We start from the raw sequence: 56956 nt of genomic DNA, 5'->3' as shown, positions 1-56956 counted from the left end.
GGCCGCGACATCGCGATGGTCTTCCAGGAACCGATGACCGCGCTGAACCCGACCATGCGGATCGGCGACCAGATCGCCGAGTCGATGCTCATCCACAAGACCCTCGCGAAACCCGCGGCCCGAACCGCGGCGGCTGACCTGCTCGAACGCGTGCAGCTCCCGGCCGAGACCCTTCGCGCCTATCCGCACCAGCTGTCAGGTGGTCAACGGCAACGAGTCGTCCTGGCGCTTGCCCTCGCCAACGATCCGGCACTACTGATCTGCGACGAGCCAACCACCGCGCTCGATGTCACGGTCCAGGCGCTCGTACTCGACCTGATCGTTCGTGGCGTCGTGGACCGCTCCTCCGCGCTGCTCTTCATCACGCACGACCTCGCCGTCGTCGCCACCGTCTGCGAACGAGTCCTCGTCATGTACGGCGGACGCGTGGTCGAGGCAGGCCCGGTCAACGAGGTGTTCACGCGACCCCGTCACCGCTACACCGAAGGACTGCTCGCGGCGTCAGATCTCGAGACCACATCGCGTCGGTTGACCACGATCCCGGGCAATGTGCCGCCAGCCGGACGGTTCCCGTCTGGCTGCGTCTTCCGGACCCGATGCGCGCACGCAACCGCTCTCTGCGAAGAGACACCGGAGTGGACCGGCTCTGAGACTGAGGGCTTTGCGTGCCACCACCCGGCGGGGGTCACTAATGCCTGAGCACATCCCGACGGTGCACGATCTCGAGACGCCGACCGCCATCCGGGTGGTCGACCTCGTGCGCGACTACCCGCGACCGCGGACCTCGCTGCTTCAGCCGGCCCCGGTCGTCCACGCACTTCGCGGAGTGAGCCTGGAAGTCAAGCAGGGCGAGCGTTTCGGCATCGTCGGCGAATCAGGCTGCGGCAAGTCGACACTGCTGCGCCTTATCGCCGCGCTGGACCGGGCCACCTCCGGGCACGTGATCGTCGAGGACACCGACATCACCCGTCTCCCGGAACGCCGGCTGCGGTCGCTGCGCGAAAACCTCCAGCTCGTGTTCCAGGATCCGATGAGCTCGCTCGACCCCCGGATGCGGGTCCGCGACATCATCGCCGAACCGCTCGTCGTTCAAGGACATCCGGCGTCGGGAGAGCGCGTTCGCGAGTTGCTCGAAGCCGTCGGTCTCTCCGCCGATGCCGGCGACCGGTACCCGCACCAGTTCTCCGGCGGCCAGCGGCAGCGCATCTCCATCGCCCGCGCCCTCGCCCCGCGCCCGCGGATCCTGATCGCGGACGAGCCGGTGAGCGCTCTCGACGTTTCCGTCCGTGCTCAGGTGCTCAACCTGATCTCGGAGCTGGTCGACGAACTCAACCTCACGCTCGTGTTCGTCTCGCACGACCTGTCCGTGGTCAAGCACGTCTGCGACCGCGTGGCGGTGATGAACGCCGGCCAGATCGTCGAGACGGGCTACACCGGTGACGTGTACGCCGCCCCGCAGCATCCGTACACGCAGCGACTCGTCTCGGCCATCCCGACGCTTCAGAGGGCGCTCTCCGGTGCGACTACTGCCGACCTACTCGCGAAGGGGGAATCAGCGTGAAGATCCAGCTCGATGGCGGCGAGACGATCACGATGCCGGCCGGCCTGCCGATCGGTGAGACCTGGGTCGAGACACCGACCACGGCACCGGTGATCTTCCCGTACGACGGTTCGACCGTGGCGGACGCGCCGGTCGGGGACGTCGAGCTCGCCCGGGCAGCGCTCGAGAACGCGCTCTCCGTGCGAGAAACGGTCGGCCGGCTGCCGTCGTACGTGCGCCGGAACGTCTTGCAGAGCGTGCATTCCGCGGTACTCGCCGAGCGGGACGCGTTCGTGAATCTGCTCGTGCTCGAGACCGGCAAACCGCTGGTCGACTGCCGAGTCGAGATCGATCGGACACTGCTCACCCTGGAGACCTCGGCCGAGGAAGTTGCCCGGCTGCACGGTGAGACCGTGCCGCTCGACCTGCTGCCGAGCGGTGAAGGGCTGCAGGGTTTCTGGGTGCGCAAACCGATCGGCGTGGTCATCGGGATCACCGGGTTCAACTACCCGTTGCTGCTCGCCGCGCACAAGATCGCGCCGGCGTTCGCGGCCGGTTGCCCGATCATCGTGAAGCCCGCGCCGCAGACGCCGCTCGCCACGCTCTGGCTCGCGCACCTGATGCGGTCCGCGATCGCCGAGGCGGGAGCACCCGAGAGCGCTCTCCAGCTGATCACGGGCGGAGCGGACGTGGGCGCCACGCTCACCACCGACGATCGGATCGGCGCCGTCTCCTTCACCGGATCCGCGGCCGTCGGGCATCGCATCGCGCGCGACGCGGCGCCGACGAAGGTGCTGCTCGAACTGGGGTCCAACTCCGCGCTGGTCGTTGCCGCGGACGCCGACCTGGACGCGGCCGCCGACGCGATCGTGCGCGGCGGGTACTACGCGTCCGGGCAGGCCTGCATCTCCGTCCAGCGCGTGATCGCCGTCGAGTCGGTGCGGGAAGCGTTGCTGGAGAAGCTCGGCGCGCGGATGCCTGGCGTGGTCGTCGGCGATCCGCGTGATCCGGTGACTCGGGTGTCCGCGCTGATCAACCCGGCGTCGACCGATCGCGTTCGGCAATGGGTCGGCGATGCGGTCCACGCCGGCGCATCGATCGCGTACGAGGCCCCTGGCGACGTACTCGGGCCGATCGTGCTGACCGACGTACCGGACGGGCTGTCGGCGTGGGACGAGGAGATCTTCGGACCGGTGATCGCGGTGCGATCCGTTCCGGATATCGAGAGCGCTCTCCGTGCGGTCAACGAGACGCGGTACGGGCTGCATGCGAGCGTCTTCACGTCCTCACTCGAGACAGCGTTCGCGGCGATCGATCGGCTCGACGTCGGGGGAGTGGTGATCAACGAGGTCCCCGGGTTCCGGTCCGACGTGATGCCGTACGGCGGCGTGAAGGACTCCGGTACCGGTCGCGAGGGCCCGCGCTTCGCGATCGAGGAGCTCACGACAACCCGGATGGCAATCATCCGCCCACGCCCATGACCAACGGAGGCCACCTTGTGCTCCCACCAACCACTTCGGGCCGCCGAAAACGGTTGGTGGGGGCACAAGGTCGAGACAGGAGCACGAGGTGACACGGTGACGGACTACTCGACGTTGTTCCGGCTCGACGGCAAGCACGCGTTGGTGATCGGCGCCGGCAGCGGGATCGGCCGGGAGAGCGCTCTCGCCCTGGCCGCGCACGGCGCCCGCGTCACCTGCGCAGACCGAGACCTCACCGCCGCCCGCGAGACAGCCGCCACCGGGATGACGGCGTACGGGCTTGATGTGCTTGATGATGTGGCGATTGAGCGGGCTGTGGTTGAGCTGGATCCTGTGGACGTGCTCGTGTTCACCGCGGCTACGAACGTGCGGAAGCGGATCCTCGACTACACCGGCGAGGAGTTCGACCGGGTCGTGGCGCTCAATCTGCGGGCGTCGTTCCAGCTGCTGCGCGCGTTCGGGCGGGGCATGGCGGAGCGGGGGAGCGGCAGCATCATCGGGTTCAGCTCGATCCGCGGCACCACGGTAGAGCCGGGGCAATCGGTGTACGCGGCAACGAAAGCCGGTCTCGTCCAGCTGCTGCGCACCGCGGCCGCCGAACTCGGCCCGTCCGGCGTCCGCGCGAACGCGATCGCCCCGGGAGTCGTCGAGACACCGCTCACCGCGCAGATCAAGGCCGACCAGAGCTGGTACGACGCCTACGCGCAGAAGGGCGCGCTCGGTCGCTGGGCCCAACCGAGCGAGCTCGCCGGCGCGGTCGTCTACCTCGCCTCCGATGCCTCGAGCTTCGTCACGGGGAGCGTTCTCGCGGTCGACGGCGGCTGGACCGCGGTCGACGGCCGCTTCAACCCACCGAACTGATCCGCAACCGAGGGAGTCTGCATGAATCTCGCCGACTTGACGGCAACCGAACTGCTGGCGAAGTACCGCGACGGCTCGGTGTCCCCGGTCGAGGTCATCGAGGACGTGCTGACCCGCGTCGACCAGCTCGAACCACAGCTCTGCGCGCTCTACGCACCGGACCCAGCGGGTGCGCGGGCCGCGGCACATGAGTCGGAGCGTCGTTGGCGAGACGGTACGGCGGGCGCGCTGGACGGCGTACCGGTGACGGTGAAGGAGAACATCGCCACGCGCGGAACGCCCGTACCGCAAGGAACGGCGGCAACCGCTCTCACGCCGGCCACAGAGGATGCGCCGGCCTCGGCGCGCTTGCGGGCGGCCGGGGCGGTGATCTTCAGCAAGACGACCATGCCCGAATACGGGATGTTGTCGTCCGGCGTCTCGACCTTTCACCGGCTGACCCGCAATCCGTGGGACCTGTCGAAGACGGCCGGCGGTTCGAGCGCGGGCGCGGCGGCTGCGGCGGCCGCCGGGTACGGGCCGATCCACGTCGGCACCGACATCGGCGGGTCGATCCGGCTGCCGGCCGGGTGGTGCGGACTGGTCGGACTGAAGCCGACGCACGGCCGGATCGCGGTCGGCAACCCGTACGCCGGGCGCGCGATCGGACCCCTGACCCGTACGGCGCCGGACGCGGCGCTCGCGCTGCAGGTCATGTCCGGGTACGACCCGCGCGACCACACCTCGACCCCGGTGGCATCCGACGTCTTCGAGGCCGACATCGACGGTTTGCGCGTTGCGTTGCTGCTCGATGCGGGCGTCGGGCTGCCGGTCGATCCCGAGGTCACGGCGGCGGTTTCGTCCGCGGCCGCCATACTCGAGAAGGCCGGCGCGATCGTCGAACCGATCACGCCGATCATCACCCGCGACATGCTCGACGGCCTCGACCACTTCTGGCGGATCCGCTCCGCCACGGACATCGCCGCGCTGCCCGAGGAACGCCGCGCGAAGGTGCTTCCGCAGATCCGGGAGTGGGTCTCGACAGCCTCCGATCTCACCGCTTCTGACGTCTTCGACGGGTACAGCCAGATGGGCGCGATGGCGGCCGCGGTCGGCCGGGTGTTCACGACGTACGACGTGATTCTGTCGCCGGTCGCGCCGATCACGGCGTTCCCGGCGGAGCTCGCGTACCCAACGGACGATCCAGGGAAGCCGTTCGAGCACATCGCGTTCACGGTCCCGTACAACATGTCCCAGCACCCCGCGACCACGGTCAACGCCGGCTGGTCGACGTCCGGGTTGCCGATCGGGGCGCAACTCGCCGTACCGCATCACCAGGACCTGCGCGCGCTGGCCTTGGCCGACTACCTCGACAGCCGGCGTACGGAGCAGCGAGACTGGCCGATGAGGTGACGACTTGGTCCGATGAACGGCTCCCGAGGTACGGCGTACCGCGCTGACGAGCGGCAGCGCGGTCTTGTCTCGCACTGCTACCGGATGCTCGGATCCATCACCGACGCCGTCGAGATCGCTGCGGTCAGCACGGGATACGAGGACGCCACTCGTGCCTGCCTGCAGCAGGTCGGCAGCCGTCCCCTTCCGTCGGATCTCGCCGCACCGAGCGCTGATCCTAAGGGAGCGCTCTCCGAGCGTTCCGAGATTCTCTGGCTGGAACCCATCCCAGCGAACCTGATGGACGACCACCCGATCGATCTCGGCCTGATCGCCGCGCTGCAACGCCTCTCACCCCTCGAGCGCGCTGTGACCGTCCTCCACCTCGAGGGCCGGCCGAGCATCGCCGACCTGCTGAGCGACATTTCTCCCGCACCGATCAGCGCTGGCCCGCTCGTCGCTCCCGACGACCTCCTCCTGGCCCGGTACCGCGCGGCGTTCGAGCAGTACGACGTACCCGCGATCGTCACGCTCTTCACCGACGACGCGATCTGGGAGATGCCGCCGTTCACGTCCTGGTTCCGCGGCGCCCGCGACATCGGCCGCCTGATCAGCACCCACTGCCCGGCCGAACGCCCCGGCGACCAATACCTCGTCCCGCTGACAGCCAACGGCCACCCCGCCTTCGCCGTCTACATGCGAGACCCGAAGGACAACATCCACCGAGCCTTCCAGATCCAGGTCCTCACCCTCACCGCCACCGCAGTAGTCCACGCGGTCGCCTTCTTCGACCTGTCCCTCTTCCAAACCTTCCACCTGCCAGACCTACTGACAGGCCTCCCACCCAACCCCTACGACGGCACCCCAAAACCTCACGTAGAACGCCTACCGAAGCACTAACCCACCACGGCCGTGGCAGGTTTGCCCAGGTGATCCGTCGGGTGCCGGAAGGTCAGGCACTCGGACGGGTCGTACTGACCTCGAGCACCCGGCGTCGGTGTGAGGTCGACCGCCGCCTTCCCGCCCCACCCCTTTGGCAGATCACTCACCACGAGGGCCGCCTTGGTTGCCTGGGCGACCGTCAGCGGGACGACTGTTGGAGTCGGGCTGGGGGTAGGACCCGGGGGGTTGGGCTGGGTGGTGCAGGCGGTCAGGGCGACTACGGCGGCGACTGCGAGGCGGCGTACCACCTAGTACTCGCCGTGGGGCTGGGTTTCAGTGCGCACGGTGGGTCGCTCGCGATCGCCGTACGACGGGACCAGAAGGACGGCGCAGGCGGCCATCGTGAGGGCCAGGCTGTTCGACTGAGGTGAACGCGAGCTCAGCCTTGAGTGCTTCCGTCTGCCGGCGCCGGTTCGAAGAGTTCGAGTGCATTGCCGGCTGGGTCGTCGAGGACGATCTGGTTGCCGCCGCGGCCGATCACGATGTCGGTGCGGAAGGTGAGCCCCGCGGCCCGAAGCGCGTCCACGGTGCCGGCCAGATCGTCGACCTCGATCTGGATGCGGTTCCATCCGCCTGGTCCGGGCCTGCGGCCGTCGAGGGCGGGCGCCGCGCCTCCGCCGGGCCCGGTGGGCACGGAGAGCAGGAGCCGCAGATCCCCGCGGGACACAGCGGCGAAGGTCGGCGCCGGATGCATGTCCACACCGAAGCCGAAGTGCCTGGTGTAGAAGTCGATCGCGGCGTCGACGTCATCGACGATGTAACGCACTGAGACAGTGCCCATGGACAGCTCCTCACCTGAATGGCTGCGCCGGTCGAGTGTCGAGGATGGCACTACAGTGCCACTGTACTCCGGCCGCGCACGACGTACCGATGTCAACTGAGCTGCCAGTCTGCGACGTCGGAGCTCGAGTCGGTTGTTGCTGACGGCAACCTGCGTCGAAGGCTTCAGGTGCTGGTGGCGCGTGGGGGTTTCGCGAGGAATTCTTCGACTGTGGTGACGTGGTCGAGGAGCCTCGCCGTGGCGGCTGGGTCCGCGGGTACTGGATTGTCCCCGAGCCAGCGCCACATGGTCGTCAGGTCTTTGCCGACGAAGCGTTCGAAGAGCCGGACAGGCATGGGGAAGCCTCGGGTGGACCGGCCTGTCAGCGCGGCCGCTGTGCGGCACTCGGCGATCGAACGGAACTCGGCTGCCAGCGGCAGTTCCGCTCCGACGAACCGACTTGGTTCGGCGAAGGCCCGGGTCGCGATCGCCCCGAGGTCGTCGACCGCAAGCCAGGGGATCGGTGTCTGATCGCCGGCGAGCTTGGGCATGACATGCCAGACCGAGACGGGTGGATAGAAGTCCTTGTCAGTCATGAGTTCCATGAACGCCATTGGTCGGAGCACGGTCAGTGGTACGCCGGACGCGCGCAGGTGCTCGGTGATGATCAGCTTCGAGTCCCAGGAATCGACACCGGTCCCGCGCAGGCCCGGTCCGGCCGAGCCGTAGACGACGTGCTCCACGCCGGCCGCCTTGGCCGCGTCCGCGACGTTCTTGCCTTGCCGGATCTCGCCGTCGTGCCCGGCGATCATCGGGTTCTGCACGCTGTAGACGCCGTACGCTCCGGTGAACACCCGGAGCAGCGAGTTCACGTCATCCATGTCGCACCGAGCGACCTCCGCGCCTGCGGATCGCAAGGCGCCGCTCGCCTTTGACTCCGGGTTTCGCGTGAGTGCGAGCACCCGTCGACCCTCAGCGAGCAGATGCCGCGCGACCGCACCACCCTGACGTCCCGTGGCACCCAGTACCGCGATGACCTGCCCCTGCTCCATGCCACCACCCCCTCTCGTCAGGCTAGGCCCGCGAGAGCTGCGCGCCTAGCATCAGGCGCCGGCGAAGGGCGGTAGCGGCTCTAGTACTCGCCGTAGATCTGGACCTTGGTGCCGATGGGGGTGTCGGTGAAGATTTGGTGGATTTCGGGGCGTACTACGCGGACGCAGCGGTGGCTGTCGGGGTACGGCTTGACGAGGGAGTTGACCCGGGAGCCGTGCAGGGCGATGCCGGGGCGGTCCCTGAGGAAGTAGAGGGAGTCGTACATGTACGCGTCGTCGTACAGGCTGCTCTCGTGCGCGCCGGCCCACTTGCGCCAGACCGCGCCGGTGCGGTTCGGGGTCTCGTACCCCGGGCCACCGGTGGAGATCCAGACGATCCGCTTGTACGTCTTGCCGACGATTTGGTACAGGATCTGGCAGGTTTTGTTGACGTAGATGCCGGGGGAGCGGGTCGGCGTCGGGCGACTGGTTGCGTTGAGCACCGAGTACGCGTCGTTCAGGCTGAGTCCCTTGCGGCTGACCGGCAGGCCGTGGGTCTCGCGCCAGGCGCACAGTGCCTGCTTGGCGCGAGCGGTGATGTCGCCGTCGATGTCGCCGACCGGGTATCCGAGCTTGTCCAGTTGCCGTTCTACGCGCAGCGCGTAGTACTCCGGCTTCTGCTTGACCTTGGGCTTCGGCTTGACCGTCGGCTTCACGGTGGGCTTAGCAGTCGGAGTGGCGCTCGGCGTCGCACTCGTCGTACTGCTCGAAGCCTGTGAAGGAGAAGGCGTCGTCTCACTCGCGGCCACATCGGAACATCCGGCGAGTACGAACGACAGAACGACCGCACCGGCAACGAGACCACGTCGACGAGACACGAATTCCCCTCTCCCTCAGCTTTTTCAGCGTCGCAGAACCACGCCATGTAAGCGTGCAGCGACCCGCCGAGACTAATCTGCGAGAGGTTCCTCAACGGGTGCCGTGCCGGATCCCGTCACCGAACCGTTGCCGAGTTCCGGTGCCGGATCGTCCCGCAACCGGCTGTACAGGTACCCGTCCCGCATCCGCCCGGCCCGGAACTCGCACCCGCGGATCACGCCTTCGAGCCGGAAACCCGCCTTTTCCAAGGACTTCTGCTCGGCGACGTTCTCCGGATGCGTCGAGGCTTGAATCCGGTACACCGCGGTGTGCTCGAACAGGTACGCCGTCAGCAGCGCCTGCGCCCGCCACCCGATCCCACGCCCGCGGTACTCCGGCAGCAGCGCGATCCCGATCTCCCAGTACGTCGTACGCCCGTCGAACGACCCCGTCCGCCAACTAACGAGCCCCGCCGTCTCGGATCCGGTGCGCACCATCAGCCGCCCGTCGTCCTTGCCGAGGAACCCGTCCTCGGCAAACCGCCGTACGGGAGCCTGCGCATCCCGGAACCCGTTCCAGTCCAGCCCGATCAGCCCTGGCTCGATGGAGAAGCGCTGGAACAACGGCAGATCGTCTTCCCGCACAGGCCTCAGCACGACATCCATGCCTGCCAGACTATGTGGATGGAGTTCCACATCCTCGGCCCGCTCGGCAGGCGGGGGAGAACGAGGATGCGGTCGCACTCTTCGAGCAGGCCGCAGAGCTGTATCGCGCGTGTGGCTTCACGCTCGGCGAGGGCGCGCTGCGGTGCAACATCTCGGTCAGCTACAACGCTCAGGGACGGCTCCGTGAGTCCGCGGAGGCGTTCGGCCAGGGGTTGGCTGTGTTCCGCGCCTGTGGCGAGTTCGCGCGGATGCCGCGCGGGCTGAACGCGCAGGCGATGAACCACATCCATCTCGGTGAGTTCCGCGAGGCCGTCGCGTGCATCACCGAGTCACTGCAGTACACGGGGCCGGCGAGCAACGACCAACTCGTTGCCTTGGTCAACCGTGCCGGGGCCTATAAGGAACTCGGCGAGCTGGAACTCGCGGCGGCGGATCTGCGGACCGCCGAGCCGCTGGTGGACAACCGCCTCGACCGGGTTCAGTGGGGCCTGGCCAGGGCCGGTGTCGAGAACCGGCTCGGCCATCACGAACAGGCGCGTCAGATCGCAACCGACGTACTGCGCGAGAGCCGCGAGATCGGCAACGGGTACGACGCCTGCGTCGCGCTGCAGGCACTCGCCGAGTCCCACCTGTTCGCCGGCGACGTGGCCACCGCACGCACGTACTTCGAGGAAGGCGAAGCGCTCGCCACCAAGTCGGGCTACGGGACCATCCTCGCCGAGCTCCACGCCGACATTGCCCAGTGCAACTTCCTCGACGGCGAGGTCGAGCTCGCCTACACCCAGGCGACCCAGGCCCTAGCCGAGTCGGAAGTCGTCGAGTACGGCATCGGGCAGCAGTGGTCCCACAGCCTGCTGGCCCGCTGCTGCACCGCCCTCAACCGCCCCGCCGAAGCAGCCACCCACCAAGCCGCCGCCGACACCTTCTGCCGCCAGACGGGCTACACCCCACGCTGACCCGGCTCGACCTGGATTTACAGACCGAGGTCGCGGAGGAACTCGGGCTTGTACGCCTGCATCACGACGTACCGCGGGTCCGGGACCTCCATGTCCGCGTTCTTCGCGGCGTCACCGGCGGCGTCGTGCGGGCCGACCGGCACGCTCGGGTCGGTCCAGTCCTGCTCGGCCGGATTCCACCGCGTGACCGTGTACGTCGCGTCGAGGTGCTCGTCGGCCACCAGCTCCTTGGCGGTCCGCTCCGCCTCCTGGGCGTCGTCGAGCGTGTGCGTGTACATCAGCATCCGGTTCCCGTCCCGGGTCACCGTCACCTGACTCCCGAGCCGCTTCCGCGCGTCGTCATCCAGATCCAACGCCCGCAACCGATCCCAGACCGTCAACCCGTGCCCCTCGTCACTGAGCACAACCTCAACCCGAAACTCCTCATCCGCCATGCGCACACCCTACCGATCCGGAACTCAACCGTGACGCGGCTCCCTCACGGAGCCTCAGAGACCTGCCGTGTATTTGTACGCCATCGGGCGCAGCGCGCCGTCGTCGACGAGCCAGGGCGATTGCCAGACGAGGGTGCCGCCGCTCGCCGTCGGCGGATCTGCCTCGCGGTCGAGCTCGATCGAATGCACGATTCCGAGCGCGTTGTCTGGGTGTTCCGCGCGATGCAACTCGACCTCGGCTCTGGTCAGGATGATCTCGGAGCCCGCCGACGTCGTTCCCTTGACCTCCACTCTCAGGTGACTTGAGCCGTTTCGCGCGTACAGATCATAGGAATCGATCGCGCCGACGTCCCGGACGTACTCGTACCCGAGTCGGTGCAGATGTTCGGTGACCATCCGTACCGCATGCTGCTCGATCGCGACTCGTTCACGAACGTCGAGCTTGAACCCCTGACCGACTGCTTTGCGTGCTCGCCCGGCGACCTGACGGGTCGCCAGATCGGCATCGGCGATGTCCGGAGCCGGCTCGCCCGGCATCGCGAGCTCCACGGTCTCGCGACGGTATGTCTCCCCGAGCCATCGGACCGTCGCCTTCAGGTCTGCGAGCAGAGTGCCGTCGCTGGGCAGTTGACCACGCCGGTACTCGAGAGCAACGACATTCCCGAGCTCGTACCCCCGGGCGAGCTCGGTGCTGTTGGTGCCGAGATCGATGTCGTGGACCACCCGCTCGTCGTCGACCCCGAGATCGTCGAGGACGTCTCGTGCCCACTTGACCCGCGCTCCCAGCTCATAGGGCGGTCGCTGCCGGAACTCGCCGTTGCCCCAGACAGTGGTTCCTTGATTCAGCGATAGATACACACGGTCGCCGTCGCCGCTGAAGAGGTAGACCAGGTACCAACCTCGTGTTGCAGTGGGGGATCTGGTCGGCGAGTAGATGCGAACCCAGGGGACCATGCTCTTCAGACCGGTCCCGTCCCGACCTTCGACTGCGAGATCGGATCTCGCGGACTGCTCGTTCAGGCTCGGGAGTTCGCCCTTGATCCTGAGTGCGATGTCGGACCGGATCAGTTGCCCGCGCCGCTTCATCTCCGGGGTGTTCTGCGACGACCACCGGGGCTGTAGCGACAGCACCTCTTCGAACTCGCTGCGCATGTGGTTCCTCCTCCGGCATACATCGTCCTATGAGCGGGGTCGTTACACACTGCAATCCTTCGAACGTCTGCCGGGTTCAGACCCGGCTGTCTGTCGGCTCCTGAGATGTGGGACAGGTGAATCGATTTCCTTCGATCGACTACAGTTCTTAGTCATGGAGCTGAGGCACTTGGAACACTTCGTGGCGGTGGCCGAGCAGAAGCACTTCACGCGGGCTGCCGAGGCGATGTCGATCTCGCAGTCTGGGTTGTCCGCCTCGATCCGCGCACTCGAGCGGGAGCTCCGCGCGAGTCTGTTCGTCCGCAACACCCGCAGCGTGGAGCTCACCGAGGCGGGACGGGCGCTCCTGTGCGAGGGACGACGTACCCTCGCCGCCGCCGAGGCCGCGAAGGATGCCGTCGCCGCGGTCCAGGGCCTGCTGCGCGGTCACCTCACGGTCGGGCTCGAGCAGTGCCTCGGCGTGGTCGACGTACCGGCGCTGCTCGCGAAGTTCCGGTCCGGGTACCCGGGCGTCGAGATCGAGGTTCGCCAGGGCGGCTCCACGCCGATGCTCGACGAACTCGCGTCCGGCCGGCTCGACGTCGCGTTCGTGGCGACCGCCGGCGACCCGGTCGACGGGCTCGACCTGCGGCCGCTGTCGCGCGAGTCGATGGTCCTCGTCTGCGCTCCCGACCACCGGCTCGCGAAGGCGTCCGGCGTGACTCTCGACGACCTGGCAGGGGAGTCGTTCGTCGACTTCGACCCGACCTGGGGCGCCCGCGCCATCTCCGACCGCGCCTTCGCCACAGCCGGCGTCGCGCACCCGGTGACGATCGAGGTCAACGACGTACACACCCTGCTCGCCCTCGTCGCTCACGACCTAGGCGTAGCACTCGTCCCCGAACGCATCGCCGCCAAACGCGGCGACCACGTCACCGTCTCCCTGGCCCCCGGCACGGCCTCCGACTGGCAGGTCTCGGTCGCCGTCCCCACCGGCCCCGCAGCCTCCCTCGCCGCCGACGCCCTGATCGGCATGCTCCCCACCACCGCGGTCCACGCCTGACCTCATAGAAGCGTTGCGCCGACCGGGGTGAGCTTCGCGAGTACAGCGTTGATGCGTTCGAGCGTGTCCGGGTGCAGGGTGATGTTCGCGGCCGCCAGGTTCTCGAGGATGTGCGCCGGCGTACGGCTGCCGGGAATCGGTACGACCGCCGGATCCTGGTGCAGCAGCCACGCGAGCGCGAGCTGACTCCGCGTGATCCCGAGGTCCGCGGCGAGTGCCTGAAGCGCGTCGTACGACGCGTTGTTCGCCTTCAGGCTCGCGGCGTCGAAACGCGGCGCGTTGTTCCGGAAGTCGTCCTTGTCGAGCGTCTGCACGGTGCCCGTTAGGAACCCGGCGCCGAGCGGGCTCCACGGTACGACGCCGACGCCGAGTTCCCGCGCCACGTCGAGCAATCCGGGGTCGATCGGCCGCCACATCGACCACTCGGTCTGGACCGCCGCGATCGGATGTACGTCGTACGCGCGCCGAAGCTCCTGCGCCGTCACATTGCACACTCCGAGGTGCCGAACTTTGCCGTCGGCAACGAGTTCGGCCATGGCGCCGACGGTTTCCTCGATCGGCACCTGCGGATCCGGGAAGTGCAGGTAGTACAGGTCGATCACGTCGATGCCGAGGTTGCGCAGGCTGGATTCGGCGTACCCGCGGACGTACTTCGGCTCCGCGTTGACGAGTAGTTGCTCGAACGCGAAACCGACGTCGAGGGGATGTGGCTGCGCGCCGTCACTGAGCCGCAGACCGAACTTGGTCGCGATCGTGACCTCGTCGCGCCGCCCGCGGATCGCCCGTCCAATCAGGTCCTCGTTGTGCCCGCCGTCGCCGTACGCGTCGCTGGTGTCGATGAACGTCCCGCCGGCGTCGATCGCCGCGGTGAGCGCCGAGAGTGCGCGGTCGTCATCGATCGCGCCGTACATGCCGGGGGAGAGCACCATCGCACCGAATCCGATCGCCGGTACGTCGAGTCCGCCGAGGTTGCGTGTCTTCGTCATGAGCCCAGCATCGACGCGCACCCCGCCGCCGCACCAAGACCTGTTGATATAACCGTTGGTTATGGATGCGCACCTGCGCGAGCTCCGGTACTTCGTCGCGGCCGCCGAGGAATCGACCGTGACGGCCGCGGCCGCCCGCCTGTTCGTCTCACAGCCTGCGCTGTCCAAGCAGCTCCGCGCCCTCGAACGCCGCCTCGGCTTCGACCTCTTCGACCGTCGGCCGCGCGGACTGACACTGACCTCGCAGGGGTCGGTATTGCTCCCTGTCGCGAGGGAGGCGCTCGCCGCCTGGGATCGCGGGTACGCCGAAGCGCGGGCAGCGGCCCACCCGCATCAGCTGGTCGTCGGCATGCAGACCGCTGTCGGCCGCGACCTCCAACGCCCCGCCGTCGAACGCTTCCGCGCCGCGCTCCCCGGCTGGACGGTCTCGCTGCGCCTGGTCGGCTGGGACGATCCGACCGCCGGCCTCGCCGACGGAACCAGCGACGTCGCGTTCGTCTGGCTCCCGATCTCCACCGATTTCGCGACCCGCGTGCTGATCACCGAACCCCGCTGGGTTGCTCTACCCGCCCAGCATCGTATGGCGGACCGCGCTGAGATCCCGTTCTCCATGCTGCTGGAGGAGCCCTTCGTAGCTCTTCCCGCGACAGCCGGCCCGCTCCGTGATTTCTGGCTGGCCGTCGACGCCCGGCCCGGTCCGCCTGTGGTGGCAGCCGAGGCCACCGCCGCCGACGAGGTCCTCGAATTGGTCACCGCCGGCGTCGGCATCGCCCTCCTCGCTGAGGGCAACACAGGTCTCTACCAACGCCCCGGCCTGGTCTGCCGCCCCGTCCCCGATCTGCCGCCAGCCGAGCTAGCGGTCGCGTGGCGCCGTACCGACAACCGCGACGCCGTACGTGCGTTCCTCGACTCGGTCCAGCCCTGAACGTGGTATCTCGTGGTGGGCGGTAGCGTTCCCGTATGGCGCGCAATCACGACCCACGTCCGTCTGGGGCCGGTCAGGCGGAGATTCTGGAGCAGTTCATGGCGCTGATCGCCGGCAAGGGATCCAATGAGTTGCGCGGCCTGCTTCCTGAGGTAGTGGCCGCGGCGATGCCAGGCTTCGATCCGTTCAGCGAGACGCCGCCGCCCTCTCGTCGACGGGCACGCCGAGAGGACGTAGTCACGTATCGGGTGCGGATCGATCTCGCCGAAACGAAGCCTCCCTTGTGGCGGCGGCTGGACCTCGCGTCTGACATGTTCTTGAACGAGCTCCACGACGTCATCCAGACCGCGTTCGGCTGGACCGACAGCCATCTGCACGAGTTCGCATCGGGCAAGGACTACTACGACTTGGCCGCGGAGCATTACCTGTGCCCGTTCCAAGTCGCCGAGGGCGAGATCGGCGTACCGGAAGAAGAGGTACGCCTCGACGAGGTCCTGGCGGCGAAGGGCGACAAGCTGCTCTACCTGTACGACTTCGGCGACGACTGGATGCACGTCATCAAGCTCGAGGCCGTCCAGGCACGGCACGAGTCCGCGCCCCGCGCCGCTTGCGTCGACGGGCGCCGCCCGGGTCCGAGCGAGGACTGCGGCGGGGTGCACGGTTATGAGTTGATCTGCGCGGCCCTCGACGCCGGCCATCCGGATCACGCGGCGGCAGTCCGCGACTATGCGCGCCTGTACGGCAAGGAGGTCGATCCCGGCGATTACGCTCCGACTCTGTTCTCTTCCGAAGAGATCAACAGATATCTGACCGGCAACGGCGAATCCGGCCTTTCTGGTCCGCTTGGGGAACTGCTCGACGCGATCGATTCACCGCGGCCCCGGCGCATCTTCCAGCAGATGATCCAGGACGCGGACCTGGACAACCCCGTTGATATCGACGCCGAGACGGCCGCCCGGATGGTCTCGCCGTACACCTGGCTCCTGGATCGCGTCGGGGCGGACGGCATCAAGCTGACCGGCGCCGGCTACCTGCCTCCGGTGCACGTGGAGGCCGCCGTGGCCGAGCTCGGACTGGGTAAGGAATGGATAGGCAAGGGCAACCGGGAGGTCCAGACTTTGCCTGTACTGGTCCTTCGAGAGACCGCTCAGGCGGTCGGGTTGCTGCGCAAGCACAAGGGTGCCCTCGTCCTCACCCCACGCGGCCGTGCCGTTCGCGATGACCCGCTGGCGCTGTGGTGGTACCTGGCCGAGCACCTCCCCCCAGCCTCCAAGTGGCCCTTCGAGACCCAAGCCGGGCTCATTTGCCTGACCGCCCTCGCCGCGGGATGGATCGATGACGTGAATTCGACCATCGCAGACTGGCTCACGGCGGCCGGTTGGGGCGACATCGACGGAACGCCGGTCAGCCGAACGATGGCCAACGACGCGGCTTGGGACACGATGTCCGTCCTGCGTCGGCTGCGCGCGGTCGACAAGGGGCCGGGCTGGCGCGACGTGCCTACACCTGAGGGCGCCACCTTCGCCAGGGCGGCGTTGCGCAGTTGGCCGAGCACGAGCTGAGGTCTCCGCAGTACCACGGCAGCGGAACGCCCGTACCAGCCCTGTATCAGGCCGGTACGGCGTCCGTGCGGCTACCAGGCGTAGTCCTCCGGGGCGGTCTTGTAGCCCGGGAAGATCTCGTCGAGGCGGGTCAGCGACTTCTCGTCGAGCTTGATTTCGACGGCGCGTACGGCGGACTCCAGCTGCTCCATCGTCCGCGGGCCGACGATCGGACCGGTGACGGCCGGCTGGTGCAGCAGCCACGCGAGCGCGAGCTCACCCGGCTCGTGCCCGAGTTCGTCCGCGAACGCCTCGTACTGCTCGATCTGCGGCCGGAGCTTCTCGAGCGTCTCCTTGGAGCGGCCCTCGAGGCGCCGTACGCCCTCGTTCTCCTTCCGGATCACGCCACCCAGCAGCCCACCGTGCAGCGGCGACCACGGAATCACGCCCAACCCGTACGCCTGCGCCGCCGGCAGCAGTTCACGCTCGACATCACGCTGGATCAGGTTGTACAGCGACTGCTCGCTCACCAGGCCTGCATAGTTCCGCTTCGCAGCGGCCTCCTGCGCCTGCGCGATGTGCCATCCGGCGAAGTTGCTCGACCCGGCGTACAGGATCTTCCCCTGCTGTACGGCGACCTCCATCGCCTGCCAGATCTCTTCCCACGGCGTGTTCCGGTCGATGTGGTGGAACTGGTACAGGTCCACGTAGTCCGTCTGGAACCGCTTCAAGCTCGCGTCGAGCGCGCGGCGGATGTTGAGCGCCGACAGCTTTCCTTCGTTCGGCCAGCCGTCGCCCATGTCGCCGTACACCTTGGTCGCCAGCACCGTCTTCTCACGGTTCTTGGGATCCTTGGCGAACCACTCCCCGATGATCTCCTCGGTCCGACCCGGGTAGATAGACCGCCCGTACCCATTGGCCGTATCGAAGAAGTTGATCCCCTTGTCATGCGCCGCATCCATGATCGCGTGCGCATCCCCCACCTCAGTGAGAGGCCCAAAGTTCATCGTGCCCAACACGATCCGACTGACGTTCAGTCCCGTACGCCCAAGCTGAGTGAAGTCCATACACCCACTTTTGCTCGCCCGGGCTCAGACTTCCAACAGAAGAATCCGCATGGTGTGATCGCCAGAACTTCTTAATTCAGGAGAGGTGGCACCGCTGTCGGCGGGGTGTCCTCACGCGTGCCGTTGCGGAGCGTTCTAGTTGGCTTCGTCGAAGAGGGTTGCTGCTGCGTCATCGTGTGGCGTTGAGCGCACGAGTGGTGACTCGCGCTTCGCTTCCGCCCAGTTGCGCGATGTCGCATTGTCGAGTGATTCAGCGTTGATCCGTAGACCGAGCGCCGCTGCCAGCACATGGACGGCCAGTCGTGGGGGGATGGCGTTCCCGATCTGCTGTGCTTTGTCCCGGCCGGACCACGGGTAGTCGCGAGGGAAGGTCTGCAGTGCGCCGGCCTCCGGGGACGTGAAGCGGTCGATGCTGCCGTTCTGCATCTCAACCCTGTTCCGCGAGATCTTCCCGGTTACCGTCGCGGCCGGCTGGTCGGACCTCCGCCGCCCACGGTTCTTCGGATCGCCGCCGGTGCCGTAGTTGGAGATCACCGTGAACGGACCCGTCCGGTCGAGGGTCTCGTCCATCGTGCGCCAAGGCAACAGAGCGGGATCGCCGTCGCCGCGCGCAACATCTTGGCGGAACGGGCGGTGTGTCGGAGTCGGAAGCGCAGCGGGCGCGTTTCGACGCGCGATCAGGATCGCCCGACGTCGGGTTTGCGGTACTCCGAACTGTTCGGTCCGCAGGACTCCGCATTCACAGCTGTAGCCGATGTCGATGAGAACTTGTCGGACTGTCTTCCAGACCGGCAGGACAGCGGGAACCTGCTCGAGGACCACGGCATCGAACGCGTCGCCCGATCGATGCGCTTCCAGCACCCAGCGGAGCGGTTCGAGAACGAGCCGGGTGCGCTCGTCGACGGTGGCCAGGACCTTCTCGAAGTCATCGCCCGAAGCCATGTTCCGTGCTGCCGTGACGACGAGACTCAACGCACGCCGACCGGTGCCGTTGCCGGCAACCGTATATGTCTGGCACGGCGGGCCACCGGCCAAGATCTTGGCGTCGGAGAACTGCTTCGGCTTGTAGTCGCGCACGTCACCCTGGATGGTCGACAGACCTGCGGCGCGCCTCGTTTCGCACGCACCGTCGTCCCATTCGATCCCCTCGACCGTGATGCCGAGCCACCGCGCAGCAACATCGAGTCCACCCGGTCCCGCGAACAGATCCACCATGTGCAGCTTCGACGGCAGACCGTTCTGATCCCGCGTCATGGAGCGAAAGTATAGGGCGTGGCGATGCGGTCGAAGCCCTCGCAACGCCGGCAGCATCTTGGTCCCTGACCTCGACCAACTGCAGCGTTGCGGCGGTTCGGAAGACAACGTGGGCGCATCGTGAGAAGTTGGCGTTGTCATGGACATGGATCGCGAGGTCTCACGGTCGACCGCAGCGAGTGCGGAGGCTCGCGCCGGTAGGCGTCCGGTGCTGACGACGTCGTCCCAGATATCATCGAGGATGTCTCGTCAGGCGAGACGCGACACCAAGCCCGAGATCGAATTGCGGCGTCGCCTGCATCGTCTGGGATACCGCTATCGGGTCAACTATCCACTGCCCGGGATGCCCCGGCGTCGAGCGGACCTCACTTTCACCGCGAAGCGCGTGGTGGTGTTCGTCGACGGCTGCTTCTGGCACGGCTGTCCCGACCACGGGACCAGCCCACGCAACAACGGCGCGTGGTGGGCCGAGAAGCTCCGGAAGAACGTCGAACGCGACCGGGACACCGACGCGCGTCTCAGCGCGTCCGGATGGGCCGTTGTGAGGATCTGGGAGCACGAGGACTCGGACGCAGCCACGTTGCGCGTCGTCGGAGCCTTGACCGGGGCGACCGATTCGGGTGACTGTACGTAACGTTCGATTGTCTGGTCCGATATACGCGCAGGGACCGGGGAATCGACGACCCTGGATCTCGAAGGCACCGTCGGAGAGATGTTGTACAGGAGAGCGTCGAGTGCAGCGAGCATGGGGAATATATGAGTGACGAGATTGATGCCAAGTACGAGGTGTTCCGGGACCTGCTCGAGACGAGAACACCCGAGGAGGCCGTCAAGTCCCTCGAGGTCCTCGGTCTCCAGGACGAGGTGATCCAGCGGATCATCGAGCGTCACGAACAGCGCGTCATCGAGATTCGCGAGATGGACGAACCTCGCGTCGTCTACAAGGACAATCGGTACACCTGGTACACCGGCCCCAGAGCAGGTGACAAGTGCTGGCCGGCGATCGTCGAACAACTCGTTGCGTCCGGCTGGAAGCAGGATCCGGCGATCGACTCGCTGGACGCTGCGTCGACGCGGGTGGTCTCACTCCTCAGCCACCCGAAGGAGCGCGCTTTCTCGACGCGTGGGCTGGTCGTGGGCTACGTGCAGTCCGGGAAGACGACGAACTTCACTGCGGTCATGGCGAAGGCTGCCGATCGTGGTTACAAGCTCTTCATCGTGCTCGCGGGTATCCACAACGGTCTGCGACGACAGACCCAGGCCCGTCTGGTGCAGCAACTCATCGAGCCGAATCCGACTCGATGGGCCCAGTTGACGGACATGGACAAGGACTTCGTCCCGACCGCGAATGCTGCATCGTACTTCGGCAAGAGCAACCGCACGCACGTTCTGTGTGTGGTCAAGAAGAACGCGACTGTCCTGCGGAAGTTCGCCGACTGGCTGCGGTCGGCGTCGGAGTACCTGGGCGACTGTCCGGCGCTCGTGATCGACGACGAGGCCGATCAGGCGACCGTCGCCACGAAGACGATCAACCCGTTGATCAAGGACGTGCTCGGGATCCTTCCCAAGTCCGCCTATGTCGGGTACACCGCGTCGCCGTTCGCCAACCTCTTGATCGACCCGAGTTCGGGCGACCTCTACCCGAGCGACTTCATCGTCAATCTGCCCAAGCCGGTCGGACACTTCGGGACCGAGGTCGTCTTCGGACGTTACGCGCTCGACGGCGAGGATCCCGAGAACGTCGACGACGGCTACGACATGATTCGGACCGTTCCGAAGTCGGACATCGAGTGTGTGCGTCCGTTGAAGCGGGTCGACGTCGAGATGTTCGAACCGGAGCTGACCCCGACGCTGAGCGCAGCAGTCGAGTACTTCTGGCTGAGTACCGCGGCCCGTCGGGTTCGAGGTACCGGGGTGAAGCACAGCACGATGCTGATCCACACGAGTGTCAATACCGTCGTCCACAATCGCTTCCGCAAGCCGCTCGAAGACCTGCGTCACGACGTGCGAGCAGGCCTGCCTTCGGCCGACGTACAGCGCCGGCTCCGATCGTTCTGGGACTCGGAAAGCTCAAAGGTTTCGGCGTCCGAGTTCGGGGAGCGCGCGATCTCCTTCGACGAGTTGCTCGTCGAACTGCCCGGTGTGATCGACGAGTGCAAGATCATCATGGACAACTCGAGCAGCGAAGATCGGCTGGACTACGAATCCGGGCCGGTCGTGGCGATCGCAGTCGGCGGCAACACTCTGTCCAGAGGCCTGACTCTCGAAGGGTTGTCCGTCAGCTATTTCGTGCGCGCGGTGTCGGCCTACGACACCCTCCTGCAGATGGGGCGTTGGTTCGGGTACCGCGACGGGTACGCCGACCTACCGCGAATCTGGATGACGGACGAGCTGAGGGGTTGGTTCCGGCACCTGTCGACCGTCGAGACCGAGATGCGTCGAGACATCGATCTGTACATGACCGAGGACAAGGACCCGTTGACGTTCGCGGTCCGGGTGCGAACTCACCCGGCGCTGCGGGTCACGGCGGCCGCCAAGATGAAGGATGCGGTCCGAGCGTTGTCGGCGTACGGCGGGCAGCGCGTCCAGACCAGGTACTTCCGGCGGGACAAGGAGTGGCTGGAGGTCAATCAGAACGCGGCGAAGAACCTTGTAGCTCAGGCGAAGATCTCAGGTACGCACGAGCCCGACGCCAAGCGCGGCCGGCATGTGTTCAGGGCCGTGCCGAGCGAGCACGTCATCGACTTCCTGCGGGCCTACCAGTTCCACGAGAACTCGCAGGAGTGCGACTCCGACCTGCTCATCCGGTACATAGAGCGCCGGAGGAAGGAGGCCGGATCGCTGGCCACGTGGAACGTCGCACTTGTCGGAAATCCGGTCGACTCCGAACTCGGCAACTTCGAGTTTGCTCCTGATGTCCAGGTCGGTCGGATCGTTCGTGCACGACTCGGATCGGACGACGAGGGAACGGACGAAGCGGGCGAGAACGCGGTGGCGGACATCAAGACACTCATGAGCCGTCGAGATGCGGCGGTTGATCTGTCAGGTGAGACCGGTAAGTTCAACGAGCTGAGGATCAAGCAGGAGCGTCTCCGTCAACTGCCGAACACCGGCCTGGTCGTCCTGTATCCCATTGACAGCGTTTCGAAGCCGGCCGCGGGACGGACGCAACGCAAGGCGCTGAACGCCGAGGCGGATGTCATCGGGGTCGGCCTGGTCTTCCCGCAACCAGGCATCGACAGCCCGATCGAGTGGAACTATGTCTCGGCGGATCTTTCCGGGATCGACATCGAGGAAGAGAACTTCGAGGCGCTCAACGCGGAGGAGCCAGGGTGACAGCGGCGCTGCGCGAGATCGTTCAGCAGCACTGGGATGCACTGGACCGTCACAGCCAGGCGATCACCGGGCTACGCGTCGCGGATCTGCCCGTCGAGACGAACGTGGGTCCGGTGGTCGCGGCGGTCGATCGCGACGGAAACCGGCACATCCTGATACCGATCGCTCCGCAGCAGAGGGTTCGGGGCGGGCTCGACGGTCCGGCGCTGTTGTTGAAGAAGGTGCCGCTCGAGGACGATGGCGGGCGCCGGACATTCGCCGACCTTCGCTGCGCGCGGTCGGACCTGAACGACGTCTTCACCGGGCTCTGTGCGGACGTGCTGAAGAGCGTCGAGGCTCAGCCCAGAAACGCGATGAAGGCGCTGTACGGCCAGATCGACAGGTGGCGCGCACTGTTCCAGACGAGGAGCAACCTACTGGGCATCGAGCAACAGGCCGGCCTGTTCGGCGAACTGCTCTTCCTGGACAGGCTGCTGGAACGAGACTCAGGTGCGCATCGGCTCTGGAAGGGCCCTTTCGGGCACCGACACGATTTCGCGTCTGCGCAGTACGCAGTCGAGATCAAGTCGTCGTTGGCCACCGACGGCCGTCGGGCCCGGATCCACGGGCTCGATCAACTTGATGCTCCGGCCGGAGGTCTGCACCTGTACTGGATACGTCTCGAGCCCGGCGCAGCAGGCGGCAGGAGTCTCAACGAGGCCGCGAAACAGGTCCTCGACGCATGTGAGGACGAGAGTGCGATCCGTTCGTCGCTGTCCGCAGCCGGCTATCGGTTCGTCGATGCGGCCCAGTACGAGGACACGCGGTTCGCCGTACTCGAAGAGCGCTGCTACGCGGTCGAGGAAGGATTCCCTCGACTTGTGGCGAGCGAACTGACCGCGGCCGGTCTGCCGATCAACGTGACCGATGTCGCCTACACGATCGATCTCTCGTCCGAGCCTCCCGTCCCCCTCGACGTCGAGGGTGCGGACGAGCTTGTCGCGGCTCTGCTGCAAGAGGGGACATGATGTCGACAGCCTGGTTGTCACAGACATTCCCTCCCGAAGGTGCGAGCGCTGCCGAAGGGATTCGGAACCAACTCGGACGGCCGGAGCTCGATCTCTTGACGATCCTCGTTCGAGAGGCTGCTCAGAACTCGTGGGACGCGCGACGGGACGACGTACCTGGGGTCGACTTTCGACTGTCGATCGGATCCGTCAGCGCTGCCCATCTGTCGGCGTGGCGAGAACTCCTGCTGCGAAACGCGCCCATGGACGGGCACCTCCCCCTGCGTCGGATCCTGCGGAGATCCGATATCCGCACGCTCACAGTCTCCGACCGAGGGACCAGCGGTCTCGGTGGTCCGACGCGGGCGGATGCGCTCCACAGCAAGAACCACGACTTCATCTCGTTCGTCCGCAACATCGGTGAGCCGAGGGACAAGGAACTCGGCGGCGGAACGTACGGCTTCGGCAAGGGGATCTTCTACCTGTTGTCGACTGCCGGCACGGTACTGCTCCACACCCGGTGCGACGACGGTAGCGGTCGGCTACAGACCCGGTTGATCGGCTGCGCCCTCTGGAAGAGTTACGTCGGCAAGGACGGGACCGCCGAGAGGCGGTACACGGGTCGCCATTGGTGGGGTGATGTGAGCGGCGGAATTGCCGAGCCGCTGGTCGGCGACGAAGCGGCAGAGGCCGCCCGGAAGCTCGGACTGGAACCGTTCGAGGACGACGAGACCGGAACGGACGTCGTAGTCGTCGATCCGATTCTTGAGGACCGTGATTCCCAGGAGGCGGCGCAGTATCTGGCCGAGACGGTTGCATGGCACCTGTGGCCGAAGATGCTCGCGCCGTCGAACGGTCGTGCTGCCATGCGATTCTCGGTTCGGTGCAACGGTCTCGACATACCCGTCCCGGATCCGGAATCGACGCGGCCGCTGGATCTCTTTGTGGCCGCGTACCGAAAGTCACGGGGAGAAGGTGGCCGCACCCTCGAATGCCGTAGCCCCAAGAAAGTGTTGGGGCGGTTGGGCCTGGTCAAGACCGTGGCGCCTGCCCTGACGCCGACCGCCGCCGGATTGACAGTAGGTGTGGACACTTTGGTCCACCACGTGTGCCTGATGCGACCGGCCGAGCTGGTTGTGACATATCACCGTGGACCAAAACCGCCGAGCGAGCTCCTCGCTTACGCGGGGGTGTTCCGGGCGGACCAGGCGATGGACGAGATCTACGCGCGAGCTGAGCCGCCCACGCACGACGGTTGGAACCCGCAATCTCTGCAGTCCCCGGAGAACACGTTCGTCCGAACGACATTTCGACGCATCCAAGAGGCTTTGGACGGCTTGCTCGAGTTGGGTGGGACCGCCCGCGGAGGCTCTGCGGCGCTGGCGCTGGGTGCTGCCAGCAGTCATTTCGCTTCGTTGGTGGTTGGAGTGGACGGACTCGGCGGAGCGTCCGACTTCGGATCCTCGCCGCGTGATCAAGGTGGTGACGCCCGCGGAGCCAAGGGTGGCCGGCACAAGAAGGGTGACGCTCGACCGGCAGTCTCGCGAACGTCGATCGAGTACGTTGACGATCCCTACCTCGACCAGTACAAGGGCGAGACAGTCGTCGTTCAGGCGTTCCGGCTGCCCTCGGACGGCATCCATGTCGTCACGGCGAACGTGGCTGTACTCGCTGGCTCTGGCGGACGCGAGACGGATCCACCGGTCGGAGCAGATCAGCCCGTCGTTCTGGGCTGGCAGTCTCGCGACGGGCGGTTCGTGACGGATCTGTCGCCGCAGCTGCCGGGTGGAGAAGGGACCACCTGGCGTGTGCTCGTGCGGCCGGCGCACGACACGATGACCGAGGTGCTGATCACGAGCCGATCGGACGCCGACCAGTGACGCGCCAGGCAATGCCGTACCGGTTGCCGTCGAGCGAGACCGTGGTCGCCGGCGATTGGGTACTTGTCATGGGTGAGGAGCAGATATCACTGCCGGACAAGCTCCCGGACTGGGATTATCAGACGAACCTGACGCTTCGACGAGCCGTTGAGATCGACGCCAAGTCCATGCGCGTCGGAGCCGGTCTGCCGCCGACTGCGCCATTGGCGCTCGCAGTGGTCTGGACGGCGAGTGGATCCGGTCTCAGGGCACCCGGATATCGCTTCGCGCTCTCCGGGCAGGACGAGGAAGTATGCGAGATCGAGATCCAGATTCCGGGTGCCGAAGTCGGCGGTCGGCTGACTTTGGACACGGTGGCTGTTCTGGACTCTCACAATGGGAAGCCGGAGCCGGCGGCCCCACGACGGGCCGGATCGATACTGTGGCGCGACAGACACGAGATCCAGTTGCAGGGAGATGCTCCGCAGTTCCCGATCTCGGTGATCGACTTCGGGAAGACGTCGTTTCCAAACGACTCGGCATGGCATGTACAGATTTCTGGCAACCTGTTCTCGGCGACGATGGGCGGAATGATTCTGCTCGTGAACGAGCGCAATTCGGCCATGGTGCGCGCGTTCCAGAACGCTGCGCGGCCACGCACCGTCGACAAGGTTGTGCTGTCCTCGGTCTACTGCGACGTCGCTCGCACAATGGCAGAGCACGGACTGCGGTCGGACGAGCTCACGGAAGGTACTCCGTACCCCGAGGGGACCCTTGGTGCCACCATCATTTCGCTGCTGGACCGCTTGTTCCCGGCAGTTTCACTCGTTGAACTGAAGTTGCGGATGGAACAGTCTCCTGCGCATTTCGCGTCGGAACTGCGAGCTGCTGTCAGACTGTTCGAGGAGATCGAGTGAACCTTCTTTACCCCAGGTTGCTGATCGAGCAGGCCAAGCCACTGCACGAGCAGTACAGGATGCTGGACGTCCAAGAACTTGGGCACCGAGCCGAGACATCGCACCAGTCGGCCATCTATGCAGCCACCGGGGGCGATCGGGTGTCAACCGGTCAGCTCGCAGAGCTCCGGGACGGGGCGTTGCAACTCGCAACGCAGCACGGATTCCCTGCGGAGTCATCGCGCGACGCGCGACGAGAGTTCGACCTCCGATTGGCTGAGTACCTGCATGTCGGGATGAAGATCATTCCTGCCGAGGCGGCCTCCGGCGACATCTGGGCCTTTCTCGCGGTGGTGCTGTTGCCCGACGTCGCCTACTGGCGATACCCGCATCCACCGGGGGATCGCGTGCTCGGAACCGATATCACCCGGCATGTGCTGGGGAGACTCTGGTGGCGCGCTCAGCTCGTTCACTCGCCGGATGAGCCCGACTCCTACAAGGCGCTGGAAGTCCTTGGCGAGGCGGCGTTCGACCAGATCTACGCCCGCCGCAAGGCGCTCGGCGGCAGCCCCATGGTCGTGAAGGCGATCCTGAGGACATGGTCGGCTCTCGAACTGGACGGCCTCGAAGAAAGGGCCGTACTGCGCGACTTTCTCCAGCGCTTGCTGCGGTTGAGTCCGTTCGTGGCATTCGAGGCCCTGGACGCCGTCGTTCTCGAAGGGGAACTGCGGGCAGTGGCCTTGGAAACGATGGAAGCGATTCGGGCAGCGCGCGAGGGCGCGTCGCGGCCGATGCCGGATTGAGCACGACCATGACACGCGATGTCATAACCGTGTCGGTCCGACGTTCGGTACGTTTAGGATCTTCGAGGCGAAACAAGGCGTTGCGCTCTGTGGAACGGAGCGGCGGCACGACAACCGGTAGTCGAGCGGACGGCGTGCGCGTGGGGCCGATTCAGACGTAAGGAAAGATGCTGGTGAGATCACATCTGACGTTGCTGTTCGATCCACTCACCATTGAGCATCTCGGCTACAAGATGTATTCACATCTGCCCAATGCACTGGCCGAACTGATAGCGAACGCATACGACGCAGACGCGACGAAGGTTCAGGTCATACTGCGGGACGACGAGCACGGCCGCTCCGTCATCGTGCAGGACGACGGTCACGGCATGAATTTGAGTGATCTGCGGGAGAAGTACCTGCGCATCGGGCGCAACCGCAGAGTCGAGGGCGAAGGTCGTTCCGAGTCGGGTCGTCGTGCTGTGGCCGGCAAGAAAGGTCTGGGAAAGCTGGCGTTGTTCGGGATCGGGGAAACCATCCTGCTGACAACGAAACGCCGCGGGGCGTCGGAGAACTTGCATGTCGCACTCAGTTGGACCGAGATCAAGAACGCGACCGGTACGGAGTACCACCCGGATCTGACCCGAAGCGGAGCGGAGGTGGATCTCCACGGAACCAGGGTCGAACTGACCAACCTTCGCCGACGGACCCCCGTCAATGCGAGAGATCTCGCACACAGCCTCAGCCGACTGTTCGGGTACGTCGACGACGACTTCCGGATCGAGGTGATCGACGCGGCCGGTACCAGCCGCCCGATCAATCGTGATTCCCGTCTGGACGGAGTCGACAAGGACGTGGAATGGCGGGTTCCGGAGGATCTGCCCGGCGATCTGCGAGAAGCGCTGCCGAACGCGCTCATCCGCGGACGTATCGTCGCGGCTGCAAAGCCGGTCGCCGCCGAGTATCGAGGGCTCGCCCTCTATGCACACGGACGTCTCGCCAACGAGCCGGAGTTCTACGGGGTTTCTGAGTCGAGCTACGCATTTTCCTACCTCACCGGGTACCTCGACGTCGACTACATCGACGACGGTGTTGCCGACGTGATCTCGACAGACCGCCGCTCCATCAGCTGGGACAGCGATTTGACGGCGGAGCTCAATCGTTATCTCCAGAGACTCCTGCAATGGGCGTCTCGGGAGAGACGAAGCGCTCGTCGGAATGCCAACAAGGAGCGGATCAAGACGGATCACGGAGTGGATGTCGATACCTGGGTCGACTCCATCAGGAGCAGCGAGCGTGACGCGGTCGGAGACGCGGCCTCGATCCTGGTATCCCCGGACTCCGCACTGGCCGACGAGGACCGTACCTCACTGCTCAAGAGCCTTCGAACCATTGCACCGGACTACGCGGACCTCCATTGGCGACATCTGCATCCGGCCATCAAGGTTGTCTCGGACTCCTACTACGAGTCCGGTCATTTCCATGCGGCGTTGTCCGAAGCACTCAAGCGTTTCGTCAACGACGTCAGGAGGTCCGCCGGTCTCGAGAACATGGAAGCCTCCAACATCGTGAGCAATGCGTTCAGCGTGTCGGGCAACGATCCTGCTCGTCTGGACATCACACGCCCCTACGCCGAAGCCGGCTTCGATGTGAAGACATTACGCACCATGCGCATGGGCCAATGGAAGCTGTCGGAAGGCGCCGTCGCGGCCTTCAGGAATCCGTTCGCCCACGAGGAGGAGAATCGGCTCGTCGAGACTGAGGCGATGACTTACCAGGACTGTCTCGACGGACTGAGCATCCTTTCGCACTTGTACCGGCACTTCGAGCGCGCGACCGAAGCCGCGCCGCCTGACGAGAACACCATTCCCGCGTCCTGATGACGAGCCGGTCCGAGGCGGATGGCCAGCAGCGCTCGTCGCGTCGTCGATTCTGGTCGCCAAGCCGGGCGGGCCCCGCGTCTGTGAATGGCCGGTAGTTGGCTCGTTGGGCGAAGGTGGCCACCTCGCGGTGAGGCGGCCCGTCGTCCTCGGCTTCGAACTCGATGTAGGTGAGTCGGGTGTAGATCGTGGCCTCGCAAGGGCGGGGGTTGTCGGTGGGGATTCTCGGGCTGTGGGGGATCGGGTTTCGGAAGCTGGCGGCTTAATATGGCGCGGAAGGAGAGCGGGATGCCGATCGAGTTCGAGGGCAAGGTATTGGATGTCGATCCGGATGAGGTGGCGGGCAAGATCCTGTTCCTGGGAGGGCGTCGTGTTGGGGATCGGCTGATGCGGCGGTACGTCTATGACGTTGAGGCTGGGGATCGGTCGCGGTGGATTCGGTTGCGGGACACCGGCACGGCGGTGACGTTGACGGTGAAGGAGATCGCGCACGACGGGATCGACGGTACGACGGAGACCGAGGTGGCGGTTGGGGACTTCGAGACCACCAACGAGTTGCTGCGACGCATCGGGTTCGAGCCGAAGTCGTACCAGGAGAATCGGCGGACGAGTTTCGAGCTGGCAGGTGCTCAGTTGGAGCTCGACTGGTGGCCGTTGATTCCGCCGTACCTCGAGATCGAGGGGCGTTCTCGGGAACATGTCATTGAGCTTGGTCGCATGTTGGGTGTGTCCGAAGACGACCTCACGGGTGAGAACACCACCAAGGTGTACGCCCGCTACGGGATCGATCTGAGTGCGATCGGCGAGCTCCGGTTCGCGGAGTGACCCGGCTCTACAGACAGGCGGAGATTGGCTAATGCTCTCTGCCGGGCGGGATGCCGCGGCGGGCGGTGGTTGAGGGTGGCTGGGGGGAGGGCTGGGCGGTGACGGCGCCGCTGGCTGGGGCCACGTTCGAGGATCGATTCGGCAAGGCCGTGGGGAGGGCCGCTGGTGCCGAAGCCCGGTTCACTTGCTCTGGGAAGGGCCGCGGTTTGGGGTATGGCGTTGAGCTGCGGGTGGGTGATTCGTGGTTGTTGGTGGGGTGCTGGTGGGTGGAGGTAGGCCCTCCAAGGCCTTGAATGCTTGGGCCAGGTCCGGGGGTAGTTGCATGCGCGGCGGCGTGATGAGGCGGTCGGCCTCTTTGTCGGGGCCGGTTACGGGGCGGACTGTCGGGAGGTGGTCGAGCTCGTCGAGGGCGACGCCCTTGGAGCGTCCGAGGCGGTTGGCTGTCACGTCGAAGATCTCGCCGTCCTTGCGGGGCGCGAAGGCGACGACCTGCCGCACCGGTAGGGACGATTCGGTCGGGCCCTCGAACTCCCGGTAGGTGACTCGGTGCGAAGGTCCCATCCGCCGCCCGCGCCGGTTGAACTCCTCCACGACCGGGATCTTGATCTCGGCGCAGTCACGAAGATCCGGATGATTGTCGGAACGGCCGAGGCGCTCGCCGGCGAACTCGGCCTCACGGCCTTCGCGCAGGGCGCTGAGCGCGACGCGAGCTGCTTCGAACTGCTTGGCTGCAGCACCGTTTGGGTCCGCTTGGGCACGGGCCTGGAGCTCACGAAGCTCGTCCCGGAGCTCCGGATCGAGGATCAGGTGATACTTGGCCGTCATCGTGGTGCCGCGGGCGGCTCGTCGTCGCTGTCGAGGTTCCATCCGAACTCCGCGGCGAGTTCGTCGGCCGAGACGTAGTCCTCGACGCGGTTAGTCGCCAAGCGCTGTCGGGTGACCTCGCGAATCTCCGCGGCCTGCTCGGCATCCGCTGCCAGCTCTTCGAGCAGCTCCCACCGCTCGAAGGGGACGACCACGCCTTCTGGTTGTCCCTCGTCGCCGAAGATCAGTGGCTCAGCCTGACCTGCGCGGAATCGCTGCAGCATCCGAGGCAGGTTGTGCGCGGCGGTGGCCGTATCGATCACATTGACCCGGTCGCCATTGGGCCGGTCCTGCGGCGTCTCCGTCGACATCTGAACTCCCTCGCTAGCTTTCGCCCCAGACTAAATGACCTCGTCATTCTTCGATGGGGATTGACGGGCGGGGGTCGGACAGGCGGGCGCGTTCGATTGTGTAGGTGGTGTCGAAACCGTCCTCGTCGAAGACGCGGGTGTCGAGGGCGCGCCAGAGTTCGAAGGGGACTACTACGCCTTCGGGTCGGCCTGCTTCGCCGAAGATGAGTGGGTCCGAATGACCGAAGCGGAAGCGTTCGAGCATTTGGGGTAGGAGGTCAGCGGCGGTGGAGGTCCTGATCACCCAGACGCGTTCTCCGTCGGGGAGCAGGTATGACGCTTCTTCGGAGTCCATCGTGGTCCTTCCCGGTTGGCGGCCCTTCTCATCAGAATATGAGTGACGCCCTGTTCAGGAGATGAGTTATCCACAGGGGTGAGGGGTGTTGTCGGGTGGGTGGGGTGGGCGTAGTTTCGAGGTGGGTGAGTTGGGGGTGAGCGCCGGCTGGGGGTGTGTTGGCCGGTGGAGGAGGCTCTGCCCGGACGTCCCTCCAGATGGGTGGAGCTCAAAGGAGCCCGGGGTGCTTTGGCGCTCCGGGCTCCCTGTATGTGTGGCACTGGCGCGGTTGGGTGGGTGCGGGTTGGAAGTGGGTGGCTACTTACCGTTGCGGAAGGGCGGGGTTGTCGAGGACTATTAGCGCGAGCTTGGGGAGGGGTGGGTTGTGGGGGCTTGGATTGATGTGGTGTTGGTGGATGTTGATCCGGAGGTGGCGGATCGGGGGATTCGGCAGTTGCGGCGGGAGTTGCAGCAACAGTTCGAGACGCGTGACGTGCTGACGTCGGTGCCTGACGGGAGCAAGGGGGACGCGGCTGCGGTGGGGGCGGTCGCGGTTGCGTTGGGTGGTGCGGGTGGGATGGTGCCGTTGCTGATTGCGGTACTACGGGACTGGCTGGGACGTCGTACGGCGGGGCAGCGGGTGAAGCTGACCGTGGGGGACGAGTCGATCGAGGTGGATGCGGCCTCGGACGACGAGCAGCGGCAGTTGATCGAGGCGTTTCTGCGCAGGCACGAAGCGAGCTGAGCCATGGGGCAGCGCCGGGCCTTGCTGGTGGCCACGTACGAGTACCAGGACGCCGGGTTGCGCCGGTTGGCCGCGCCGGCTCAGGACGCCGAGGCGTTGGCCGAGGTACTCGAGGATCCAGCGGTCGCCGGGTTCGACGTACAGGTGCTGATCAACAAGCCGACACATGAGGTGGGCAAGGCGATCGCGGACTTCTACGCCGCGGGTGAGCGTGACGACCTGACGCTGCTCTACTTCAGCGGGCACGGTCTGAAGGACGACAACGGGCGGCTGTACTTGGCGATGAAGGACACCGTCCGCGACAGTCTGCGATTCACTGCGTTGTCGGCGCAGCTCGTGGACGAGGCGGTGTCGGAGAGTACGTCGCGGCAGAAGATCCTGATCCTGGATTGCTGCTACAGCGGTGCGTACGCCGTACAACGGTTCGCCAAGGCGGACTCGGCCGTGCATACGAGGGAAGCGCTCGGCGGTCGCGGACGTACGGTGCTGACCGCGTCGGACTCCACGCAGTACGCCTTCGAAGGCAGCCAGATCCACGGCGATGCGCCCCGTTCTGTGTTCACGCACCACTTGATCGAAGGTCTGCGTACCGGTGCCGCCGACCTGGACGCCGACGGCGATGTCACGACCGACGAGCTGTACGACTACACCTACAAGGCTGTCACCGCTGAGCAGCCCGCCCAGCGACCGCGCCAGTTCGCCGAGACCGAGGGCCGGACGGTCGTTGCCTCCAACCCGCGTTGGACGCTTCCCGAGTATCTCGCGAGCGCGATCAAGAGTCCGCTCGCCGAGATTCGTCAGACGGCGCTAGCACCGCTAGGTCAGTTGCTACAGGCAAACAACGAGCTGGTACGCCGTACCGCGCGCGAGCATCTCGAGCTACTCCGGGACGACGACAGCCGGAGCGTCGCGGCCGCAGCGCAGGCGTACCTCGACAACCCGCCACCACCTGTCCGCCCGCAACCGAGCACCACACCGACGCCTAGACGCACCACCGGGCCGACGTTCGGAGCGGCGGCGCGAGCGACCGTTAGGCGATGGCACGGCCGTTTCCATCTGCCGGACCTGGACTGGCCGATCCTGGGCTTGGCCGTGATCGCCGCCGCCGCGCAAGTCGTCTGCGCGGTCCTCGCGACAGCGCGCATCTGGGAAATGATTGTCGTAGCAGCGCTAGCGGTTGCCGTCGTCCCGGCGGTGGTCAGGCTGCGCGGGAACGCGACCGCGTTCGCCGTCGGACTGGCCGGGCCGGCGCTCCTGGCGACCGCTATGGCGACCGGCTGGGTCACGCGCGACCTCCGGTCGGACCTGCACCCATTGCCGGCGACCTGGTACTTGATTGCGTCCGTGGCGTGGCTGGCCGCCGGCGTCATCGGCCTGCTTCGATTCCGCCGTACGCCGCCAATGAGAAACCCACCACACAAGCTGCTGATCGGGCTTGGCGCCGTGGCGGCAGTCCTGGCGCTCGTGATCCTGCTGTACTTCGATCGACACAGCAGAGTGCATCCGCTCAACGTGGTGCTCCTCTACCTACTCACGGCTGAGGTCACGATCGCTGGGCCGCTGATTCACTTCAACCGTCAGTTCCTGGTCGGCTGGGTCGTGAGCGGGTTCGTGGTTCTGTTCGGCTTCCTCCGGTTCCAGAGCGAAACCGACCTGCAGCAACTCGTCGCGATCGCCTTGCTCGCAGTCTGGCTCGTTCTCGGCGTCGCAACCGTGATGCTCCGGCCCGGTAAGCCATTCCGCCGCTGGATCACCGCGGCCGCCCTCCTTGCGCCCGCGGTCGTCGGCATCGTCGCGATCAACGTCGTACCGCCTGCTCCTCAGACTCCGCTGGCGGTCGGTCTCGCGGTCAGCCCGGACGACCGGTTCCTGTATGCGACCGACGTCGAGAACGGCCGCGTGATGAGGTTCAGTACGACGACCCAGGAACGCGTTGGCGATCCACTCGAGGTCGGCGAGTTCCCGAGCAACCTGATCGTCGAGCCCGACGGATCCCGGCTGTACGTCGCCAACTCGAATTCGAACTCGGTCTCGGTGATCGATTCCGCCAACTGGACCGTGGTCGGTCAGCCGATCGCCGTCGCGCCCGGGCCGACGAAGTTCGCACTGAGCACCGCCACGCACCGCTTGTTCGTGCTCAGCCAGAAGGCGGCGACGATCACCGAGATCAACACGGAGACGCTGGCGACGGTCGGCGGACCGCTTGCCGCGGGACCCACTCCGACGGATGTCGCGATCGACGACCGCGGCCGGCTCTACATTTCGTCCGAGGACGCGGGCGCTGTCGCGGTCATCGACGCCAAATCCCGGCAGGCGGCCCGGAGCCCGATCACGGTCGGCGAGGAGCCACGTGATCTTGTCCCCGGACCCGACGGAGCGCTCTACGTTGTCTCACGTGCGACGTACGCCGTGATCAACACGAAGGCCGGGGTGTCGAAGCCGCAGCCGGACGACCTGCCGGGGCCGATCACAGCGGGTGCCACGAGCAACGATGGCAAGCACCTCTATGTGTTCGGGCGGTCGGGCAACGACGACACGGTTCACGTTGTGGACGTCGGCGGCAACAAGGTCGTCGGATCGCTGACCAAGAACCTGGGGCTGCCCGCGCGGATCGCGGTCAGTCCGGATGGGCAGCGGATTTATCTCAGCCGGTTCTTCGAGCCCGGGATCGACGTACTCGACAGTTCTGGCCCGAAGGAGATCGGCGTCATCGACACCAACGGCTGAAAGGCCGGCCCGCCGGGCCGGCCTTTCACTCAGGATCAGAGGTTGCGGAAGAACTTGCGGAGGTCTGCGGTGACCTCATCGGGGCGCTCGAGGGAGGCGAAGTGGCCGCCCTTGTCGTAGTTGGACCAGTGCACGATGTTCGTGTTGTCGCGATCGGCCAGCGGGCGGATCGTCTTGAAGTCGTCGGCGAAGACGACGACGCCGGTCGGGGCGTGGTTGAGTTGCGGCTCGGCGCCGGAGTTCGCTTCCTCGTAGTGGTACCGGCCGGCCGCGGCCGAGGTGTTCGTGAACCAGTAGAGCGAGACCTCGGTGAGGATCTGGTCCTGGGTGACCAGGCTGGTGCCGTTGCCGAAGTTGTTGAAGAGTTCGTTCCAGGCGAGCTGCCCGACCGGCGAGTCGGAGATGCCGACGGCAACGGTCTGCGGGCGGGTCGAGTTGATCGCGTTGTACCCGCCGACCGACTGGAACCACTGCAGGTGCTCCAGCGCCGCGTAATCCGCCGGCGTGAACTTCTCGAACTCGGCCGGGTCGCCCGACGGGAACGAGAACAGCTGCAGGACGTGCAGACCGAGGAATCCGGGCGGGTTGAGTACGCCGAGTTCCCGCGCGACCATCGCGCCGGCGTCCGAGCCGTGCGCGCCGTACGACTCGTACCCGAGGCGCCGCATCAGCGTGTCGAACGTCCGCGCCACTCGCGCCATCGTCCAGCCGCGGTCGACGAGCGGCGTGCTGAACCCGAAGCCGGGGATCGACGGTACGACGACCGAGAACGCGTCCTCGGCGGATCCGCCGTACGCGACCGGGTCGGTGAGCGGGCCGATCATGTCGAGGAAGTCGGCGAACGAACCCGGGTACGTGTGGGTCAGCAGCAGCGGGGTCGCGCCCTCGACCTCGGACGGCACGTGGATGAAGTGCACGGTCTGCCCGTCGATCTCGGTCAGGTAGTGCGGGAACTCGTTCATCCGGGCCTCCTGCGCCCGCCAGTCGAACCCGTTCTGCCAGCGGTCGACCATCTCGCTCAGGTAGTGGTTCGGAGTGCCGAGGTCCCAGTCGTCGCCCGGGGCGGCCTCGGGAAGGCGGGTCCGCGCGAGGCGGGCGTTGAGGTCGTCCAGGTCGGCCTGGGCGATCGTGACGGTGAAGGGCCGGATGCTCTCGTTGGTGTTCATGGCTCTACCGTAGAATCCGTATAGGAACATTAGATTCCTAATTAGGAGACTGATTTTGCTGGAGACTTCGCAGCGTCTGCTAGCACTGCTAGCTCTCCTGCAGACGCGCCCGGCGTGGACCGGTTCCGAGCTGGCAGAGCGGCTCGAGGTGACGACGCGGACGGTGCGGAACGACGTCGACCGGCTGCGTGAACTCGGGTACCCGGTCGACGCGACGCGCGGTCCGGCCGGCCACTACCAGTTGGGCGTCGGCGCGAAGCTCCCGCCGCTGCTGCTGGACGACGAGGAAGCCGTCGCGGTCGCCGTCGGTCTGCGGACCGGCGCGGGTGTTGTCGGTATGGGGGAGAGCAGCGTCCGCGCGCTGACCAAGCTCCAGCAGGTGCTCCCGCACCGCCTCCAGCGCCAGGTGAACGCGATCAACAAGGCGATGGACAAGGGCCCCGACAACACGCGCTCGAACGTCGACGCTCCCGAGATCGATTCCGCCGTACTGTCGATGATCGCGGCGTGCATCCGGGACGAGCACTACCTGCGCTTCGAGTACGTCGTACCGGATGGCGTCTCGATGTACAAAGCCGGGTCGGGGGTCGGGCGGGATCTGCCGATTCTTGTCGAGCCGTATCGGCTGGTGAGCTGGCACGGGTACTGGCATCTCGTGGCGCGGGACGAGGAAGCGGTCTGGCACTCGTACCGGGTCGACTGGATGTCGTTGCGGATGGCAACAGGTCGGAAGTATCAGCCGCGTCCTATGACTGACGAGGCTTACACCGACTTTGTACTGCGTGACGTCGCGTCGACCGGGTGGAAGGTGCATGCGCGGATCACCGTGTATGCGCCTGCGCAGGAGGTGCTGTCGCGGATCCATGCTGCGGTCGGGATCGTGGAATCGGTCGACGACAACACCAGCGTCCTCGTCACCGGCGCCGACTCCCTCGAGGTGATCGCCGTCTACATCGGCATGCTCGGCCTCGACTTCCACGTCGCCGGCCCACCCGCCCTCGTCGCCCACCTCCGAACTGTGGGCGAGCGCTACCTGAAGGCGATTGATGCGCCTAAGGACAGGAGGTAGTCGGCAGATCTGGCGCCGGGAGAGGGAGCCCAGGCGGGCGCGAGGGGCGGCTGGTCGACTACTTCCTGTCCTTAGGGACGCCGAGGCCGGCGTTGCGGGCTTGGATGATGGCGGTGGCTCGGTCGGCGGTGCCTAGTTTGGTGAAGATGGTGGAGACGTTGTTGGCGACGGTCTTCGCGGCCAGGTCGAGGCGAGTGGCGATCGCGGGGTTGGAGAGGCCGGCGGCCAGTAGGTCGAGGATCTCGCGTTCGCGGGTGGTGAGTTCGGGGAACGGGGCGGTCGGTGGCGGGGCGGCGAAGAAGGTGAGGACGCGGCGGGCTACGCCGGGGCCGAAGATGGCTTCGCCGGCGGCTACGGCGCGGATGGCGCGGGCGATCTCCTCCTGTTCGGCGCCTTTGACGAGGTAGCCGCGGGCGCCGGCGCGCATGGCGGCGAAGACCGAGTCGTCGTCTTCGAACATGGTGAGTACGAGGACGGCGACCTCGGGTGCGGTGCGGGCCAGTTCGCGGGTGGCGGCGAAGCCGTCCAGGTCGGGCATTTGGAGGTCGAGTACGGCGACGTCGGGGCGGGTCGTGACGACTTCGCGGATCGCTTCACGGCCGGTGGAGGCTACGCCGACTACCTCGATCCCGGGCAGGGAACTGAGCAGTGCCTCCAGCCCGGCCCGAACCACCGGATGGTCGTCCGCCAGCACGACCCGGATCATCGCACCTCCAAGGAAGCATCAGCAGGCTGCCTGACGGGGGCGGGGGCGGGGGCGTCGGCCGGGGCCGGCGAGTCGTTGGCGGTGGGCGGGGAGTTGGTGGGTTGGGGGAGGGGGAAGCGGGCTTGGACTTGGCCGCCGGCGGGGGTTGGGCCGGCTTGGAAGGTACCGCCTAGTTCGGCGGCGCGTTCTTGCATGGCTTGTAGGCCGACGCCGGGGCGCCAGGTGTCGGTTGGTGGGCCGTCGTCGGTGATCTCGATCTCCAGTTCGCTTCCACAGCGCAGCGTCAGTACGGCGGATGTTGCGCGCGCGTGCCGTACGACGTTCGTCAGCGCCTCGGTTGCGATCCGGTACGCCGCAACCTCCAACGCGGCAGGCAACGTCGGCAACCCGGAGGCCGAGACCACGACGCGGATCGCCGTACCGTCAGCGCGGATCGACATCTGGTCCGCGCGTTGCTGCAGAGCCCCGAGTAGGCCGAGTTCGTCCAGCGCGGGAGGGCGTAGGTCGTCCACCAGGCGCCGGACGTCGGCTATCGCGGAGCGGGTGTCGGAACGTAAACGCGCGAGCAGTTCGACGGCTCGCGAGGCGTCGGCGGAGAGGGCCTTGTCGGTGGTGATGAGGTTGGCGGCGGCGTCTGCGGTGAACGCGACGCCCGTGAGTGTCGGCCCCAGACCGTCGTGCAGGTCCCGACGCAACCGGCGCCGTTCCTCCTCGCGCGCGGACACGAGCTTCTCGCGCGACGACTGCAACTCCGCCGACAGCCGCGTCGCGTGCACCGCCACCGCCAGCGGTACGGCGACCAGCCCGAGCACACTCCGATCGGCCGACGACAACCCCGACTCGCCCGACCGCACCCCGACCTCAAGCGTTCCGACGACCTCACCGCCGTACGACAACTCCAGCGGTACGACGGAACTCGCCGCGGAACCATCGGCGATGACGCGGCCGTCGACGATCAGGGCGGCGTACGGAAGGCGCAAGGCGGATCGGATCGCTGCGACCACGCCCGGAAGACCCGCGGACAGTTGCTCGCCGACCCGTGAAGCCACCCGCGCCGGATCGTGCCGGTCGCCGTACAGCGCCCGGTCGACCAGTTGCTGGAGGCGCGGCAGTACCGGCGCGATGATCAACGCCACGAATACGGTGACCGCGGCCGATCGGCCGACCTGCGATGCGATCAGCGAATCGAGCAACGCGACCAACGCCGCATAGCTGCCAATGGCAACCAGCGACAGCAACGCCCATGTCAACGCCCGCGACACAACCAACCGAATATCGAGCAGCTGATGGCGAACGATCGCCACAGCGACCGCGATCGGGATCAGCGGGATCGCCAGCAGGACAAGGATCGGCGTACCGGCGACGAACGACCAGGGCGTAATGAAGAGCAGCGCGATCACCGAGGCCAACAGCAACCAGAGCAGTTGCCGGCGGCCCGTTTCGTCGGCGCGGCGGTAGCGGATGGCCAGGCAGATCAGAGCCAGCAGGATCGCGACGAGGTTGCGCACCTCGGTCGCTGTCCAGAGCGGTTGCAGGGCGTCGAAGTCAGGCAGGGTCAAGAGGCCGAGAGGAAGATCGGGTGAGACCGGCTCGCTGCTCCCGGCCATCTCCAGCACGAAGAGCGGCGCGGTCGCGATGATCCCGATCGCTGCCCAGCGCCAGCGCGGCGACAGCAACCGGCCGTCCGGGAACAGCAACAACGCGAGCGGCAGGAACAGTCCGATCGACCACGGCCACGCCGCCACCGAGACGGTCACGAGCACCCGCTGGGCGAGCTCGCCGTCCACCAGGTACGCGAGGGCCTCGGCGAACGGTGTCGTGGCGTGCCCGATCCCGTCCGCGAGGAACAGCCAGCCGATCGGGTTGGCCGGACGATGCCAGGCAATCACCGCGCCACACAGGCCGAAGGTGAGGCCCATCAGGCCGTTCGTGACCACGAAGTTGTCGACCAGCTCACCCCAGCCCCAGCCCACGGACAGGGCATAGACGACAGCGAAAGTCACCTCGGCGATCACCAGACCGGCCAGCGCGCCGGCCAGGCCGCGGCGGTTCACGGAGGTTGTCATACCCGCAGTGTGCGCCCGGAACGTTCCCGGCGTCTCGGGAATGCGATCCCGGATCCAGCGGGGAACCGCCCGCCCGGGTGGGAACCGGCGCCCAGGCGGACAGTACGGCGCACGGGCGACGGTGGTGCCCAAGATCGAAACAAGGGGGTAGGGAGATGTACAAATTCGGGCTGGTACTGCTCGGGTTGCTCGCGCTGATGGACGTGGCGACGCCACTCCTCACCGACGGGGATCACCCGCCGATGAGTATCGCGATCGGGGCCGCGGTGGCCGGGCTGATCAGCCTGGTGCTGGTCGGGTTCGCCTGGCGCGGAAAGCGGTGGGCGCTGGCGCCGCTGATCACGCTGCGGTTGGCTTCGGCGCTGCTCGCCGTACCGGCGTTCTTCGTGTCAGATGTACCGGCTGCCGCGGTCGCCGCGGCCGGATTCGGAGTCGCTGCGACGGTCGTCGGCGTGATCGCCGTACTGCTGCCGAAGCGAGAGTTGGTAGGTGCGCGATGACACAGACAATCAGCCGTACGACGTCCCGCGCGGACACCCGGCCCGCTTGGCGATGGCTGGCGGCCCTGATCCTCCCGATCGGGCCGGCGGCGGTCGCGCTGCTGCGGTTCCTGCTGCCGTACGACACCACGGACGACGTCTCCACGACGACCAGCAAGATCGTCACCCACCTCGATCGCGGATCAACAGTGCTCTGGCTGACCTACATCGCGTTGGTCACGCTGGTGCCAGGCGTGTACTTCGTTGGCCGGCTTGCCCGTCGTGGCGCGCCGTGGCTGACCGGGATCGCGCTGTTCCTGATCGTCCCGGGCTACTTGTCCTTGCCCTGGCTCGCCTCCAGTGACGCGTTCACCTGGTCCGCAGGTACCGCTGGTGTCGACCCGGCGACGATCACCAGGATCGCCGACGTCACGCACGGCTCGGTGGACCTCGCGGCAGCGGTGTTCGTGGTCGGTCACGTGCTCGGCACCATCCTGCTCGGGATCGCGATGTGGCGCTCCGGGGTCGGTGGACGGTGGGCCGCGGTGGCGGTCGCGATCTCGCAACCGCTGCACCTGACCTCGGTCATCGTCAGCAGTCACCCGCTCGACCTGGTCGGCTGGGGCCTGCAGGCAGTGGGATTCGCCGCGGTGGGGTGGGCGATCCTCCGGATGCCGAACGACGAATGGCAGCCACTGCCGTGAAGCGTTCCCGGGCCCGTCGTACCGAACGGGCCCGGGTGCGCGGGTTCAACCCTGAAGAATAACCGCACGGAATGCAGGACTACCGTCGCGTATCGTGAATTGGTCGCGTTTCTCCCAGCCTCGTGGCAGCATTCTCGGATTGGGGGATGGGGATTATGGTGCGAGCGAGACGGGCAATACCTCAGCAACACCGCGCGGTGTGGCTGGCCGTCGGGATCGTCGCCGCGCTGGCTGCCGCTGCAGGGGTCGCCATCGCGCAGGCCGGATCGGAAAGCGGGTCGGCGGAGCCAACGATCCAGATCGCTACGCATACAGAACATCAGGCGACCCCGACGCTCAGTACGCCGCCTGCGACGGAGCGCAACGTGGTGAATCCGGGCGCTGCCGCGTGTTCCAAGGAAGTCCAGGCAGCCGAGGCTGTTGTGCTCGTTGCAGCTGCTGCCACTGAGCACTGGCGTGAACACGTACAGGCACGGACCGATTTGCTGGCCGGTAAGAATTCCGAGGAGCAGACAAAGGCAATCTGGAAGCGCACCCGGCTGCTCGGTCCCGCGGATAAGGCCGCGGTGATTTCAGCCGTTGCCGAGCGGGCGGCAACAAGGGGCGGCTGCAACGGAGTGCCGGGCAAGGCGGCCGTGGTGTGCAAGCAGCGGCTCGCTGCCCTCGACGCGGCGGGCACGGCGAACCGCGCCGCCGCCGGGGACTGGGCCGCCCATTTGCAGGCGATGGCCGCTCATGCGGCAGGGGACTTCGGCGCGGAGCACGCGCAGGATCTCTGGGTCGCCGCCTGGACGGCCGCGCCACGGAATCTCGACGCAGCCGCCCGCGCCACCGCGGCCCTCACGGCTGCGCCGGCCTGCAAACCCGCCTGAGGCCGTGAGCGCGTTCAAACCCCGTGCTGCTTGAGGAAAGCAACTGTTCGCGCCATTGACGTCGGCCACGCCGGGCCGAATGCGTGCTCCTCGCCTGGGTACGTGAACAGCGTCGCGTCCTTCCCGGCCGCCTTCAGAGCGGCGAGGCTCTCGCGGGACCACGCGATCGGGCAGGTCGAGTCCGACTCGCCGTGGTGGATCAGCACCGGCTCGGTGACGCGGCCGAAGAAGTTCACCGCGGACAGGTTCCGCCAGAAAGATGGGTTCGTTGCCGGTTCGCCGTACTTGCGCAGGATCTGGGCGGCGATCGGCCGGTCCGGTCGCGTCCAGCGGTTGAAGTTGTCGACCGCGTCCGAGCTGACCGGCGCGAACACAACGGCGGCCTTCACGAGACCGGGCTTCGTGACGAGCACGTTGTAGCTGATTCCGCCGCCCATCGAGCGGCCGAGTAGTGCGATCCGCGACGGGTCGACGTACTGCGAGGTGCGGAGCGCGAGGACGGCGTTGACGACGTCCTCGGTGTAGCCGAGTCGCAGGTTGATCTCGGAGCTCGGATCCTTCGAGGACTCGGCGTGGTTGCGGTAGTCGGTGTGCAGGACGACGTACCCACGGCGGGCGAGGTAGTCCTGCTCACGCATCAGTCCGCGACCGTTCGTGTAGACGTCCGGGTCGATGTAGCCGTGGTTCAGGACGAGTGCTGGATGCGGTCCTGGTGTCGACGGGACGTTCAGGATCCCCGAGATCGTCAGCGTCGCACTGCGGTAGGTGACGTGATAGCGGGTGTACGCCGGGTTGCGGGCGAGCACGTTGCCGAGTCGAAGGTCGCCGCCGTTGTACTTCTTCGTCGTCAACGCCTGCAGCGACACCGGATTCGGGGCGGGCGAAGGCGAGGCCGTCGAGGGCACAGCGGTTGGCGTGGTCGGAGGAGCGGCGGACGGCGTGGGGGAGGAGGTCGCGCTCGATGTCGGCGCAGGGGGTGCCGCGTCGTCGTTGGTGCAGGCGATCGCGGCCGTCGCCATCAACGCGACGACTCCCGCCCACGCCATCCGCCGGCTCATACCGCCAAGTCTGCCGTGGCCTCCGGAGAAGTCCGCGAAAGTTCCGGCAACGATTGGCGACGAGGCCACTGCACGATCAGTACGGCGGACAGTACGAGCGCTCCGCCCAGCCACTGCACGGCGCTCAGGTGCTCGCCGAACACCAGCGCCGCCGCGACGACCGTCACGACCGGCTCGAAGATCGACAGGATCGAGGCGACCGACGGACCGACCCGGGCCATCCCGGCAAAGAAGAACAGGATGGCCGCGACGGTGCTGATCAGCGCGACAGCGGCCAACCACAGCCAGCCGATCGGGGCAAACGTTAGATCAGTTCCGCGGAAGAGACCGAGGACCAGGAAGGTTCCGAACGCTCCAGTGCACACCAGCGCCGTCAACGCGAGCGGCTGTACGTCGGCGGTCAGCGAATCGCCGACCAGGATGTAGCAGGTGTAGACGATTGGAGCACCCAACGCCAGCAGCACACCGAGCCAGTCGAACCGCCCGGTCATCGCCCCGCTGAGCACCAACCCGATCCCGACCAGCGCGACCGCCAGTGCCCCGATGCGCCGGCGCGACGCATGTTCGCGGCGCAGTGCGATCGCCCCGACCATCACGAGGACCGGATACAGGTACAGCAGCAGCGCGACCAGCGACGCGTCGATGCGGGCCAGCGCGGAGAAGTACAGGCCGGATTGGGCGGCGTACCCGAACACGCCCATGCCGAGTCCGGTGAGGACGGCCCGGCGGTGCAGGTTGCGGAGCGAACCGCGGGCAAGCGCGAGTGCGAGCAGTAGCGCGCCGGCGAGGCCGAAGCGGACCAGGAGTAGCGCGTCCACTGCCACGCCCGCGTCGTACGCGAGCTTGCCGAAGACGGCCATGACCCCGAAGGTGGCGGCGGAAAGAAGGCAGAAGAGGCGTCCCACGTCATCGATGGTCAGGGAGCAGACTGTTCACGTCCATCACGGCTTCACGGACAGCATTGTGAAGCTAAGCTGAACGAATGATGGATCTGCACCGACTGCGGTTGCTGCGTGAGGTCCACGGCCGCGGCACCGTGCACGGCGCGGCCCGCGCGCTCGGCTACTCGCCCAGCGCGATCTCGCAGCAGTTGGCCGTTCTGGAGCGCGAGACCGGGACCCGATTGCTCGAGCGGGTCGGCCGCAACGTACGACTGACTGCCGCGGGCGAGGTGCTGGTGCGGCATGCGACGGCGCTGCTGGAGGGAGTCGAAGCAGCCGAGGCCGAGCTGGCTGCGGTCGCGGCGGGCCGCGTTGCGGGACTGGTCCGGATCGCGTCGTTCCAGTCCGCCTTCATCCGCGTCGTCGCTCCCGCGATTCGCAGCCTCGCGACAACGCATCCGGACATCCGCGTCGAGGCCGCCGAGCTCGAGGTCGAGCAGGCCGCGCCCGCGCTTCGGTTGCAGCAGTTGGACGTCATGGTCGGCGACGAGTACGACGGCCAGCCGCGCGCCGTACACGCCGACCTGCATCGCGAGCACCTGCTCCGCGAACAGATCCGCGTCATTCTCCCCGAGGATCATCCCGAGGCCGCTGCCGACCGCGTCCCACTCAGGCGGCTCGCCGACCTGCCGTGGGCCGCCTGCCAACCCGCCACCGGTCATCGCGAGATGCACGTCCGCGTCTGCCGCGAGCTCGGCGGGTTCGAGCCCGACATCCGCTATAGCTCCGACGATTTCCTCATTCTGCTCGAACTCGTCCGTACGACGGGCGCGGGCGCACTGCTCCCGGATCTCGTCATCGGCGCCGGCGCTCCGGGTGTCGCCGTACGACTGCCGGCCGAAGGGGACGTCGGGCGGGCGGTGTTCCTGCTGACCCGCCGTACCCGAACTCCTGCGGTCGCGGCAGTCGCCGATGCTCTGTCCGCCGCGGCCACCGATCAAACGAGGTCGTGACGAAGCAGCACGGTCCGGTTGTCGAACGACCGGGTCTCCGCCAGCCGGAGCGCACGCCGGCCGGTCGGCTGATGGACCGGCTTACCGCCACCGAGCACTACCGGATGCACGATCACGTGGTACTCGTCGAGCAGCCCGAGCTCGGTCAGCGACGCCGCGACGGTCGAGCTCCCGGTGAGCAGGATGTCCTTGCCCGGCTCATCCTTGATCGCCGCGAGATCCTCGGCGGCGCGGACGATCCGGGTGTTCCACTCGGCGCTCTCCAACGTCGTCGAGAGCACGAGCTTCGGCGTACGGCGCCAGACCGGCGCGAACTCGATCGCGTGCTCGTCGGGGTTCATCGCCTCGGCGTTCGGCCAGTACGACGACATCATTTCCCAGACCGTCCGCCCGTAGAGGAACAGGTCGGCGCGCTCGGTCAGCGCCATCGAGTACGCGCCGAGTTCCGGCCCGAGCACCGGCCAGTCGAACTCGCCGTTCGGCCCCTCGATGAAGCCGTCGAGCGACTGGTGCACGTAGTACATGATCTTCCGCATGATGTCCTCCAGGTGACGGCTGCTTGTGCCTCCTGGTCGGCGCCGGTCGCCCGGCTTTGACATCGGTTCAGGAAATCCAGCCCAGACTGTCGAGGGTGTTCGTTGTCGGCTTGTACTCGCAGGCCGCGACGCCCTGATATCCCGCGACCCTCAACGCGTCGAGGGTAGCGTCGATCGGCAGCGCGCCGGATCCTGGCTCGCCACGCCCCGGGCTGTCGGCGAGCTGGACGTGCGCGACCGGAACCGTCGACGCCGTAGCGAGCAGATCGACCCCGTTGCTGCCGAGGTGGAACGTATCGAACAGCAGCGAGAGGTTGTCGACGTCCTGCAGTGGACCGCTGAGGAGCCGCAGTACGTCGTCCGCGGTGAGCAGGGGATAGCGGCCGTTCAAACCCTTGGTCAGTGGCTCGATCAGCACCGTGCCACCCACGGCGGCCACGGCTGAAGCGGCCGAACCGATCGCGGCTGTCGCGGTCTTCTCCTGCTCCTCGGGCGACCAGCGGTCGTCGAGTTGCCCGTAGAGCAGGTTGAACAGCCGGCAACCGGTCCGCTCGGCGATCCCCACCATCGTTCGCACATTGGCGGTCAACTGCTCCTGCCGATCGGGATGCGATGCGACGCCGCGCTCTCCGGCCGGGATGTCCCCGCCGTAGAAGTTCAACGCACCCAGGGACACCCCGGCCGCCGACACGGTGCGCACGAAGTCGTCGACCTCGGCCGTCGACGGATCGGGTACGGCGAACGGCCACCAGGACTCCACGACCCGGAAACCTGCCTGCGCGGCCGCGGTGAACCGCTCCGGATACGGCAGCTCGGTGAACAGCATCGAGACGTTCGCACTCAGCTCGTGGCCGCGGTACTCCATCGCCGAAGACTAACATCAGCTCTTGCCAGTCGTGCATTCTTGTCTAACAATCTTAGGACTCCCACGACGCCGGAGGTGCGATGCACACCGAGCACGAGAACCAAGTAGTCGACTCCGATCCGGACTGGCCGTTGGCGGCGACCCGCTGGGCCCAGATCACCTTGGCCGAGGACGATCCCGCGCATTTCGACGCGGACTTCTGGCTGCGGCTGATGCGCGACAGCAAGGCCAACGCGACCTGCATCAGCGCGGGCGGGTACGTCGCCTACTACCCGACGCAGATCGAGTACCACTACCGGAGCAAGTTCCTCGGCGACACCGACCCGTTCGGCACGCTCGTCGACGGCGCCCGCAGCCTCGGCATGAGTGTGATGGCGCGGGTCGACCCGCACGCGATCCACGCCGACGCCGCCGCGGCGCACCCCGAATGGCTGGCCCGCGACCGGGACGGCAACCCGATCGAACACTGGGCGTATCCCGGCGTCTGGCTGACGTGCGCGTTCACGCCGTACCACCGGGACTTCGTCACCGAGGTGATTCGCGAGATCGTCCGCGAGTACGGCGTGGACGCGGTCTTCGCCAATCGATGGGAGGGGTACTACGGGATCTCGTACAGCGAAGACGCCCGCAGGTCGTTCCGGGACGAGACCGGTCTGGAGTTGCCGGCCGAGGAGCACGCCGAGGGCTGGCCGGAGTACGTCGCTTGGCGGCGCCGGCGACTCGGGGACCTGGTCGGCATCTGGGACCAGGCGGTCCGCGACCTCCGCCCGCACGCCCGCTTCGTGCCGAACCTGGGGGCGCTCGCGGCCCGTGACCTGGCCCGTGATCTGGCCGAGCCGGTCGCGCCGCTGTTCATCATCGACAAACAGGGCCGGCACGGGATCGAGGCGCCGTGGGCAGCCGGCCGGAACGGGAAGCGCAATCGAGGAGTGTTCCCGGATCGGCCGGTACGACTCATCACGTCCGTCGGGCCCGAGCACAAGTACCGCTGGAAGGATTCGGTCGCGCCGCCGGAGGAGACGAAAACCTGGATCGTCGACGGGTTCGCGCAGGGCGCGCTGCCGTGGTTCACGAAGTTCAACGCGAGCGTGCCGGACCAACGATGGGTGCAGCCGGTCGTCGAGGCCTTCAACCTGCACGCGTCCGTCGAACCGGTGCTCAAGGATCTGCGGATCACTGCCGAGGTCGCGCTGCTCGACCCGACTCGGACCGGCCAACTACGGGGCGGCGACAACGACCACGAGGACGGTTTCTATCACGCCCTCGTCGAGGCGCGCGTGCCGTTCGAGTTCGTCTCCGACCAGGCGATGACGGTCGAGCGGCTGAGCGGGTTCAAGGTCGTCGTTCTCGCGAACGCCGAGCAACTCAGCGACGAACAGTGTGCGATCCTCCGGTCGTACGTCGACGGTGGCGGGTCGCTCGTGGCGGCGTACCAGAGCTCGCTGTACGACGAGAACGGGAACCAGCGCACCGATTTCGGGCTGGGTGATGTGCTCGGCGTCCGGCTGACCGAGGCGAGCCGGCCGGCGCAGAACAACTACATCGCGATGACGGACGCGCATCCGTTGAACGCCGGCTTCGAGGGTACGACGCGGATCATTGGCGGCACCCACATCATCGGGGTGGAGTCGGACGCGGTGACGCCGTTCCGGTTCATCCCGGACTTCCCGGACCTGCCGATGGAGGAGGTCTACCAGCGAGAAGCTCCGGACAAGCCCGCGGTGATCTGCACCGAGAACGCTCAGGGCGGCCGCACGGTCTACTTCCCGTTCGACCTCGGAGCGATCTTCTGGGAGGCGTTGCAGTCCGACCACGGCCGGCTGATCGGGAACGCGGTCTCCTGGGCGCTCGGCAAGACGCCCGAGGTGACGGTCGACGGCGCGGGCCTGGTGGACGTCGCGGTCCATCGGGGTGAGAACGAAGTCGCCGTTGCGTTGGTCAACCTCACGAATCCGATGGCGATGCGAGGGGCGATCCGCGAGACGCTCCCGTTGCCGCCGCAGACCGTGTCGATCGCCGTACCGACGGATCGGCCGAAGGTCCGGCTGCTGGTGGCCGGGGTGGATCTGGAGCCGGAGGTCGTGGACGGTCGGGCCGAGATCGTGATCCCGACCGCCGGGCTGCTCGAGGTCGTGCACGTCGATTGGAGCCAGGCATGAGGATCGGATTCATCGGGCTCGGAGTGATGGGCCGTCCGATGGCGGACAACTTGATTGCTGCCGGCCACGAACTCTCCGTCTATCGCGGCCGGACCGACCTCGACGCCTACGTGTGTACGTCGGCGAAGGAGGTGGCCGAGCGGTCCGAGGTCGTGATCCTGATGGTGCCGGACACCCCTGACGTCGAAGCGGCGTTGTTCGCGCCGGGCGGAGCCGCCGAGGGGCTGCGGGTGGGGTCGTTGGTGATCGACATGAGCTCGATCTCGCCGACCGCCACCATCGGATTCGCGCAGCTGATCGAGAAACTGGGCTGCGACTACCTCGACGCACCCGTGTCCGGCGGCGAGCTCGGTGCGCGGGACGGAACGCTGACGATCATGGTCGGCGGCCGGCCGGACGTGTTCGAGCGGGCCCGGCCGATCTTCGACGTCCTCGGGAAGAACGTCACGCTGATCGGCGGTCCCGGTGCCGGGCAGACCGCGAAGGTCGCGAACCAGATCATCGTTGGGCTGACCATCGAAGCGGTGGCCGAGGGACTGCTGTTCGCGGAGCGGGCCGGCGCGGATCCGGCCGTCGTACGGCAGGCCCTGATGGGCGGGTTCGCGAGCTCACGCATTCTCGAGGTGCACGGCGAGCGGATGGTCAACGAGGCCTTCGAGCCGGGGTTCCGGCTGCGGCTGCACCGCAAGGACCTCGGGCTGGCCGTTCAGGCCGCGGCCGAACTGGAGCTGGCGCTGCCGAACACCGCCGCGACGCAGCAGTTGATGAACGCTGCCATCGCGGACGGGGACGGGGAGCTGGACCACTCCGCGCTGTACCGGACGTTGCGCCGGGAGCACTCATGAGGCTCTGGTGGCAGGACCCGTTCCGGATGTTCCAGACCAACCTCCGCGAGATCGACGCCGGGCTCGACGTCGAGTCGGTGCTCGACTATCTGGAGGAGTTCGGCGCGGACACCTGGTTGCTGAGCGTCGGCGGGATCCTGTCGAACTACCCGACCGATCTGGAGTTCCAGACACGCAACCCGTACCTGGCGGAGCGGCCGTCCGGTGACCTGGTCGGCGACGCGGTGAAAGCGGCGGCGCGGCGCGGCATCCGCGTGATGGGGCGGATGGATTTCTCCAAGATCGACCACCGGCGGGCGGAGGCGCATCCGGACTGGTGCTTCGTCGGATCGAGCGGCGCGCGGCAGGTCTACAACGGGCTGACGAGTGTCTGCCCGAGTGGTGACTACTACCAGGCGAAGCTGTTCGAGGTCCTGGACGAGGTGCTCGATCGGTATCCGCTGGACGGCTTCTTCTGTAACTGGATGTCGTTCAACGAGGTCGACTACAGCCGCGTCTACCACGGGGTCTGCCACTGCGTGGCGTGTCAGGAGCGGTACGACGGGGTGCTGCCGGACGATCGTGACTCACCCGGGTATGCGGACTGGCAACGGTTCTCGAAGGAAGTGCTGGCCGATCTCACCGGCAGGATCCGGGATCACCTGGCGGCTCGACGTCCGGAGGCGCCGTTGGTCCTCGGCGATCAGGCGGACATCGTGTTTCACGAGGCGAACAACGCGGTCGGCCGGCGGTTGTGGCATCACCGAACCAGCGAAAGCGTGAGTGCGGCGAAGACCTTCCGTCCCACGGTCCCGGTGCTCACCAACTCGGTGGGCTTCGTGGACATGCCGTACCGGATAGCCAGTGAAGATCCTCATCATTTCGCGCAGTATCTGGTGCAGGCGATCGCCCGCGGCGCCAACCCGTCGACGTACATCATGGGGACGCCGGCCACCACGCCGTACGCCTGCCTGGACGTCGCGTCCCACATCACGCGGTTCCACCGTGACCACGCGGAGGTCTATCGCGACCTGGTACCGGCTGCGCAGACCCTTCTGGTCAGGTCGGAGCGCTCGCGGGCGGAGTTCGAAGGCCTGTACTTGGCGCTCCTTCAACGCCACGTACCTTTCGACGTCCTTCCCGAACACCGTCTCGCCGACGTCGACCTGAGTCGCTATCAGGTGGTCGTGCTGCCGGACCTCGGGCCGGTCGATCTCGGGACGTACGACGGAGCGGTCGTTGCCACCGGCACCACAACCGTGCCGGCGCTTTCCGTCCGGCCGCTCGCCCGGTACGAGACCGAGGCGGAGACCCGGTCGCTGCACCTCGAGGGTGGTGTCCCGGTGTTCGGGACCTTCGAGGTCATCGAGGCGCCGTCCGACGCCGAGGTCGCGCTACGAGCCCTGTCGAGAGCGCCGTACGGCCCACCGGAGAAGTGCTACGGACACGTGCCGCTCGACCATCCCGGGATGGTCAAGCACGGCAACGTGGTGCTGTTCCCGTGGACGATCGGGCGGGCCTATCGGGAAGTGGGGTTGAGCGTTCACCGCGATCTGTTCGTGGATCAGGTGGGCGGAGCGATGGAGACGGACCTGCCGGAGCAGGTGGAGATCGTCATCGGGCGGTCGGCCGCGGGGTTCGTCGTACATCTGCTGAACAGATCGGGGGACGGCGACCAGCGATTCGCTCCACCCGTACGGATCGGGCCGGGCCGGTTGCGGGTGCCGGCCGAGGTCCGCGAGGTACGGGCGCTGGTGGCGGAGGAGGACCTGCCGGTCAGCGACGGGTGGGTGCAGGTGCCGGAGATCGGATTGTTCGACGTACTCGTCTGTGTGTGAGGAGAACGAGATGGATCGGCGAGGATTTCTCAAGGTTTCACTGGGCACGGGGCTCGCGGCGGCCGCGGTCGCCGGCTGCAGCGGGAGTGGCGGCGGACCGTCGGGTGGTGGTGGCGACGTCACGCTGCGGTATGCGTGGTGGGGCAACAACATCCGCCAGCAGAACTACACCAAGGCCCTGAAGCAGTTCAGTACGGCGAACCCGTCGATCACGATCGAGCCGGAGTTCGCCGACTACACCGCCTTCCAGGAACGGATGACGACGCAGATCGCGGCCCGCGACGTGCCGGACATCTTCTGGATCGCGTCGCCGCAGGTGATGACGTACCACAAGAGCAAGCTGTACCGGAAGCTCGACGACATCCCCACGCTGAAGTGGGACGACTACAGCAAGGAAGACCTGGAGACGTTCAAGCTCGACGGGCAGCTCAACACGCTGCCGTTCGGCATCTTCACTCCGGTGATCCGCTACAACGAGACCGTCGCGACGGCCGACGGCGTGACCATTCCGGCCGAAGGGCCGGGCTGGACCTGGGACGCTCTCGCCGAACTCCTCGTTGCCTACAGCAAGAACAATCCCGGGAAGCGCAAGGGTACGCCGTACGCGCCCGACCACGACCTCACCTTCGAGGCCTGGCTGCGGCAGCGGGGTGAGCAGCTGTGGACCCAGGACGGTCAGGTCGGGTTCACCGTTGACGGCCTGGGTAGCTGGCTCGACTGGTGGGAGAAGCTGCGCAAGGCCGGCGGTGCGTTGTCGCTGAGCGAGCAGGAGGGGATGGGTCCGGACTGGGCTCAGGTGGGAAAGAAGGTCCTGGTGAACTTCGGCAACTCCAACCACATCATCGACGACGCGAAGATGTTCCCGAAGGAGAAGTTCCGGCTGCGGGCGGCTCCGATCGCTGCGGGCGCGCCGGCCGGGCACAAGTACCTGTACTTCCCGCGGATGGCGATCTACCAGCGGATCGACGACGGCAACCTGGAGGCGGCCGGCAAGGTCCTCGACTACAACGTGAACAACGCGGAGATGCTGAAGACCGTGCGGCTGACCATGGGCGCGCCGACGAACCCGAAGGTCGCCGAGCAGGCCGCCGCGTTCGCGAGCCCGGACGAGAAGGAGATGCTCGCGGTGGTCGCGAAGGAACGCGCCGCCGAGCGCAAGCCGCGGTACGAGGCGCCTCCCGGCTCGAGCACCTGGCGGACCACGATGGGCCGGATCTGCGAGGAGATCGCGCTGGGCAAGACCGCGGTACCGGCCGGTGCGAAGAAGCTGGTCGACGAGATCGGCGCCGGGATCAAGCGGGCCGCATGACGTCCCGCTCGAGGTTCTACCTCAATCGCCAGGGGCGGGCGGCCCACGTCTTCCTGATCCCCTGGCAGTTGGGGTTCCTGCTGATCACCGCGGTGCCGTTGCTCGCGTCGCTGTATCTGGCGTTCACGAACTACGACATCCTCAATCCGCCGGAGTGGACCGGGCTGGAGAACTTCCAGCGGATGATCCACGACGACCAGTTCTGGGCCTCGGTCCGCGTGACCCTGATCTACGTGCTGGTGTCGGTGCCGCTGCAGCTCGCCTTCGCCCTGCTGCTCGCGCTGATCCTCGACCGTGGCCTGAGCGGACTGGCGTTCTACCGCAGCGCGTTCTACCTGCCGTCACTGCTGGGGTCTTCGGTGGCGATCGCGATCCTGTGGCGGGAGATCTTCGGTGACGACGGCCTGATCAACAAGGGGCTGGCGCTGATCGGGATCCACGGCGAGAGCTGGTTGCAGAACCCGAGTACGGCGCTGGCGACGCTGATCGTGCTGAACGTGTGGACGTTCGGGTCGCCGATGGTGATCTTCCTGGCGGGCCTGCGGCAGATCCCGGACGAGCTGTACGAGGCGGCGCGCGTCGACGGCGCAGGGATCGTCAAGCAGTTCCGTCACGTGACGGTGCCGCTGCTCACGCCGATCATCTTCTTCAACCTGATCCTGCAGACGATCGGCGCGTTCCAGACCTTCACCCAGGCGCACATCATCAGTGGCGGCACCGGGGGCCCGGCGAACTCGACGCTGTTCTACACGCTGTACATCTACCAGCAGGGATTCGTCGCCTTCGACATGGGCTACGCGTCCGCGCTCGCCTGGGTGCTGATGGCCGCGATCGCCGTGGTGACGGCGCTGCATTTCCTCGTCTCGAAGTACTGGGTCTTCTACGGAGACAGCTGATGGTGAGTCTGACCGCAGGAAAAGTGATCAGCAGCCCGGCGCCGGTCCGGCAGCGGCGGCTCCGGGCCGCTCTCAAGCACACCGGGCTCCTGGTGTTCGTGGCGTTCATGATCTATCCGCTGGTGTGGATGGTGGTGAGCGCGTTCAAACCGCCTGAACAGATCCTGACCGAGCCGGGCATCATCCCGTCCGACCTGACGTTCCAGAACTTCAAGGACGGCTGGCACGCGCTGAACCGGCCGTTCTCGGTGTTCTTCGTGAACTCGCTGGTGGTGACGATCGCCTCGATCGCCGGCAACCTGTTCTCGTGCTCGCTGACGGCGTACGCGCTGGCCCGGCTGCAGTTCCGGATGCGGAAGGCGTACTTCGCGATCACGCTCGCCTCGGTGATGCTGCCGTTCCACGTGCTCGTCATTCCGCAGTACATCTTCTTCTCGCAGCTTGGCCTGGTGAACACCTACTGGCCGCTGCTGATCCCGAAGTTCCTGGCCACCGACGCGTTCTTCGTCTTCCTGATGGTCCAGTTCATCCGGACGCTGCCGCGCGAGCTCGACCGGGCGGCCTGGATCGACGGCGCCGGCCCGTTCCTGACCTTCTGGTACGTCGTGCTGCCGCTGATGCGACCGGCTCTGGTGACGACCACGATCTTCACCTTCATCTGGACCTGGAACGATTTCTTCGTACCGTTGATCTACCTGACCAGGACGCAGGCGTTCACCGTGCCGGTGGCGCTGAACTCGATGGTCGACTCCGAGACCCAGAGTGGGGTGGGCATGCTGTTCGCCATGTCGTTGCTGTCGCTGGTGCCGATCCTGATCTTCTTCGCCGTGGCCCAGAAGTACCTGATCCGCGGCATCGCGACGACGGGACTGAAGTGATGATCGTTGTAGTTGGCAAGGAATCGCCGGCGTACGTCGAGGCGGCGGGGGAGGTGGCGGTGCGCTTCGTCGGCTCACTCGACGACGCCTCGGACCGCTTCGGTGAGATGGAGGCGGTGGTCGGTCACGTGCCGCCGGACGTGCTGGTGAAGGCGCCGCGGCTGCGCTGGGTGCACAGCCCGTCGGCCGGGGTCGACTCCGACCTCACGCCGGAGATGCTCGCGTCGCCGATCGTCCTCACGTCGAGCGCCGGCAACGGCGGGATCTCGCTCGCCGAGCACTCGATCCTGCTGATGCTCATGCTCAATCGCGACGTACCGCGGTGGATGCGGGCGCAGGCCGAGCACCGCTGGGACCACTACCGCCACGGCGAGCTGGCCGGCCGGACTGTCGGTATCTACGGTCTCGGCAACTCCGGCCTCGATCTCGCGTTGAAGGCGAAGGCGTTCCACATGCGGGTTCTCGGCGTACGGCGGCGTCCTGGGCAGCCATCGCCGAACGTCGACGAGCTGTGCGATCTCGACCACTTACTCGCGGAGTCGGACTTCGTCGTGGTGACGACACCGCGGACGCCCTCGACGCTCGGTGTCTTCGGGCGGGACGCGTTCGCGCGGATGAAGCCGACGGCGTACTTCATCTGCATCTCGCGCGGTGGGATCGCCGACGACGAGGCCCTGCTGGAGGCGTTGCGGACCGGGCAGATCGCGGGCGCCGGCCTGGACGCGCACGGGGTCGAGCCGCTGCCGCCGGACAGCCCGTTCTGGTCGCTGCCGAACGTCGTCGTCACGCCACACAACGGCGCCACCAGCGACGGTACCGTCCGGCGGCATCAGGAGATCGTCGCGGACAACATCCGCCGTTTCGTCGGCGGCGAGCCGTTGCGGAACGTGGTGGACAAGGCCGCGGGTTACTAGGCCAGTACACTTGCCAGACCAGTTTCGTTGGAGGGGGTGCTGTGAGTACCGAAGCGCGTCTTGAGCTCGGGCCGTCCTCGCTGACCGACGCGCTCTACGAGTCGATCCGCAAGCGGATCGTGAACGGCGAGATCCCGCAGGGGGAGAAACTCACCGAGGTCCGGCTCGCCACGGAGTACGACGTGGCCCGGCCGACCGCGAAGGCGGCGCTCGAGCGGCTGACGGCGCTCGGCCTGTTGCGGCGTACGGCGCACAAGACAGCGGTCGTTCCGGTGCTCGACGAGGCCGAGATCCGGGACCTGTTCTTCAGCCGGATGACGATCGAGAAGGCGGCGGTGTCCGCGCTGGCCGCGACCGGCCAGGTGCCGGCCGACGCCGCCCGGGCCCAGGTCGCGATCGAGTACGCGGCGCGCGACCGGCTGTTCGAGAACCAGGTCGAGGCGGACATCGCGTTCCACACGGCGCTGGTGGCCGCGGTCGGCAGCCGCCGGCTGACCCGGATGCACGAGCTGATCATCGGCGAGGTGCACCTGACCATGGGCCAGTACCAGGCGCACCGCAAGGCCGCGCCGACCACGGTCGCCGAAGAGCACGCGGCGATCCTCGAGGCGATCCAGCAGGGTGCCCAGTCGGCCGCGGCCGATCACCTGGCCTACCACCTCGAGCAGGCCCAGGGCCGCTTGCTCAGTACTTTGTCTGGGCATTGACGAAACCGGTCCTGCTTGGGAAGGTCGGGGAGAACGGGGTGGGTCTGGGGGAGGGCCGGAGCCCGTCGGGGGTCAGACGCTTCTGGGGGAAGTCTCGCGCTGCGCTCGACGGCGATGACCGGTCTGCGTGGTGTGCGCCGTGTGCGCGCGCCGATCTGCGGCAGACGGCAGTGGTTCGGGGAGCGGACAATGATCGACGATTTGAGAGAACGCACGCGCGGACAGGTCTTCACGGCCGGCGACGAGGGGTACGACGAGGCGCGCCGGGTCAACAATGCGATGCACGACAAGCAGCCGCAGGTGGTCGTCCGGTGTGAGAACGCCGGTGACGTGATGGCGGCGATCGACTACGCGCGGACGAACGAGCTCGAGCTCGCGGTGCGCGGCGGCGGGCACAGCGTGCCCGGATTCGGCACGGTCGACGACGGGCTCGTCATCGATCTGAGCGGGATGCGGAACGTCCGGGTCGACCCGGTGAACCGGACGGCGCGGGCCGGCGGCGGCGCGACGTGGGGCGACTTCAACGCGGCGACGCACGCGTTCGGGCTGGCCACGACCGGCGGGATCATCTCGACCACCGGGGTCGGCGGGCTGACCCTCGGCGGCGGGATCGGGTACCTGGACCGGGGCCTCGGGCTGTCCTGCGACAACCTCGTGTCGGCCGACGTGGTGACGGCGGACGGGCAGTTCCTGATCGCGAGCGAGAAGGAGAACGAGGACCTGTTCTGGGCGTTGCGCGGCGGTGGCGGCAACTTCGGCGTGGTGACCGCGCTCGAGTTCCGGCTGGCGCCGGTGTCGACGATCTACGGCGGCCCGATGTTCTTCGAGATGTCCGACGCGGTCGCCGTACTGTCGGGCTTCCGGGAACTGATCAAGGACGCGCCCGAGCAGCTCGGCGGGTTCCCGGCGTTCCAGATCGCGCCGCCGCTGCCGTTCATCCCGGAGAACCGGCACGGTGAGCCGTTCGTGGCGATCGTCGGCTGCTGGGCCGGAGATCTCGACGAGGGCCAGACGCAGATCTCGAAGTTCCGCGAGTTCGCGCCGGTGATGGCCGAGCACGTCGGGCCGATGCCGTACCCGGCCTTGAACAGCGCCTTCGACGCGTTGGTGCCGCCCGGCCTGCAGCACTACTGGAAAGCGAACTTCGTCACCGAGCTGACCGACGAGGCGATCCAGGCGCACGTGCGGCACGCGCCCGGTCTCCCGTCGGTGAACTCGACCGTGCACATCTACCCGATCAACGGCGCCTGCCACCGGGTGACTCCGGACGCGACCGCGTTCGCCTACCGGGACGCGAACTTCGCGACCGTGATCGCCGGTATGTGGCCGGACCCGGCCGACAACGAGGCCGGGATCGAGTGGGTGCGGTCCTACTACGACGATGTCGCGCCGCACTCCGAGGCCGGCGGGTACATCAACTTCATGGCCGACGACGACCAGGGCCGGATCCGGGAGAACTACCGGCAGAACTACGACCGGCTGGCCGAGGTCAAGCGCAAGTACGACCCGGGCAACGTGTTCCACCTGAACCAGAACATCGCGCCTTAGGACGTAGCGGTGCGGCCGGTACGACGACGTACCGGCCGCACCCTTTGCTCACGACGTCACAACGTCAGCAGGCGCTGG

55 protein-coding genes (2 of these 55 only partly in view) are annotated in these 56956 nt (G+C 66.9%); 34 read left to right on the top strand and 21 right to left on the bottom strand.

Going from position 1 to position 56956, the window contains the following annotated elements; all coding sequences use genetic code 11:
- The 6 genes from EV649_RS40485 to EV649_RS40460 form a co-directional block, all read left to right on the top strand.
- Positions 1-699, top strand: partial view of an ABC transporter ATP-binding protein gene (locus EV649_RS40485; RefSeq protein WP_130389053.1) — the 3' portion only. The gene continues 255 nt to the left of window position 1, outside the view; only the last 699 of its 954 coding nucleotides appear in the window; its start codon lies off the left edge, out of view; its stop codon occupies positions 697-699.
- Positions 692-1561 (top strand): ATP-binding cassette domain-containing protein, encoded by an 870-nt coding sequence (locus EV649_RS40480; RefSeq protein WP_130389052.1) that lies wholly within the window; start codon positions 692-694, stop codon positions 1559-1561. Before EV649_RS40485 ends, EV649_RS40480 begins: the two co-directional genes overlap by 8 nt.
- Complete coding sequence (locus EV649_RS40475; RefSeq protein ID WP_241999297.1) at positions 1558-3021, top strand: aldehyde dehydrogenase family protein; 1464 nt, start codon at positions 1558-1560, stop codon at positions 3019-3021. Before EV649_RS40480 ends, EV649_RS40475 begins: the two co-directional genes overlap by 4 nt.
- Positions 3022-3117: 96 nt before the next feature.
- Positions 3118-3882: an SDR family oxidoreductase gene (locus EV649_RS40470; RefSeq protein WP_130389051.1), complete on the top strand. Its 765-nt coding sequence runs from the start codon at positions 3118-3120 to the stop codon at positions 3880-3882.
- Positions 3883-3903: 21 nt separating this feature from the next.
- Positions 3904-5274, top strand: coding sequence for an amidase (locus EV649_RS40465; RefSeq protein WP_130389050.1), 1371 nt, complete (start codon positions 3904-3906; stop codon positions 5272-5274).
- A gap of 12 nt (positions 5275-5286) precedes the next feature.
- Positions 5287-6153, top strand: a complete 867-nt coding sequence (locus EV649_RS40460; RefSeq protein ID WP_130389049.1) for an RNA polymerase subunit sigma-70 — start codon at positions 5287-5289, stop codon at positions 6151-6153.
- Here the strand turns inward: EV649_RS40460 and EV649_RS41000 are convergent.
- From EV649_RS41000 to EV649_RS40440, 5 genes are all read right to left on the bottom strand, one after another.
- Complete coding sequence (locus tag EV649_RS41000) at positions 6150-6302, bottom strand: hypothetical protein (RefSeq protein WP_157996411.1); 153 nt, start codon at positions 6300-6302, stop codon at positions 6150-6152. The two genes, EV649_RS40460 and EV649_RS41000, sit on opposite strands and share 4 nt — an antisense overlap.
- Before the next feature lie 272 nt (positions 6303-6574).
- The gene (locus EV649_RS40455) at positions 6575-6976 is read right to left on the bottom strand and encodes a VOC family protein (protein WP_130389048.1); all 402 of its coding nucleotides are present in this window, start codon (positions 6974-6976) and stop codon (positions 6575-6577) included.
- A 164-nt stretch (positions 6977-7140) separates the two neighbouring features.
- On the bottom strand, positions 7141-8007 hold the full coding sequence (locus EV649_RS40450) for an NmrA/HSCARG family protein (RefSeq protein WP_130389047.1): 867 nt from the start codon (positions 8005-8007) through the stop codon (positions 7141-7143).
- Positions 8008-8087: 80 nt separating this feature from the next.
- Positions 8088-8864 (bottom strand): L,D-transpeptidase, encoded by a 777-nt coding sequence (locus tag EV649_RS40445; protein ID WP_241999295.1) that lies wholly within the window; start codon positions 8862-8864, stop codon positions 8088-8090.
- Positions 8865-8936: 72 nt separating this feature from the next.
- On the bottom strand, positions 8937-9509 hold the full coding sequence (locus EV649_RS40440; RefSeq protein WP_130389046.1) for a GNAT family protein: 573 nt from the start codon (positions 9507-9509) through the stop codon (positions 8937-8939).
- 14 nt (positions 9510-9523) lie between these two features.
- Between EV649_RS40440 and EV649_RS40435 the strand changes: the two genes are divergently transcribed.
- Positions 9524-10465, top strand: a complete 942-nt coding sequence (locus tag EV649_RS40435; protein WP_130389045.1) for a tetratricopeptide repeat protein — start codon at positions 9524-9526, stop codon at positions 10463-10465.
- Positions 10466-10482: 17 nt separating this feature from the next.
- Here the strand turns inward: EV649_RS40435 and EV649_RS40430 are convergent, their stop codons facing one another.
- Together EV649_RS40430 and EV649_RS40425 are read right to left on the bottom strand one after the other, a co-directional pair.
- The gene (locus EV649_RS40430) at positions 10483-10899 is read right to left on the bottom strand and encodes a hypothetical protein (protein ID WP_130389044.1); all 417 of its coding nucleotides are present in this window, start codon (positions 10897-10899) and stop codon (positions 10483-10485) included.
- A 54-nt stretch (positions 10900-10953) separates the two neighbouring features.
- Positions 10954-12051 carry a DUF3578 domain-containing protein gene (locus tag EV649_RS40425; protein ID WP_130389043.1) on the bottom strand — a complete coding sequence of 366 codons (1098 nt, stop codon included), beginning with the start codon at positions 12049-12051 and terminating at the stop codon, positions 10954-10956.
- A gap of 154 nt (positions 12052-12205) precedes the next feature.
- On the opposite strand from EV649_RS40425, the gene EV649_RS40420 reads away from it, so the two are divergent.
- Positions 12206-13093 (top strand): LysR family transcriptional regulator, encoded by an 888-nt coding sequence (locus EV649_RS40420; RefSeq protein ID WP_130389042.1) that lies wholly within the window; start codon positions 12206-12208, stop codon positions 13091-13093.
- A 2-nt stretch (positions 13094-13095) separates the two neighbouring features.
- On the opposite strand, the gene EV649_RS40415 is transcribed toward EV649_RS40420, so the two are convergent.
- Positions 13096-14079 (bottom strand): aldo/keto reductase, encoded by a 984-nt coding sequence (locus tag EV649_RS40415; protein ID WP_130389041.1) that lies wholly within the window; start codon positions 14077-14079, stop codon positions 13096-13098.
- Between the two features lie 61 nt (positions 14080-14140).
- Between EV649_RS40415 and EV649_RS40410 the strand changes: the two genes are divergently transcribed.
- Both EV649_RS40410 and EV649_RS40405 read left to right on the top strand, forming a co-directional pair.
- Entirely contained in the window at positions 14141-15004 is an 864-nt protein-coding gene (locus tag EV649_RS40410; RefSeq protein WP_130389040.1) for a LysR family transcriptional regulator, read from the top strand.
- Between the two features lie 35 nt (positions 15005-15039).
- Positions 15040-16566 carry a plasmid pRiA4b ORF-3 family protein gene (locus EV649_RS40405; protein WP_198682969.1) on the top strand — a complete coding sequence of 509 codons (1527 nt, stop codon included), beginning with the start codon at positions 15040-15042 and terminating at the stop codon, positions 16564-16566.
- Between the two features lie 71 nt (positions 16567-16637).
- On the opposite strand, the gene EV649_RS40400 is transcribed toward EV649_RS40405, so the two are convergent.
- The gene (locus EV649_RS40400) at positions 16638-17612 is read right to left on the bottom strand and encodes an aldo/keto reductase (protein ID WP_130389039.1); all 975 of its coding nucleotides are present in this window, start codon (positions 17610-17612) and stop codon (positions 16638-16640) included.
- A 135-nt stretch (positions 17613-17747) separates the two neighbouring features.
- Positions 17748-18923 (bottom strand): DNA cytosine methyltransferase, encoded by a 1176-nt coding sequence (locus EV649_RS40395; RefSeq protein ID WP_241999284.1) that lies wholly within the window; start codon positions 18921-18923, stop codon positions 17748-17750.
- A gap of 82 nt (positions 18924-19005) precedes the next feature.
- Here EV649_RS40395 and EV649_RS40390 point away from each other — a divergent pair, with 82 nt between their 5' ends.
- From EV649_RS40390 to EV649_RS40355, 8 genes are all read left to right on the top strand, one after another.
- Positions 19006-19500 carry a very short patch repair endonuclease gene (locus EV649_RS40390; protein WP_347233178.1) on the top strand — a complete coding sequence of 165 codons (495 nt, stop codon included), beginning with the start codon at positions 19006-19008 and terminating at the stop codon, positions 19498-19500.
- A gap of 122 nt (positions 19501-19622) precedes the next feature.
- Positions 19623-22202, top strand: a complete 2580-nt coding sequence (locus EV649_RS40385) for a Z1 domain-containing protein (RefSeq protein WP_130389038.1) — start codon at positions 19623-19625, stop codon at positions 22200-22202.
- Positions 22199-23209 (top strand): PD-(D/E)XK motif protein, encoded by a 1011-nt coding sequence (locus EV649_RS40380; protein WP_157996410.1) that lies wholly within the window; start codon positions 22199-22201, stop codon positions 23207-23209. Before EV649_RS40385 ends, EV649_RS40380 begins: the two co-directional genes overlap by 4 nt.
- 95 nt (positions 23210-23304) lie before the next feature.
- Entirely contained in the window at positions 23305-25068 is a 1764-nt protein-coding gene (locus tag EV649_RS40375; RefSeq protein WP_130389036.1) for a hypothetical protein, read from the top strand.
- A gap of 68 nt (positions 25069-25136) precedes the next feature.
- On the top strand, positions 25137-25964 hold the full coding sequence (locus EV649_RS41370) for a hypothetical protein (RefSeq protein WP_198682968.1): 828 nt from the start codon (positions 25137-25139) through the stop codon (positions 25962-25964).
- Positions 25961-26746, top strand: a complete 786-nt coding sequence (locus tag EV649_RS40365; RefSeq protein WP_130389035.1) for a DUF6339 family protein — start codon at positions 25961-25963, stop codon at positions 26744-26746. Before EV649_RS41370 ends, EV649_RS40365 begins: the two co-directional genes overlap by 4 nt.
- Before the next feature lie 173 nt (positions 26747-26919).
- Complete coding sequence (locus EV649_RS40360) at positions 26920-28605, top strand: ATP-binding protein (protein WP_198682967.1); 1686 nt, start codon at positions 26920-26922, stop codon at positions 28603-28605.
- A gap of 288 nt (positions 28606-28893) precedes the next feature.
- Complete coding sequence (locus tag EV649_RS40355; protein WP_130389033.1) at positions 28894-29430, top strand: CYTH domain-containing protein; 537 nt, start codon at positions 28894-28896, stop codon at positions 29428-29430.
- Positions 29431-29610: 180 nt separating this feature from the next.
- Here EV649_RS40355 and EV649_RS40350 read toward each other — a convergent pair whose 3' ends face one another.
- The 3 genes from EV649_RS40350 to EV649_RS40340 are packed head-to-tail and all read right to left on the bottom strand — an operon-like array spanning position 29611 to position 30939.
- On the bottom strand, positions 29611-30297 hold the full coding sequence (locus EV649_RS40350; RefSeq protein ID WP_130389032.1) for a hypothetical protein: 687 nt from the start codon (positions 30295-30297) through the stop codon (positions 29611-29613).
- Positions 30252-30605: a hypothetical protein gene (locus EV649_RS40345; RefSeq protein ID WP_130389031.1), complete on the bottom strand. Its 354-nt coding sequence runs from the start codon at positions 30603-30605 to the stop codon at positions 30252-30254. Before EV649_RS40345 ends, EV649_RS40350 begins: the two co-directional genes overlap by 46 nt.
- 43 nt (positions 30606-30648) lie before the next feature.
- Entirely contained in the window at positions 30649-30939 is a 291-nt protein-coding gene (locus tag EV649_RS40340) for a hypothetical protein (RefSeq protein WP_130389030.1), read from the bottom strand.
- Between the two features lie 391 nt (positions 30940-31330).
- Here EV649_RS40340 and EV649_RS40335 point away from each other — a divergent pair, with 391 nt between their 5' ends.
- A complete protein-coding gene (locus tag EV649_RS40335) occupies positions 31331-31663 on the top strand; it encodes a hypothetical protein (RefSeq protein ID WP_130389029.1) in 333 nt (110 codons plus the stop codon).
- A 3-nt stretch (positions 31664-31666) separates the two neighbouring features.
- Positions 31667-34390, top strand: a complete 2724-nt coding sequence (locus EV649_RS40330; protein WP_130389028.1) for a caspase family protein — start codon at positions 31667-31669, stop codon at positions 34388-34390.
- A gap of 35 nt (positions 34391-34425) precedes the next feature.
- Here the strand turns inward: EV649_RS40330 and EV649_RS40325 are convergent, their stop codons facing one another.
- A complete protein-coding gene (locus tag EV649_RS40325) occupies positions 34426-35556 on the bottom strand; it encodes an epoxide hydrolase family protein (RefSeq protein ID WP_130389027.1) in 1131 nt (376 codons plus the stop codon).
- 55 nt (positions 35557-35611) lie between these two features.
- Between EV649_RS40325 and EV649_RS40320 the strand changes: the two genes are divergently transcribed.
- Positions 35612-36625 carry a WYL domain-containing protein gene (locus EV649_RS40320; RefSeq protein WP_130389026.1) on the top strand — a complete coding sequence of 338 codons (1014 nt, stop codon included), beginning with the start codon at positions 35612-35614 and terminating at the stop codon, positions 36623-36625.
- 58 nt (positions 36626-36683) lie between these two features.
- Here EV649_RS40320 and EV649_RS40315 read toward each other — a convergent pair whose 3' ends face one another.
- Entirely contained in the window at positions 36684-37331 is a 648-nt protein-coding gene (locus EV649_RS40315; protein WP_198682966.1) for a response regulator transcription factor, read from the bottom strand.
- The gene (locus EV649_RS40310; RefSeq protein ID WP_130389025.1) at positions 37328-39397 is read right to left on the bottom strand and encodes a histidine kinase; all 2070 of its coding nucleotides are present in this window, start codon (positions 39395-39397) and stop codon (positions 37328-37330) included. The genes EV649_RS40315 and EV649_RS40310 overlap by 4 nt, the downstream gene beginning before the upstream one ends.
- A 155-nt stretch (positions 39398-39552) precedes the next feature.
- On the opposite strand from EV649_RS40310, the gene EV649_RS40305 reads away from it, so the two are divergent.
- From EV649_RS40305 to EV649_RS40295, 3 genes are all read left to right on the top strand, one after another.
- A complete protein-coding gene (locus tag EV649_RS40305) occupies positions 39553-39897 on the top strand; it encodes a hypothetical protein (protein WP_130389024.1) in 345 nt (114 codons plus the stop codon).
- Positions 39894-40580 carry a hypothetical protein gene (locus EV649_RS40300; RefSeq protein ID WP_130389023.1) on the top strand — a complete coding sequence of 229 codons (687 nt, stop codon included), beginning with the start codon at positions 39894-39896 and terminating at the stop codon, positions 40578-40580. Before EV649_RS40305 ends, EV649_RS40300 begins: the two co-directional genes overlap by 4 nt.
- Before the next feature lie 197 nt (positions 40581-40777).
- Positions 40778-41452: a hypothetical protein gene (locus EV649_RS40295; RefSeq protein ID WP_130389022.1), complete on the top strand. Its 675-nt coding sequence runs from the start codon at positions 40778-40780 to the stop codon at positions 41450-41452.
- Between the two features lie 14 nt (positions 41453-41466).
- Here EV649_RS40295 and EV649_RS40290 read toward each other — a convergent pair whose 3' ends face one another.
- A complete protein-coding gene (locus tag EV649_RS40290; protein ID WP_241999281.1) occupies positions 41467-42510 on the bottom strand; it encodes an alpha/beta fold hydrolase in 1044 nt (347 codons plus the stop codon).
- The gene (locus EV649_RS40285; RefSeq protein WP_130389021.1) at positions 42507-43415 is read right to left on the bottom strand and encodes a DMT family transporter; all 909 of its coding nucleotides are present in this window, start codon (positions 43413-43415) and stop codon (positions 42507-42509) included. Before EV649_RS40285 ends, EV649_RS40290 begins: the two co-directional genes overlap by 4 nt.
- Before the next feature lie 77 nt (positions 43416-43492).
- Between EV649_RS40285 and EV649_RS40280 the strand changes: the two genes are divergently transcribed.
- Complete coding sequence (locus EV649_RS40280) at positions 43493-44404, top strand: LysR family transcriptional regulator (protein WP_130389020.1); 912 nt, start codon at positions 43493-43495, stop codon at positions 44402-44404.
- Here the strand turns inward: EV649_RS40280 and EV649_RS40275 are convergent.
- Both EV649_RS40275 and EV649_RS40270 read right to left on the bottom strand, forming a co-directional pair.
- Positions 44389-44940 (bottom strand): dihydrofolate reductase family protein, encoded by a 552-nt coding sequence (locus EV649_RS40275; protein ID WP_130389019.1) that lies wholly within the window; start codon positions 44938-44940, stop codon positions 44389-44391. The two genes, EV649_RS40280 and EV649_RS40275, sit on opposite strands and share 16 nt — an antisense overlap.
- Positions 44941-45007: 67 nt before the next feature.
- A complete protein-coding gene (locus EV649_RS40270; RefSeq protein WP_130389018.1) occupies positions 45008-45805 on the bottom strand; it encodes a TIM barrel protein in 798 nt (265 codons plus the stop codon).
- Positions 45806-45885: 80 nt separating this feature from the next.
- Between EV649_RS40270 and EV649_RS40265 the strand changes: the two genes are divergently transcribed.
- The 9 genes from EV649_RS40265 (at position 45886) to EV649_RS40225 (ending at position 56878) form a co-directional block, all read left to right on the top strand.
- Positions 45886-47964 (top strand): alpha-amylase family protein, encoded by a 2079-nt coding sequence (locus EV649_RS40265; RefSeq protein WP_130389017.1) that lies wholly within the window; start codon positions 45886-45888, stop codon positions 47962-47964.
- On the top strand, positions 47961-48809 hold the full coding sequence (locus EV649_RS40260; protein ID WP_130389016.1) for a 2-hydroxy-3-oxopropionate reductase: 849 nt from the start codon (positions 47961-47963) through the stop codon (positions 48807-48809). Before EV649_RS40265 ends, EV649_RS40260 begins: the two co-directional genes overlap by 4 nt.
- The gene (locus EV649_RS40255; protein ID WP_130389015.1) at positions 48806-50626 is read left to right on the top strand and encodes an alpha-amylase family protein; all 1821 of its coding nucleotides are present in this window, start codon (positions 48806-48808) and stop codon (positions 50624-50626) included. Before EV649_RS40260 ends, EV649_RS40255 begins: the two co-directional genes overlap by 4 nt.
- A gap of 10 nt (positions 50627-50636) precedes the next feature.
- Positions 50637-51935: an ABC transporter substrate-binding protein gene (locus tag EV649_RS40250; protein ID WP_130389014.1), complete on the top strand. Its 1299-nt coding sequence runs from the start codon at positions 50637-50639 to the stop codon at positions 51933-51935.
- Positions 51932-52831 carry a sugar ABC transporter permease gene (locus EV649_RS40245; protein ID WP_241999277.1) on the top strand — a complete coding sequence of 300 codons (900 nt, stop codon included), beginning with the start codon at positions 51932-51934 and terminating at the stop codon, positions 52829-52831. The genes EV649_RS40250 and EV649_RS40245 overlap by 4 nt, the downstream gene beginning before the upstream one ends.
- Complete coding sequence (locus tag EV649_RS40240; RefSeq protein WP_130389013.1) at positions 52831-53709, top strand: carbohydrate ABC transporter permease; 879 nt, start codon at positions 52831-52833, stop codon at positions 53707-53709. Before EV649_RS40245 ends, EV649_RS40240 begins: the two co-directional genes overlap by 1 nt.
- The gene (locus EV649_RS40235) at positions 53709-54623 is read left to right on the top strand and encodes a D-2-hydroxyacid dehydrogenase (protein ID WP_130389012.1); all 915 of its coding nucleotides are present in this window, start codon (positions 53709-53711) and stop codon (positions 54621-54623) included. Before EV649_RS40240 ends, EV649_RS40235 begins: the two co-directional genes overlap by 1 nt.
- Positions 54624-54664: 41 nt before the next feature.
- Complete coding sequence (locus EV649_RS40230; protein WP_130389011.1) at positions 54665-55330, top strand: GntR family transcriptional regulator; 666 nt, start codon at positions 54665-54667, stop codon at positions 55328-55330.
- Between the two features lie 189 nt (positions 55331-55519).
- Positions 55520-56878: an FAD-binding oxidoreductase gene (locus EV649_RS40225; RefSeq protein WP_130389010.1), complete on the top strand. Its 1359-nt coding sequence runs from the start codon at positions 55520-55522 to the stop codon at positions 56876-56878.
- Between the two features lie 56 nt (positions 56879-56934).
- Here EV649_RS40225 and EV649_RS40220 read toward each other — a convergent pair whose 3' ends face one another.
- A protein-coding gene (locus EV649_RS40220) for a hypothetical protein (protein WP_130389009.1) crosses the window boundary here: on the bottom strand, positions 56935-56956 show its end. 473 nt of this gene lie beyond the right edge of the window; the window shows 22 of its 495 coding nt (coding positions 474-495); its start codon lies off the right edge, out of view; the stop codon is at positions 56935-56937.

It is taken from the genome of Kribbella sp. VKM Ac-2569, from assembly GCF_004216905.1.
Lineage (GTDB): Bacteria > Actinomycetota > Actinomycetes > Propionibacteriales > Kribbellaceae > Kribbella.
This window is presented reverse-complemented; position numbering and strand designations above follow the sequence as displayed.

Excerpts from the sequence above, each read along its gene's own strand:
- EV649_RS40450 (WP_130389047.1), bottom strand. The coding sequence starts at position 8,007 with ATGGAGCAGGGGCAGGTCATCGCGGTACTGGGTGCCACGGGACGTCAG.
- EV649_RS40465 (WP_130389050.1), top strand. The coding sequence starts at position 3,904 with ATGAATCTCGCCGACTTGACGGCAACCGAACTGCTGGCGAAGTACCGC.
- EV649_RS40270 (WP_130389018.1), bottom strand. The coding sequence starts at position 45,805 with ATGGAGTACCGCGGCCACGAGCTGAGTGCGAACGTCTCGATGCTGTTC.
- EV649_RS40310 (WP_130389025.1), bottom strand. The coding sequence starts at position 39,397 with ATGACAACCTCCGTGAACCGCCGCGGCCTGGCCGGCGCGCTGGCCGGT.
- EV649_RS40300 (WP_130389023.1), top strand. The coding sequence starts at position 39,894 with ATGACACAGACAATCAGCCGTACGACGTCCCGCGCGGACACCCGGCCC.
- EV649_RS40440 (WP_130389046.1), bottom strand. The coding sequence starts at position 9,509 with ATGGATGTCGTGCTGAGGCCTGTGCGGGAAGACGATCTGCCGTTGTTC.
- EV649_RS40460 (WP_130389049.1), top strand. The coding sequence starts at position 5,287 with ATGAACGGCTCCCGAGGTACGGCGTACCGCGCTGACGAGCGGCAGCGC.
- EV649_RS40315 (WP_198682966.1), bottom strand. The coding sequence starts at position 37,331 with ATGATCCGGGTCGTGCTGGCGGACGACCATCCGGTGGTTCGGGCCGGG.
- EV649_RS40430 (WP_130389044.1), bottom strand. The coding sequence starts at position 10,899 with ATGGCGGATGAGGAGTTTCGGGTTGAGGTTGTGCTCAGTGACGAGGGG.
- EV649_RS40245 (WP_241999277.1), top strand. The coding sequence starts at position 51,932 with ATGACGTCCCGCTCGAGGTTCTACCTCAATCGCCAGGGGCGGGCGGCC.
- EV649_RS40455 (WP_130389048.1), bottom strand. The coding sequence starts at position 6,976 with ATGGGCACTGTCTCAGTGCGTTACATCGTCGATGACGTCGACGCCGCG.
- EV649_RS40265 (WP_130389017.1), top strand. The coding sequence starts at position 45,886 with ATGCACACCGAGCACGAGAACCAAGTAGTCGACTCCGATCCGGACTGG.
- EV649_RS40415 (WP_130389041.1), bottom strand. The coding sequence starts at position 14,079 with ATGACGAAGACACGCAACCTCGGCGGACTCGACGTACCGGCGATCGGA.
- EV649_RS40240 (WP_130389013.1), top strand. The coding sequence starts at position 52,831 with ATGGTGAGTCTGACCGCAGGAAAAGTGATCAGCAGCCCGGCGCCGGTC.
- EV649_RS40355 (WP_130389033.1), top strand. The coding sequence starts at position 28,894 with ATGCCGATCGAGTTCGAGGGCAAGGTATTGGATGTCGATCCGGATGAG.
- EV649_RS40330 (WP_130389028.1), top strand. The coding sequence starts at position 31,667 with ATGGGGCAGCGCCGGGCCTTGCTGGTGGCCACGTACGAGTACCAGGAC.
- EV649_RS40325 (WP_130389027.1), bottom strand. The coding sequence starts at position 35,556 with ATGAACACCAACGAGAGCATCCGGCCCTTCACCGTCACGATCGCCCAG.
- EV649_RS40225 (WP_130389010.1), top strand. The coding sequence starts at position 55,520 with ATGATCGACGATTTGAGAGAACGCACGCGCGGACAGGTCTTCACGGCC.
- EV649_RS40275 (WP_130389019.1), bottom strand. The coding sequence starts at position 44,940 with ATGCGGAAGATCATGTACTACGTGCACCAGTCGCTCGACGGCTTCATC.
- EV649_RS40260 (WP_130389016.1), top strand. The coding sequence starts at position 47,961 with ATGAGGATCGGATTCATCGGGCTCGGAGTGATGGGCCGTCCGATGGCG.
- EV649_RS40345 (WP_130389031.1), bottom strand. The coding sequence starts at position 30,605 with ATGTCGACGGAGACGCCGCAGGACCGGCCCAATGGCGACCGGGTCAAT.
- EV649_RS40340 (WP_130389030.1), bottom strand. The coding sequence starts at position 30,939 with ATGGACTCCGAAGAAGCGTCATACCTGCTCCCCGACGGAGAACGCGTC.
- EV649_RS40255 (WP_130389015.1), top strand. The coding sequence starts at position 48,806 with ATGAGGCTCTGGTGGCAGGACCCGTTCCGGATGTTCCAGACCAACCTC.
- EV649_RS40405 (WP_198682969.1), top strand. The coding sequence starts at position 15,040 with ATGGCGCGCAATCACGACCCACGTCCGTCTGGGGCCGGTCAGGCGGAG.
- EV649_RS40395 (WP_241999284.1), bottom strand. The coding sequence starts at position 18,923 with ATGCTGCCGGCGTTGCGAGGGCTTCGACCGCATCGCCACGCCCTATAC.
- EV649_RS40235 (WP_130389012.1), top strand. The coding sequence starts at position 53,709 with ATGATCGTTGTAGTTGGCAAGGAATCGCCGGCGTACGTCGAGGCGGCG.
- EV649_RS40400 (WP_130389039.1), bottom strand. The coding sequence starts at position 17,612 with ATGGACTTCACTCAGCTTGGGCGTACGGGACTGAACGTCAGTCGGATC.
- EV649_RS40480 (WP_130389052.1), top strand. The coding sequence starts at position 692 with ATGCCTGAGCACATCCCGACGGTGCACGATCTCGAGACGCCGACCGCC.
- EV649_RS40290 (WP_241999281.1), bottom strand. The coding sequence starts at position 42,510 with ATGAGCCGGCGGATGGCGTGGGCGGGAGTCGTCGCGTTGATGGCGACG.
- EV649_RS41370 (WP_198682968.1), top strand. The coding sequence starts at position 25,137 with ATGGGTGAGGAGCAGATATCACTGCCGGACAAGCTCCCGGACTGGGAT.
- EV649_RS40350 (WP_130389032.1), bottom strand. The coding sequence starts at position 30,297 with ATGGAACCTCGACAGCGACGACGAGCCGCCCGCGGCACCACGATGACG.
- EV649_RS40250 (WP_130389014.1), top strand. The coding sequence starts at position 50,637 with ATGGATCGGCGAGGATTTCTCAAGGTTTCACTGGGCACGGGGCTCGCG.
- EV649_RS40425 (WP_130389043.1), bottom strand. The coding sequence starts at position 12,051 with ATGCGCAGCGAGTTCGAAGAGGTGCTGTCGCTACAGCCCCGGTGGTCG.
- EV649_RS40410 (WP_130389040.1), top strand. The coding sequence starts at position 14,141 with ATGGATGCGCACCTGCGCGAGCTCCGGTACTTCGTCGCGGCCGCCGAG.
- EV649_RS40390 (WP_347233178.1), top strand. The coding sequence starts at position 19,006 with ATGGACATGGATCGCGAGGTCTCACGGTCGACCGCAGCGAGTGCGGAG.
- EV649_RS40280 (WP_130389020.1), top strand. The coding sequence starts at position 43,493 with ATGATGGATCTGCACCGACTGCGGTTGCTGCGTGAGGTCCACGGCCGC.
- EV649_RS40385 (WP_130389038.1), top strand. The coding sequence starts at position 19,623 with ATGAGTGACGAGATTGATGCCAAGTACGAGGTGTTCCGGGACCTGCTC.
- EV649_RS40420 (WP_130389042.1), top strand. The coding sequence starts at position 12,206 with ATGGAGCTGAGGCACTTGGAACACTTCGTGGCGGTGGCCGAGCAGAAG.
- EV649_RS40305 (WP_130389024.1), top strand. The coding sequence starts at position 39,553 with ATGTACAAATTCGGGCTGGTACTGCTCGGGTTGCTCGCGCTGATGGAC.